55 protein-coding genes (2 of these 55 only partly in view) are annotated in these 55,224 nt (G+C 64.3%); 22 read left to right on the top strand and 33 right to left on the bottom strand.

Annotated elements, in window-relative coordinates; translation table 11 throughout:
- Together MA09_RS22360 and MA09_RS22355 are read right to left on the bottom strand one after the other, a co-directional pair.
- Nucleotides 1-445, bottom strand: partial view of a helicase-related protein gene (locus MA09_RS22360; RefSeq protein ID WP_036253259.1) — the start only. Its footprint begins 1,529 nt before the window's first position; 445 of the gene's 1,974 nt are visible here — the first part of the coding sequence; the start codon lies at nt 443-445; the stop codon falls past the left edge of the window.
- Between the two features lie 91 nt (nt 446-536).
- A complete protein-coding gene (locus tag MA09_RS22355) occupies nt 537-938 on the bottom strand; it encodes a rhodanese-like domain-containing protein (protein WP_036253257.1) in 402 nt (133 codons plus the stop codon).
- Nucleotides 939-1,028: 90 nt separating this feature from the next.
- Between MA09_RS22355 and ftrA the strand changes: the two genes are divergently transcribed.
- Entirely contained in the window at nt 1,029-1,997 is a 969-nt protein-coding gene (gene ftrA / locus MA09_RS22350) for a transcriptional regulator FtrA (protein WP_036253254.1), read from the top strand.
- Here ftrA and MA09_RS22345 read toward each other — a convergent pair.
- The 8 genes from MA09_RS22345 to MA09_RS22310 form a co-directional block, all read right to left on the bottom strand.
- Nucleotides 1,964-4,918 carry a glycosyl hydrolase 115 family protein gene (locus MA09_RS22345; RefSeq protein ID WP_051933706.1) on the bottom strand — a complete coding sequence of 985 codons (2,955 nt, stop codon included), beginning with the start codon at nt 4,916-4,918 and terminating at the stop codon, nt 1,964-1,966. The genes ftrA and MA09_RS22345 overlap by 34 nt on opposite strands.
- A 150-nt stretch (nt 4,919-5,068) precedes the next feature.
- Nucleotides 5,069-6,064, bottom strand: a complete 996-nt coding sequence (gene lipA / locus MA09_RS22340) for a lipoyl synthase (protein WP_036253252.1) — start codon at nt 6,062-6,064, stop codon at nt 5,069-5,071.
- Nucleotides 6,065-6,090: 26 nt separating this feature from the next.
- Nucleotides 6,091-6,780 (bottom strand): lipoyl(octanoyl) transferase LipB, encoded by a 690-nt coding sequence (gene lipB, locus MA09_RS22335; protein WP_036253250.1) that lies wholly within the window; start codon nt 6,778-6,780, stop codon nt 6,091-6,093.
- A gap of 88 nt (nt 6,781-6,868) precedes the next feature.
- Nucleotides 6,869-7,135: a DUF493 family protein gene (locus MA09_RS22330; protein WP_373887865.1), complete on the bottom strand. Its 267-nt coding sequence runs from the start codon at nt 7,133-7,135 to the stop codon at nt 6,869-6,871.
- A gap of 291 nt (nt 7,136-7,426) precedes the next feature.
- On the bottom strand, nt 7,427-9,400 hold the full coding sequence (locus MA09_RS24935; RefSeq protein WP_051933705.1) for a DUF6600 domain-containing protein: 1,974 nt from the start codon (nt 9,398-9,400) through the stop codon (nt 7,427-7,429).
- A 134-nt stretch (nt 9,401-9,534) separates the two neighbouring features.
- Nucleotides 9,535-10,185: a LysE family transporter gene (locus MA09_RS22320; protein WP_036253246.1), complete on the bottom strand. Its 651-nt coding sequence runs from the start codon at nt 10,183-10,185 to the stop codon at nt 9,535-9,537.
- Nucleotides 10,186-10,285: 100 nt separating this feature from the next.
- Nucleotides 10,286-10,570 (bottom strand): HU family DNA-binding protein, encoded by a 285-nt coding sequence (locus tag MA09_RS22315; RefSeq protein ID WP_036253244.1) that lies wholly within the window; start codon nt 10,568-10,570, stop codon nt 10,286-10,288.
- A gap of 88 nt (nt 10,571-10,658) precedes the next feature.
- On the bottom strand, nt 10,659-10,880 hold the full coding sequence (locus MA09_RS22310) for a BrnA antitoxin family protein (protein ID WP_036253243.1): 222 nt from the start codon (nt 10,878-10,880) through the stop codon (nt 10,659-10,661).
- 195 nt (nt 10,881-11,075) lie between these two features.
- Here MA09_RS22310 and MA09_RS22305 point away from each other — a divergent pair, with 195 nt between their 5' ends.
- Nucleotides 11,076-12,008: a DUF808 domain-containing protein gene (locus MA09_RS22305; protein ID WP_036253241.1), complete on the top strand. Its 933-nt coding sequence runs from the start codon at nt 11,076-11,078 to the stop codon at nt 12,006-12,008.
- Between the two features lie 16 nt (nt 12,009-12,024).
- Here MA09_RS22305 and MA09_RS22300 read toward each other — a convergent pair whose 3' ends face one another.
- Together MA09_RS22300 and MA09_RS22295 are read right to left on the bottom strand one after the other, a co-directional pair.
- A complete protein-coding gene (locus tag MA09_RS22300) occupies nt 12,025-12,534 on the bottom strand; it encodes a hypothetical protein (RefSeq protein ID WP_036253239.1) in 510 nt (169 codons plus the stop codon).
- A 21-nt stretch (nt 12,535-12,555) separates the two neighbouring features.
- Nucleotides 12,556-13,029, bottom strand: coding sequence for a hypothetical protein (locus MA09_RS22295; protein ID WP_036253237.1), 474 nt, complete (start codon nt 13,027-13,029; stop codon nt 12,556-12,558).
- A gap of 56 nt (nt 13,030-13,085) precedes the next feature.
- On the opposite strand from MA09_RS22295, the gene MA09_RS22290 reads away from it, so the two are divergent.
- The 3 genes from MA09_RS22290 to MA09_RS22280 are packed head-to-tail and all read left to right on the top strand — an operon-like array spanning nt 13,086 to nt 15,886.
- Complete coding sequence (locus MA09_RS22290; protein ID WP_036253235.1) at nt 13,086-14,375, top strand: SDR family oxidoreductase; 1,290 nt, start codon at nt 13,086-13,088, stop codon at nt 14,373-14,375.
- 3 nt (nt 14,376-14,378) lie between these two features.
- Nucleotides 14,379-14,843, top strand: a complete 465-nt coding sequence (locus MA09_RS22285) for a DUF2269 domain-containing protein (protein ID WP_036253233.1) — start codon at nt 14,379-14,381, stop codon at nt 14,841-14,843.
- A 23-nt stretch (nt 14,844-14,866) separates the two neighbouring features.
- On the top strand, nt 14,867-15,886 hold the full coding sequence (locus MA09_RS22280) for an NAD(P)-dependent alcohol dehydrogenase (RefSeq protein ID WP_036253231.1): 1,020 nt from the start codon (nt 14,867-14,869) through the stop codon (nt 15,884-15,886).
- 20 nt (nt 15,887-15,906) lie between these two features.
- Here MA09_RS22280 and MA09_RS22275 read toward each other — a convergent pair whose 3' ends face one another.
- From MA09_RS22275 to MA09_RS22255, 5 genes are read right to left on the bottom strand one after another with little or no spacing between them, the layout of a single operon-like run.
- Nucleotides 15,907-16,677: a glutaminyl-peptide cyclotransferase gene (locus MA09_RS22275; RefSeq protein WP_036253229.1), complete on the bottom strand. Its 771-nt coding sequence runs from the start codon at nt 16,675-16,677 to the stop codon at nt 15,907-15,909.
- 54 nt (nt 16,678-16,731) lie between these two features.
- The gene (locus MA09_RS22270) at nt 16,732-17,415 is read right to left on the bottom strand and encodes an SOS response-associated peptidase (RefSeq protein ID WP_036253227.1); all 684 of its coding nucleotides are present in this window, start codon (nt 17,413-17,415) and stop codon (nt 16,732-16,734) included.
- 24 nt (nt 17,416-17,439) lie between these two features.
- The gene (locus tag MA09_RS22265) at nt 17,440-17,931 is read right to left on the bottom strand and encodes a DUF6644 family protein (protein ID WP_051933704.1); all 492 of its coding nucleotides are present in this window, start codon (nt 17,929-17,931) and stop codon (nt 17,440-17,442) included.
- Nucleotides 17,931-18,281, bottom strand: coding sequence for a DUF6152 family protein (locus MA09_RS22260; protein WP_036253225.1), 351 nt, complete (start codon nt 18,279-18,281; stop codon nt 17,931-17,933). The genes MA09_RS22265 and MA09_RS22260 overlap by 1 nt, the downstream gene beginning before the upstream one ends.
- Before the next feature lie 29 nt (nt 18,282-18,310).
- Nucleotides 18,311-18,895, bottom strand: a complete 585-nt coding sequence (locus tag MA09_RS22255; RefSeq protein WP_036253223.1) for a histidine phosphatase family protein — start codon at nt 18,893-18,895, stop codon at nt 18,311-18,313.
- Between the two features lie 331 nt (nt 18,896-19,226).
- Here MA09_RS22255 and MA09_RS23870 point away from each other — a divergent pair, with 331 nt between their 5' ends.
- Complete coding sequence (locus tag MA09_RS23870) at nt 19,227-19,916, top strand: DUF6624 domain-containing protein (protein WP_051933703.1); 690 nt, start codon at nt 19,227-19,229, stop codon at nt 19,914-19,916.
- Here MA09_RS23870 and MA09_RS22245 read toward each other — a convergent pair.
- Both MA09_RS22245 and MA09_RS22240 read right to left on the bottom strand, forming a co-directional pair.
- The gene (locus MA09_RS22245) at nt 19,903-20,556 is read right to left on the bottom strand and encodes an oxygen-insensitive NAD(P)H-dependent nitroreductase NfsB (RefSeq protein WP_036253221.1); all 654 of its coding nucleotides are present in this window, start codon (nt 20,554-20,556) and stop codon (nt 19,903-19,905) included. The genes MA09_RS23870 and MA09_RS22245 overlap by 14 nt on opposite strands.
- Nucleotides 20,557-20,577: 21 nt before the next feature.
- Nucleotides 20,578-21,585 (bottom strand): zinc-binding alcohol dehydrogenase family protein, encoded by a 1,008-nt coding sequence (locus tag MA09_RS22240; RefSeq protein WP_036253219.1) that lies wholly within the window; start codon nt 21,583-21,585, stop codon nt 20,578-20,580.
- 102 nt (nt 21,586-21,687) lie between these two features.
- On the opposite strand from MA09_RS22240, the gene MA09_RS22235 reads away from it, so the two are divergent.
- The gene (locus MA09_RS22235; RefSeq protein WP_036253217.1) at nt 21,688-22,593 is read left to right on the top strand and encodes a LysR family transcriptional regulator; all 906 of its coding nucleotides are present in this window, start codon (nt 21,688-21,690) and stop codon (nt 22,591-22,593) included.
- Here MA09_RS22235 and MA09_RS22230 read toward each other — a convergent pair.
- Both MA09_RS22230 and MA09_RS22225 read right to left on the bottom strand, forming a co-directional pair.
- Complete coding sequence (locus tag MA09_RS22230) at nt 22,590-23,651, bottom strand: nitronate monooxygenase family protein (RefSeq protein WP_036253215.1); 1,062 nt, start codon at nt 23,649-23,651, stop codon at nt 22,590-22,592. The two genes, MA09_RS22235 and MA09_RS22230, sit on opposite strands and share 4 nt — an antisense overlap.
- A 55-nt stretch (nt 23,652-23,706) precedes the next feature.
- A complete protein-coding gene (locus MA09_RS22225; RefSeq protein WP_229440821.1) occupies nt 23,707-24,324 on the bottom strand; it encodes a LysE/ArgO family amino acid transporter in 618 nt (205 codons plus the stop codon).
- Nucleotides 24,325-24,432: 108 nt separating this feature from the next.
- Here MA09_RS22225 and MA09_RS22220 point away from each other — a divergent pair, with 108 nt between their 5' ends.
- A complete protein-coding gene (locus MA09_RS22220; protein WP_036253766.1) occupies nt 24,433-25,320 on the top strand; it encodes a LysR family transcriptional regulator ArgP in 888 nt (295 codons plus the stop codon).
- Here the strand turns inward: MA09_RS22220 and MA09_RS22215 are convergent.
- A complete protein-coding gene (locus MA09_RS22215; protein WP_051933702.1) occupies nt 25,317-25,769 on the bottom strand; it encodes a hypothetical protein in 453 nt (150 codons plus the stop codon). The two genes, MA09_RS22220 and MA09_RS22215, sit on opposite strands and share 4 nt — an antisense overlap.
- A 158-nt stretch (nt 25,770-25,927) precedes the next feature.
- Entirely contained in the window at nt 25,928-28,192 is a 2,265-nt protein-coding gene (locus MA09_RS22210) for a PhoX family phosphatase (protein WP_036253213.1), read from the bottom strand.
- Nucleotides 28,193-28,350: 158 nt separating this feature from the next.
- On the opposite strand from MA09_RS22210, the gene MA09_RS22205 reads away from it, so the two are divergent.
- The gene (locus MA09_RS22205; RefSeq protein WP_081897757.1) at nt 28,351-31,050 is read left to right on the top strand and encodes a PAS domain-containing protein; all 2,700 of its coding nucleotides are present in this window, start codon (nt 28,351-28,353) and stop codon (nt 31,048-31,050) included.
- A 6-nt stretch (nt 31,051-31,056) separates the two neighbouring features.
- On the opposite strand, the gene MA09_RS22200 is transcribed toward MA09_RS22205, so the two are convergent.
- The 3 genes from MA09_RS22200 to MA09_RS25400 form a co-directional block, all read right to left on the bottom strand.
- Nucleotides 31,057-31,374, bottom strand: a complete 318-nt coding sequence (locus MA09_RS22200; protein WP_036253758.1) for a YnfA family protein — start codon at nt 31,372-31,374, stop codon at nt 31,057-31,059.
- Nucleotides 31,375-31,458: 84 nt separating this feature from the next.
- The gene (locus tag MA09_RS25405; RefSeq protein WP_229440820.1) at nt 31,459-31,587 is read right to left on the bottom strand and encodes a hypothetical protein; all 129 of its coding nucleotides are present in this window, start codon (nt 31,585-31,587) and stop codon (nt 31,459-31,461) included.
- 2 nt (nt 31,588-31,589) lie between these two features.
- Nucleotides 31,590-31,865, bottom strand: a complete 276-nt coding sequence (locus MA09_RS25400) for a hypothetical protein (RefSeq protein ID WP_152594763.1) — start codon at nt 31,863-31,865, stop codon at nt 31,590-31,592.
- A gap of 160 nt (nt 31,866-32,025) precedes the next feature.
- Between MA09_RS25400 and MA09_RS22190 the strand changes: the two genes are divergently transcribed.
- Entirely contained in the window at nt 32,026-32,433 is a 408-nt protein-coding gene (locus MA09_RS22190; RefSeq protein ID WP_200883112.1) for a DUF2750 domain-containing protein, read from the top strand.
- Here the strand turns inward: MA09_RS22190 and tssG are convergent.
- From tssG to tssE, 3 genes are read right to left on the bottom strand one after another with little or no spacing between them, the layout of a single operon-like run.
- Entirely contained in the window at nt 32,430-33,518 is a 1,089-nt protein-coding gene (gene tssG / locus MA09_RS22185) for a type VI secretion system baseplate subunit TssG (RefSeq protein WP_036253211.1), read from the bottom strand. The two genes, MA09_RS22190 and tssG, sit on opposite strands and share 4 nt — an antisense overlap.
- The gene (gene tssF / locus MA09_RS22180; RefSeq protein ID WP_036253209.1) at nt 33,482-35,323 is read right to left on the bottom strand and encodes a type VI secretion system baseplate subunit TssF; all 1,842 of its coding nucleotides are present in this window, start codon (nt 35,321-35,323) and stop codon (nt 33,482-33,484) included. Before tssF ends, tssG begins: the two co-directional genes overlap by 37 nt.
- A 3-nt stretch (nt 35,324-35,326) precedes the next feature.
- Complete coding sequence (tssE, locus tag MA09_RS22175; protein ID WP_036253207.1) at nt 35,327-35,836, bottom strand: type VI secretion system baseplate subunit TssE; 510 nt, start codon at nt 35,834-35,836, stop codon at nt 35,327-35,329.
- A gap of 170 nt (nt 35,837-36,006) precedes the next feature.
- Here tssE and tssK point away from each other — a divergent pair, with 170 nt between their 5' ends.
- The 6 genes from tssK to MA09_RS22155 are packed head-to-tail and all read left to right on the top strand — an operon-like array spanning nt 36,007 to nt 44,621.
- Nucleotides 36,007-37,347, top strand: a complete 1,341-nt coding sequence (gene tssK / locus MA09_RS22170) for a type VI secretion system baseplate subunit TssK (RefSeq protein WP_036253205.1) — start codon at nt 36,007-36,009, stop codon at nt 37,345-37,347.
- Complete coding sequence (locus MA09_RS22165; RefSeq protein ID WP_036253203.1) at nt 37,344-40,172, top strand: type VI secretion system Vgr family protein; 2,829 nt, start codon at nt 37,344-37,346, stop codon at nt 40,170-40,172. Before tssK ends, MA09_RS22165 begins: the two co-directional genes overlap by 4 nt.
- 37 nt (nt 40,173-40,209) lie before the next feature.
- Nucleotides 40,210-41,766 carry a hypothetical protein gene (locus tag MA09_RS24345; protein WP_081897755.1) on the top strand — a complete coding sequence of 519 codons (1,557 nt, stop codon included), beginning with the start codon at nt 40,210-40,212 and terminating at the stop codon, nt 41,764-41,766.
- A 34-nt stretch (nt 41,767-41,800) separates the two neighbouring features.
- On the top strand, nt 41,801-42,901 hold the full coding sequence (locus tag MA09_RS24730; protein ID WP_152594762.1) for a hypothetical protein: 1,101 nt from the start codon (nt 41,801-41,803) through the stop codon (nt 42,899-42,901).
- A gap of 46 nt (nt 42,902-42,947) precedes the next feature.
- Nucleotides 42,948-43,211 (top strand): PAAR domain-containing protein, encoded by a 264-nt coding sequence (locus MA09_RS22160; protein ID WP_036253201.1) that lies wholly within the window; start codon nt 42,948-42,950, stop codon nt 43,209-43,211.
- A 9-nt stretch (nt 43,212-43,220) separates the two neighbouring features.
- The gene (locus MA09_RS22155) at nt 43,221-44,621 is read left to right on the top strand and encodes a hypothetical protein (protein ID WP_152594761.1); all 1,401 of its coding nucleotides are present in this window, start codon (nt 43,221-43,223) and stop codon (nt 44,619-44,621) included.
- Nucleotides 44,622-44,643: 22 nt separating this feature from the next.
- On the opposite strand, the gene MA09_RS22150 is transcribed toward MA09_RS22155, so the two are convergent.
- Together MA09_RS22150 and MA09_RS22145 are read right to left on the bottom strand one after the other, a co-directional pair.
- Nucleotides 44,644-45,951 carry an AMP-binding protein gene (locus MA09_RS22150; RefSeq protein ID WP_036253199.1) on the bottom strand — a complete coding sequence of 436 codons (1,308 nt, stop codon included), beginning with the start codon at nt 45,949-45,951 and terminating at the stop codon, nt 44,644-44,646.
- Nucleotides 45,952-45,955: 4 nt separating this feature from the next.
- Nucleotides 45,956-47,047, bottom strand: coding sequence for an NAD/NADP-dependent octopine/nopaline dehydrogenase family protein (locus MA09_RS22145; RefSeq protein ID WP_036253197.1), 1,092 nt, complete (start codon nt 47,045-47,047; stop codon nt 45,956-45,958).
- A 720-nt stretch (nt 47,048-47,767) separates the two neighbouring features.
- Between MA09_RS22145 and MA09_RS22140 the strand changes: the two genes are divergently transcribed.
- Nucleotides 47,768-48,646: a transglutaminase-like domain-containing protein gene (locus MA09_RS22140; protein ID WP_081897754.1), complete on the top strand. Its 879-nt coding sequence runs from the start codon at nt 47,768-47,770 to the stop codon at nt 48,644-48,646.
- 82 nt (nt 48,647-48,728) lie between these two features.
- Here the strand turns inward: MA09_RS22140 and glmS are convergent, their stop codons facing one another.
- Nucleotides 48,729-50,558, bottom strand: coding sequence for a glutamine--fructose-6-phosphate transaminase (isomerizing) (gene glmS / locus MA09_RS22135; protein WP_036253194.1), 1,830 nt, complete (start codon nt 50,556-50,558; stop codon nt 48,729-48,731).
- Between the two features lie 160 nt (nt 50,559-50,718).
- On the opposite strand from glmS, the gene MA09_RS22130 reads away from it, so the two are divergent.
- Nucleotides 50,719-51,189 (top strand): Lrp/AsnC family transcriptional regulator, encoded by a 471-nt coding sequence (locus MA09_RS22130; protein WP_036253746.1) that lies wholly within the window; start codon nt 50,719-50,721, stop codon nt 51,187-51,189.
- A gap of 111 nt (nt 51,190-51,300) precedes the next feature.
- Here the strand turns inward: MA09_RS22130 and glmU are convergent, their stop codons facing one another.
- Nucleotides 51,301-52,677 carry a bifunctional UDP-N-acetylglucosamine diphosphorylase/glucosamine-1-phosphate N-acetyltransferase GlmU gene (glmU, locus tag MA09_RS22125; protein ID WP_036253193.1) on the bottom strand — a complete coding sequence of 459 codons (1,377 nt, stop codon included), beginning with the start codon at nt 52,675-52,677 and terminating at the stop codon, nt 51,301-51,303.
- A gap of 26 nt (nt 52,678-52,703) precedes the next feature.
- Between glmU and MA09_RS22120 the strand changes: the two genes are divergently transcribed.
- The 4 genes from MA09_RS22120 to MA09_RS22105 form a co-directional block, all read left to right on the top strand.
- A complete protein-coding gene (locus tag MA09_RS22120; protein WP_051933698.1) occupies nt 52,704-53,597 on the top strand; it encodes a DUF6279 family lipoprotein in 894 nt (297 codons plus the stop codon).
- 45 nt (nt 53,598-53,642) lie between these two features.
- Nucleotides 53,643-54,287 carry a 16S rRNA (guanine(966)-N(2))-methyltransferase RsmD gene (gene rsmD / locus MA09_RS22115; protein ID WP_036253192.1) on the top strand — a complete coding sequence of 215 codons (645 nt, stop codon included), beginning with the start codon at nt 53,643-53,645 and terminating at the stop codon, nt 54,285-54,287.
- Between the two features lie 223 nt (nt 54,288-54,510).
- A complete protein-coding gene (coaD, locus tag MA09_RS22110) occupies nt 54,511-55,011 on the top strand; it encodes a pantetheine-phosphate adenylyltransferase (RefSeq protein WP_036253191.1) in 501 nt (166 codons plus the stop codon).
- A gap of 68 nt (nt 55,012-55,079) precedes the next feature.
- On the top strand, nt 55,080-55,224 hold the 5' portion of the coding sequence (locus tag MA09_RS22105) for a YfhL family 4Fe-4S dicluster ferredoxin (protein WP_036253189.1). 116 nt of this gene lie beyond the right edge of the window; the window shows 145 of its 261 coding nt (coding positions 1-145); it begins with the start codon at nt 55,080-55,082; its stop codon lies beyond the right edge, outside the window.

Genomic DNA, 55,224 nt, shown 5'->3' with positions numbered 1-55,224 from the left:
GCTCGACGGCGTGGGTCAGGCGCTGCGAGATGCGCTGGAACACGTATTCGGCCGGCTCCGAGGTTTCCAGCTCGTCGAGCACGTGCAGGAACAGCATCGGGTCCCAGCCGAACTCGTCGGCTTCCTCGGCGATGTCGCGCACAAAGGCCTCGGCTTCGCTCTGCAGCTCCTCGATGGCATCGGGAGTGGCGCGCTCCTCGAGCAGGTCGCGCCGCGCCAGCATGTCCATCTTGCGCCACTTGCTCGGCTTGGCGAGCACGCCGCGCGAGGGCACCAGGCGGTAGGGCACGCGCAGGCCTTCGTAGCGCACCTCGCCCGAGAAGCGCAGGAAGACGCGGCCTTCCATCTTGACCAGTTCGATGCCGCGTTCGGCGAAATCGAGCTCGCGCTCGAGGAAGGCGTCGTCGTGTTCGGTGTCGTCTACAGGGGGATGGGAATGATTCATGTTCGCTTGCGTGATGTCTGGTTGACATCAACTATAGCGCAGCGCGTGAACATGCAGGGCTCCGGTTCCCCAGCGCAAGCCAACACCTCCTTCAGGCGCTGCCCTTTGCCAGGATAAATCCTTCGGCCAGCCAGCCGGTGATGCCGCCAATCATCAGCTTGACCGGCCGCCCCAACCTGGCCAGGCGCTCGGCCCCGCGGTGGGCGCCGTTGCAGTGCGGACCGGCGCAGTAGACCACGAACAGCGTCTCCATCGGGTACTCGCGCAGCTTGATCTCGACGATCTTCCCGTGCGGCAGGTTGAGCGCGCCGGGGACGTGCCCTTGCGCGTAGAGCTCCGGACTGCGGGTGTCGAGCAGAACGAAATCCTGCTCGCCCGCGGCCAGGGCGCCATGCACGTCGGCGCAATCGGTCTCGTAGGCGAAGGCGGAAGCGAAATGGGCAAGCGCCTGCCCGCTTGGCGCAGCGGGAACTGCAGAAACAGCAGAAGTCATGTGGGCCTCCTTGTTGACAAGCCCTCAGTGTGGCGATTGTGTCTCCGCTTGGGCAGGCGCCGGCCTGACAGAAACTGGTAACATCGCGCCATGCCGCCCCATGTCGCCATCCTCGCCTACGACGGCCTGTGCACCTTCGAATTCGGCTGCGCCGTCGAACTGTTCGCGCTCGAACGGCCCGAGCTCGGCGTCCCCTGGTACACCCATGCGGTCTGCGCGGCCGAACCCGGCCCCCTGCGCGCCCTTGGGGGCCTGAGCGTCCATGTGCCGCACGGCCTGGAGGCGCTCGACGCGGCGGACACCATCGTCATCCCTGGCTGGCGCGATGTCGCCGAAGCACCCGCCCCCGCCCTGCTCGAATCCTTGCAGCGTGCCTGCACACGCGGCGCACGCATCTGCACCATCTGCTCGGGCAGCTTCGTGCTGGCCCATGCAGGCCTGCTGGACGGGAAAAGGGCGACCACGCACTGGCGCTACCTGGACCGGCTGGCCCAGGACTTCCCCAGGGTGGACGTGCAGCAGGGCGTGCTGTACGTCGAGGACGGCGGCATCGTCACCTCGGCCGGCTCCGCGGCGGGACTGGACATGCTGCTGCACCTGGTGCGCAGCGACTACGGCCTCGAGCTCGCTGGCCGCGTTGCCCAACGCCTGGTGATTCCGGCCCACCGCGACGGCGACCAGGCGCAGCTGGTGGCGCGTCCCCTGCCCTCGCCCGGCGAGGACGGCATCGCCCGCCTGATGGACTGGGTGCGCGAGAACCTGCGCACGCAGCACACGGTGGACTCGATGGCCGCGCAGGCGCGCCTGGGCGCCCGCACCTTCCAGCGCCGCTTCAAGGACCGTACCGGTCTCACGCCGCTGGCCTGGCTGGTGCGCGAACGGGTCTCGCTGGCGGCGCAGATGCTGGAGACGCGGCCGCATCTGGCGATCGAGGCCGTTGCCGACCTGGCTGGCCTGGGTTCGGCGGAATCGCTGCGCCATCACTTCCGCAAACAGGGCCTGCCGCCGCCCGGCCGCTATCGCAGTCAGGGACGCGCGCTCTCGCGCTTGGCCGGATAGTAGGGGCTTTCCGGCGGGCCGAGATAGCTCGGCTGCAGTCCGCCCGCATCGATCACCAGGCGCTGCAGCACCAGCCCCGGATCAAGGGCCCAGAACTTGACGGTATGGCGTCCCGGCCGGTCCACGCGGTGCGTGGTGACGAACTTGGCCACGCCGTCGGACACCATCCGGTTCCAGTACTGCTCGGATTCGTCGGCGTGTACATTGACCTCCTGGACCGGACCGTCGTCGATCGATATGGCGAAGCGGAAGCCCTTCCCCGGCTGGAACTTGAGCGTCGGGCCGAGCACCGCATGCAGCTTCAGCTCGCCGGCTTTAAACAGGTGCACGTCGTACTCGAGCCGCATCCCGTCCTCCACCGACAGCGCCGGCGCGGCGCCCGGCATCGTGGTCATGCCCGACAGGGTGTGCCCGTAGCCGGGAATCCTGGTCCACTGGCGTCCGCCCGGCGCATGCGCGCGGCTGAAATGCTCGGCCTCGATGGCGACCACGCCGCGGCTTTCCACGTGCCCCTGCGCGGACTGCGGGGTCAAGCCTTCCGGCTTGTGCACCGGGACCTTGACGACGACCTTGGCCCCTTCCGGCCCGCTGACCGTCAGCTCGGCCTCCAGGCTGCCGGTCGGAACCGCGTCCCAGTCCACGTCCACCTGGATGCGCTGCTCCTTGCCGATCCGTCCCGCCGCGTGGCTGAGCCGGATCCACGGGTGGCTCGCCTTGACCGCGTAGTCGAACGGTTCCCGGCTGCGGTTGAACAGCTCGAACCAGCGCGGCTGCCTGTCGAACACGTCCAGCGCGGGCACGGTCATGTGGTGCAGTCCGTACGCCGGCCACACGGCCTGGCTGCCCTGCACCACGACGCCCATCTGATCGGCCGCACGAATGCCGCCCGGAGAAGCCGTATCGGGCAGGCGCAGTTCCGACACCGCCGGCATCACGTCGCGGTAGGGCTGGGCCCAGTTGGTGTAGCCGAAGCGGTTCTGCGACATCATGTGATGCCATTTGCCTTGGTTGGTGCCGTGGTACTGGCGGGTCAGCTCGGCGTCGCGGTCGAACAGGCGGCGCACGCGGACGGCCATGTCGTTGGTGGTGACGCGTCCCTGGCGCGCATACAGGGCGTTCCTGCCGGCCGACACCCACATGTCCAGCGCATTGGCGGAAGCGCGCACCGGGTACTCGACCAGCTGGAAGTACGCGTCGTGCATCGCTTTCGGCAGGGCCTTGCCGATCTGGCCGGCCTCGAGGGCAAGCGCGTTGTAGTCGTTCACCACCCGCTCCGCTTCGTCATGGGCGCTCAGGCTGTAGGTGGTCGGCTCCAGCTGCTCCGGCCGCCGGCGCGCGTTGTAGCGGGTGTAGCGCTCGACGATCGAGGCGATGCGCGCGGCATGCCGGGTGCCGAACTCGCGGGCAGCCCAGGCCTCCAGGTAGGCCGGCAGCTTCTCTGCAGGCCAGGCCGCCGGGTTCCAGGCATAGGCCAGGAAGAATTCGGTCGGCACTTCCATCGGCTTGAGGTCGCCCACGTTGACGATCCAGAGCCGGTTTGCGCCGTATTCGTTGGCCAGGTTCATCTGCTCCCAGATCTTGGCGATCTGGGTCACGTTCAGCCACTTGTAGGAGCGCGGACCGCCCACGTAATCGAAGTGGTAATAAACGCCGGCGCCGCCGCTGCGCTTGCGTTCCTCCGGCGTGGGCAGGCGCCGGATATTGCCCCAGTTGTCGTCGCACCAGAGCAGCAGCATGTCGTCCGGCACGCGCATGCCCTTCTCGTAGTATTCCTGGACTTCCTTGTACAGCGCCCACAGCTGCGGCACCGTGGCCGGATCCTTGCCCAGCTCCTGCTTGATGAGGGCGCGCTGGTCGCGCACGATCCGCTCCAGCAGCGCGACATTGGCGCTATCCGACATCGGCTCGTCGCCGTCGCCGCGCATCCCCATCGTGATCACCTTCTCGTAGTCGCGCGTGTTGCGCAGGCCCTGGGCGAAGAAGTCGCGCAGGGTCTGGGCGTTGCGGCTGTAGTCCCACGGACCCTTGCCGTGGCGGAGCCACTCCTGGTGGGCACGCATCATCGGCTCGTGGTGCGAGGTGCCCATCACGATGCCCATGGTATCGGCGAGTTCGCCGTTCCCTTTGTCGTCGTCGTAGAAAGCCGAACCCCACATGGCCGGCCACAGGTAGTTGGCACGCATGCGCAGCATCAGTTCGAACAGCTGCTCGTAGAACTTGCGGTTGTAGCCGCCGAAGCGTTCCTTGGCCCAGTTGGTGAGCGCCGGCGCTTCGTCGTTCAGGAAGATGCCGCGGTACTGGACGGCCGGCTTGTCCTGGACGCGGGTGCCCAGCGGGACGCTGAGCGCGGCATGGCGTGCCACCGGCACGTCGGCCCACCAGTGCCAGGGTGAGACGCCGATCTGCTCGGACAGCGTGTAGATGCCGTAGATGGTGCCGCGCTTGTCGCTGCCGGCGATGACCAGGGCGCGCTTCACGCCGGGCAGCGGGTCGCTGACTGCCTGGACCAGGAAGCCTTCCCACTGGCCGGCCAGGGTGCGCGTATCGATCTTGCCCTGCTGCGCCAGGGCGTCGATGAGGGGATGGCGGCCGAGCGTGCCGACGATGATGACGTCGCTCGTCGCCGCTGCACCCGTCTGCCACTGCGGCGTCTTGCCCGTCACCTTCTGGATGTCGCGCTGCAGGTCGCGCGCTGCGCGCAGCACGCCTGGGAAGTCGTCCTTGCCGACCATGATCGGGGCGGCGCGGCCCTTGGCCACGAGCTGGACGCCTTCCCTGCCCTCCACGTCGACGAAGCGCGCGGTGCCGAGCGCATCTACCTCGGCCGGTACGGACAGGCACAGGCCGAGCGCAAGGCAGCACAGCAGCCGTTGGACGATGCGGTTTCCGATCCCGTTCCCGGGTCTCGCTGGTGCTGCCATTGCCTCCTCCTTATTGTTATCGCCAACATCAGATGTTAGCGCAATCATTGGAGTCTATTCTTGTCCGGTCGGCAAGTCAAACGTGAAACGAGTTAACGAAAAATGGCCGGCACCGCATGCGCGGGCCGGCCTTGTTACGAGTGCGGATGATTACGCCGCGACGCCCGCTTCGTGCGCCTGCTGGTCCGCGTGGTACGACGAACGCACCATCGCGCCTACGGCCGCGTGGACGAAGCCCATCTCGTAGGCCTTCTCTTCGAACATTTTAAAAGTGTCCGGATGCACATAGCGGCGCACCGGCAGGTGCGAGTTCGACGGCGCCAGGTACTGGCCGATGGTCAGCATGTCGATATCGTGCTCGCGCATGTCGCGCATCACTTCCAGGATCTCTTCGTCGGTCTCGCCCAGGCCCACCATCAGGCCCGACTTGGTGACCGCGTTCGGGTACATCTTCTTGAAGTCGCGCAGCAGCACCAGCGAGTGCTTGTAGTCGGCGCCCGGGCGCGCTTCCTTGTACAGGCGCGGCACGGTTTCCAGGTTGTGGTTCATCACGTCCGGCAGGCCGTCGGCGAAGATGTTCAGGGCCTTTTCCAGGCGGCCGCGGAAGTCCGGCACCAGCACTTCGATCTTGGTGTTCGGCGACAGGGCGCGGGTCTTGGTGATGCACTCCACGAAGTGGCCTGCGCCGCCGTCACGCAGGTCGTCGCGGTCCACCGAGGTGATCACGACGTAGCTCAGGCGCAGGTCGGCGATGGTCTTGGCCAGGTTGGCCGGCTCATTGACGTCCAGCGGATCCGGACGGCCGTGGCCGACGTCGCAGAACGGGCAGCGGCGGGTGCACTTGTCGCCCATGATCATGAAGGTCGCGGTGCCCTTGCCGAAGCACTCGCCGATGTTCGGGCAGCTGGCTTCCTCGCACACGGTCACCAGTTTATTTGCACGCAGGATGTCCTTGATCTCGTAGAAGCGCGACGAGGCGGTCGCGGCCTTCACGCGGATCCAGTCCGGCTTCTTCAGGCGCTCGGTGTCGGCGATCGGGACGATCTTGATCGGGATACGCGAGGTCTTGCTGGCGCCCTTCTGCTTTTCGGTGGCGTCGTAGGCTTGGGCGGCGCCGCTGCTGGCATTGCTGGTATCGGTAGTCATTGGCTTGGGCCCTGGCGGGCTTCCATTCAGAGGTTGTTCAGAGCTGGCTCTTCCGCTTCGGTCAATGCCAGTTGGCGCACGAGTTCCTGCGCCAGCGCCTGCTGGACATCCGCCAGCGGGGCTTCCACACCCATGGTGCGCATGTCGACCGTGGCCAGGCCCGAGTATCCGCACGGGTTGATCCACGTGAACGGGGCCAGGTCCATCGCCACGTTCAGCGACACGCCATGGTAGGTGCAGCCGTTGCCGCGCACCTTGAGGCCGAGGGCGGCGATCTTCGCGCCCTTGCGCGGACCTTCCGCGATGTAGATGCCGGGCGCCCCGGCAACGCGTTCGCCCGCGAGATTATACGCCGCCAGCACCTCGATGACCGCCTGTTCGATTTTTGCCACAAACTGGCGGGCATACAGCTTGCCGCCCGGCTTGTTGCGGCGCAGGTCCATCAGCAGGTAGATCACGACCTGGCCGGGACCGTGATAGGTCACCTCGCCACCACGGTCGGTCTGGATCACGGGCACCCCATGGGGCGCGAGCACGTGGGCGCGGTCGGCGCCCAGGCCCAGCGTGAACACAGGGGGATGTTCGACGATCCACAATTCGTCCTGCGTCTCCGGGGTGCGCGCGTCGGTGAAGGCGCGCATCGCGGCAAAGGTCGGTTCGTAGTCGGCGCGGCCGAGCTCGCGAATCAGCGGCGTGGCGGGACGGGTAGCGGACATGTGGATATAGGGCGGGAATATGGACAGCCCTGTCATTATAAGCCAGCGGGATCCGTCGTGCCCGCCGGCTGTCCAATCCCTTTGCTGCTTACAGCACCATTTTCACCATGTGGTGCGAGGACAGGGCGCGGTAGACGTCGTCCAGCATCTCGCGGCTGGTGACGCGCACGGTCACGGTCAGGCCGGTGTAGTTGCCCTTGGAGGAGGGACGGCTTTCCATCTTGCCGGCATGGAAAGTCGGATCCAGCTTCGTAATGACCTCGACGATCGTCGCCGCGAAGTCGACGTGCGTGGCGCCCATCACCTTGATCGGGAAGTCGCTCGGGTATTCGATGAGGGATTCTTTCGGGTCCATGGTATCCATCCTAGGGAAAAGCGCTGTGCAAAGCGGCATTGTAGCCGCTCCTCCGACGTGCTGCACTTCGGGTGCTGCACTGGCAAAAAAGAGGCCGGCGCTGTGGCCGGCCTGAACTATTTCCATGTTGGGAGAAATAGCGGGACATTCGGGTCGCTCGGAGCAGCGCTGCTGCCTGCGAGCGAGTGATGCCACTGTATTCCCTTGCCGTCCATGCCGCGAGCGGTATGTGACGAACTGCAGTTTCGCGTGACGGGCCGCGCATTCGGCGGAATGGACGGCCCCGCCGCGTCAGCGCTCGCTTTCGCTGGGCCGGTTGTTGTCCAGGATTTCAGGCCGGCGTTCGAACCTGCGATGTGCCGGTTGCGCCGCGGGTGGAGCCGCCATCGGCGCAGGTGGCGGCGGCGCCATGCGTACCGGTGGAGGTGACGGTGCGACCGCCTGCGGCGCAGGCATGCTTGGTACGGCCGGCTGCGGCATCGCCATCATCGGCTGCGGACGCTCGCGGCGGCCTTCGAAGCGTTCACCCCGGTCGCCGCGATCCCAACGCTCGGCACGCTCGGCACGATCATGGTCGCGTCCACGTCCCCATTGCGGACGTACGGGTTCCTGCACCACAGCCGGCGCCGGCGGCGGCGACGTCGTGATCGCACCGGGCTGGAACGGCAGCTGGCCCGGCGTCGCGGCCACCGGCGGACGGGGCGCCGGGTTGGTCGTCAGCACCGGCGGACGCTGGCCGCGCTCGGAGCGGTCCCGGCCCCAGCCGTCGCGGTCGACCCGGTTCGGGATACCGTCGCCGTCGCGGTCCCGGTCAAAACGGTTGCGGATGCCGTCACCGTCGAGGTCGGCGCGGTGGCGGATGCCGCCCGGGTCGCTGTCGACCCGGTTCGGAATGCCGTCACCGTCGCGGTCCCGGTCGAAACGGTCACGGATGCCGTCGCGGTCGCTGTCGCGGCGTGCTGCCCGGTCGCGCCATCCCAGGGGCGGCGGCGGTGCGGCGCCCGGGGTGGTCGGCAGGGCCCCCGGTACGGTGGCGCGCGGCACGTTCGGTACCACGATCGGGCCGCGCTGGCCGAAGTTCGCATGCGGAACGACGGTCAGGCCGCGCTGGCGGTAATCAGGGATCCCGTCATGGTTGCGGTCGCGGCGGTCGCCGTCCTTGCGGTCACGCCAGCTCCAGCTGTTCAGGCGGCGCAGGCGCTCGTCCGACAGGCGGTAATGGGGAACGTAGTGGTCGCGCGGGCCGAGCGGGTACCAGCCGGTGGCCGGGCGCGCGCCGTGCAGGTTGAAGCTCGCGCTCCAGCCGCTGCCGCCGACCCAGCCGACCAGCGCCGGCGACCAGACCGGGCGGCGGCCATGGTGGTGCTTGTGCCCCGGGGCCCAGGCCCAGCGGTTCTTGACGTGCACCCAGCGGCCGTAGTGGAAGGGCGCATAGCCCCAGGGCGCGTTGTCGACCCAGGTCCAGCCCCAGGGGGCGATCCAGGTCCAGCGGCCGTCGCGGTAGGGCACCCAGCTGGAAGTCACCGCCGGGATCCACAGCGGGCCGTACTCGAGGTCGTCCTGCCAGGTGCCGTGGCGGTCCAGCTCCTCGTAGCCGGTCATCTCGGTGGTGACATATTGTGCCGAACGCGATCCGTCGATCTCCCGGTCGCGCGCCAGGGCCCAGTCGTCGAAGGCGTCGCGGCGCGCCTGCAGCGTGCGCACGTCGTCGTCGCGCAGCTCGGCGCTGCGGCCGGCGCGGATGGTCAGGCTGGCGCCGGCACCAATGACCTGGGCTTCGCCGTCGAACACGCTGACCACGCTGGTGTCGCGCACGCGCTCGGCGTCCACGCGCAGGCGGCCGGGCTTGAGCATGCGCACGCGGCCCTGCGGGGTGCTGAGCTCGAATTCGGGCAGCACGTCCTCGCTCAGGATGCGGATGCTGGCGCTGCCGTAGTGCAGGCGCAGGCGCACACTGTCGTCGTCCAGCTCGGTCACTTCGAGCGAGCTGTCGCCGTCGATGCGGACCGCGGTCGAGCCGATGCGCACTTCGGTGCGCCCGTTCGGTTCGGTGGTGATCAGGTTGCGCGTGGTGACCGGCCAGTTGACCAGGGCTTCCGTCGCGGACTCGCCCACGTCGCCGCTGATGCTGACCTTGCCCTGGGCAAGCGACACGCGACCGACACGGCCCGGCGGCTCGGTCTCGAGCGTGTCCTGGGCGAGAACTCCAGTGGATAAAGCCGTGAGCGCAAGCATCACGGCGGTCTTGGCGAATCGCTTGTTCATTGTTATGGGGCTCCGCTAGTTTGGACGACGGCTACCTCATTACAACGCACGAGCGCTCGCGAGGACTACGCAACTTACAGAAAGTTGCAACTGATGAGTGACAGATATGCATGCAGCGGCACTTGCCGCTGTGCTCAGGCGCGGCGGCCCGGTTCGACCAGGAACAGCAGAGTGCCCATCACCATGAGCACCGCACCGAAGATGCGGTTCTGGAGCTTCACGGCGCGGACGTCGCGGAAGAAGCGCTGCATCATGGATGCCATCGCGGCATAGCCGTGCATGACGATCGAGTCGATGGTCACCATGGTCACGCCCAGGATGGCCAGCTGGGGCAGCAGGGGCGCTTCCTTGTTGATGAACTGCGGCAGCACCGCGACCATGAAGATGATGCCCTTGGGGTTGGTGGCGTTGGTGAGGAAGCCGGTCATCACGCGCTTGCCGAAGCTCGGGTGGGCGGGCAGGCCGGCGGTATTCAGCGCGCCGGTCTCGGGCGCCGCTGCGGCCGGTGCGCGCCACTGCGCGATGCCAAGGTAGATCAGGTACAGCGCGCCCACGATCTTCACGATCGTGAAGGCAAGCGAAGACGCCAGCAGCAGCGATCCCACGCCGGCGCCGGCGATGACCAGCACCAGGATCAGGCCGAACTGCAGGCCGAGCACGGTGGCGCTGGCTTTCTTCAGGCCGTAGGCGAGACCGTGCGACATCGACAGCACCGCGCCGGAACCGGGCGAAATGGCGATCAGCGAACCGGCGATGACGAAGGCGATCCAGGTGGTGAAGAGCATGCTGCTGCGGGGAATAAGGGAAGAGGGAGGAGGGTAATGCAAAACGGGCCAGCGCGCGCGTCCGGGTCGACCGGAGCGCGGCGCAAGGCCAGGGTACTGCTTACTTCTTCTTTGGGTTGACGGCTGCTTTCAGCGTCGCACCGGCAGCGAAGCGCGGGGTCTTCGATGCTGCGATCTTGATGACATCGCCGGTTGCCGGGTTGCGGCCCTTGCGCGCTGCGCGCTTGGTAACCGAGAAGGTGCCGAAGCCGGTGATACCGACCGTATCACCCTTCTTGAGGCGCTCGGTGATGATCTCGATGATCGTATTGACGGCAGTGTTGGCAGACGCGCCGGACATCTCGGTGCGCTTCGCGAATTCCGCGATCAGTTCGCCTTTTTTCATAAGTCCCTCCGGGGTTAAAAGAGCGGGAAGATTAGCACAAAAGAATTGCTCTATGTAATCCCGTCCGGAGGCGAACCGGAGCAGGGCGTCAGGCCAGGCTGTTTTCGACGCCCGGCGCCGCCAGGCGGTGGCGCAGCGCGGCGTTGATCAGGGTCTGGTAGCCGGTACCGCAGCGTTCCGACAGGTTGCGGAATTCGTTCAGGACTTCGTCGTCGAGGTAAATCGTGATGCGGGTCTTGCGCTTCGGCGGGCGGGCACGGCGTACAGGCGCCGCAGCCGGTGCTGCTTGCAGGGTCGATTCGGTATTCATGGCATCTCCTTCGGTGGCGAGGCTGCAGTACCGCAGCCAACAGATTGCACTATACGTACACGACTTTCCGGTTACCCGGCAAAAGCGACGAGATGCAGATTTACGCGACTGAAATGCATAAAGCCGCGCTGAACCGTGTGACTGCGAATTGCCGCTCAGGTAAGATGATGCGAACTTGACATGATTGGAGCAACGATGGCCGGCAGCCTGCTGTTATTACTGGACGATATTGCAAGTGTTCTCGACGATGTGGCCGTGATGAGCAAAGTAGCGGCGAAGAAGACTGCCGGCGTACTGGGTGACGACCTGGCGCTGAACGCGCAACAGGTTACCGGGGTGAAGGCCGACCGCGAGCTGCCTGTCGTTTGGTCGGTGGCGAAAGGTTCGTTCAAGAACAAGGCGATCCTGGTACCGGCGGCGTTGGCGATCTCGGCCTTCGTTCCCTGGCTGATCACCCCGCTGCTAGTGATCGGCGGCGCCTTCCTCTGCTTCGAAGGCGCCGAGAAGCTGGCGCACAAATTCCTGCACGGCAAGGAGGACGCCGAGCACAAGGCTGCATTGACCGAAGCGCTGGTCAATCCGGCGATCGACATGCAGGCGCTCGAGCAGGAGAAGATCAAGGGCGCCATTCGTACCGACTTCATCCTTTCGGCAGAGATCATCGTGATCGCACTGGGCACCGTCGAAAACGCCCCCTTCGGCACGCAGGTCGCCGTGCTGGTGACGATCGCGCTGGCAATGACGGTCGGGGTGTACGGCCTGGTGGCCGCCATCGTCAAGATGGACGACGCCGGCCTGTCCCTCAGCCAGAAAGCCGGCGGCCTGGCGCGCGGCACCGGCAAGCTGTTGCTGGCAACTGCGCCGCGCCTGATGAAAGTCCTGTCGGTGGTCGGCACCGCGGCCATGTTCATGGTCGGCGGCGGCATCATCGCCCACGCCTGGGAGCCCCTGCACCACTTCGCGGAAGCAGCAGCGCACGTGACGGCCGGCGTGCCGGGCATCGGCGGCGTGCTGGCGGCGATCACGCCGACGGTGGTCGATGCGCTGGCCGGCGTCGTGGTCGGCGCCATCGTGCTGGCGGTGGTGACGGTCGTGCAGCGCATGCGCGGCAAGAAATCGGCGCACTGAGCCGCCGACTGATCTCTTAAACGGCAGCCGCCTTGCGCCCCAAGCGCAGGGCGGCCAACCCGTCCCGCAGCGCCCACCCCAGCGCCCCCAGCGCCATCGCCGTCAACACCCAGCTGGCCCAGCCGTGATCCACCGGCGCCAGCCCGGTAGGCAGGGCGTGCCAGACCAGCAGCGCCTGCCCGGTCAGGGTGTACATGATCCCGAGATTCATGAACAGGAACAGGTGCAGGAAGCGTTCGCTGGCCGGCAGCTGGCGCACATCGCCTTCCAGCACCACGTCGCGCGCCGACACCAGCAGTTCGCCGGCGAACAGCGCGACGATCCACCACACGAAGGCGCCATGCCACTCGGCCCAGGCAAGCGAGGCGAACAGCGCGGCGAACAGGAATTCGCGTGCGCTGTGCAGGCGTTCCTCGGCAACGCACTCGCGCCGCGAGGGCAGCTTCGACAGCCACTCGTGGTTGATGACGACGTCGAGGAAGCCGATGACCCCGTGCGCAATTAACGTTAGGACATAGGGCGGCACGTTTTTTCTGCCTGCTCTAGACTACCTGCGACGGATTAGCGCCGCGCCCGCAGCCAGTCCCAGCGCGAAGCCGGCATACACGATGGCCAGCGACGGCTTGGACAGGTGCTTTTCGTAGCCGGGATGGAAGCGCTTGGGCGTCAGGTTGTAGTCGGCGAAGCAGGCGAAGGCCGAGGTAGCCGCCGCTGCGGTCAGGTAGCCGACCGGAGTCTTGCGATCAAGATACTTGCCGGCAAAGCGCTCGAACAGGATCGACCAGAAAGTGGCGCTGGCGTGGTGGATCAGGTAGCCCGGCACGGTATAGCGCATGGACGGCCCGCTGTGGCGCGCCGCCTTGTCGCCGTAGATCCAGTGGCTGACCGCATTGGTGGGGGCGTAGGCACTGCCGACTTCCTTCTTGCCGAGCGCCGCCAGTGCCACCGTCGACAGGATGCTGGAGGCGGCGCCGGAGACGAGGCCGCGTTGTAATGCCGAGTTCCAGGCTTGCGTTTGCATAGGGTCCTCTTGGTTGATTGGGTTGAACTTACATACTTGCGAGAAAGGAAGCATGGATGCGGATCTTGCTGACGGGAGCCAGCGGTTTCATCGGACAACACCTGCTGCAGGCATTGCTGGCCGAAGGCCACCACGTCGTCTGCGCGGTGCGCCGGCCCAAAACCAGTACGGAACCGCGCCTCGCCTACATCCATGCGGACTTCGCCAACGATACCGATAAATCCGCCTGGCTGGCGCGCCTTACCGGCATCGACGTGGTCATCAACACGGTCGGCATCTTCCGCGAATCCGGCAGCCAGACCTTCGAACGCCTGCATACCGAAGCGCCGCGCGCGCTGTTCGCCGCCTGCGCCGAATCGCACGAGGTGCAGATGGTGATCCAGCTGTCGGCCCTGGGCGCGGACCGCGATGCCGACACCCGCTACCACCTGTCCAAGAAGGCGGCGGACGACTACCTGGCCTCGCTGCCGATCCGTGCCTACATCGTCCAGCCTTCGCTGGTGTACGGCCGCGAGGGCGCCAGTGCAAAAGTGTTCCGCACCCTGGCCAGCATGCCGCTGACGGTACGCTTCGGCAGCGCGCCGCAGCTGGTGCAGCCGATCCACATCGACGACCTGGTGGCGGCCATCGCCGGGCTGCTCAAGCACCGCCTGCCGCTGCCGCCAGGTTCCGGGACCGCCCTGCGCGTGCCGCTGGTCGGGCCCCAGGCAATGCCTTTCACGGACTACCTGCAGGCCCTGCGCACGGGCATGGGAATGGGGCGCCAGCCGGTCCTGCCGCTGCCCGGCGCGCTGGCGCGCCTGATGGCGAAGTTCGGGCGCGTGCTGCCGGGTGGACTGCTCGACGAGGATGCGCTGCGCATGCTCGACCGCGGCAACGCGGGCGACGTCTGGATGACGACCCAGCTGATCGGCCATCCGCCGCGCCCCGTGCAGGACTTCATTCGCGACCCCGGCGCCGAGCGCACCCAGGCCAAGCTGGGCTGGCTGCTGCCGGTCCTGCGCCTCTCCATCGTGGCGGTGTGGATCGTCACCGCCATCGTCTCCTACGGCCTGTATCCGGTCGAGGCCAGCTACGAGCTCCTGGGGCGCACCGGCATTCCGACGGAACTGCAGCCCCTGATGCTGTATGGCGCCGCCACTTTCGACCTGCTGCTCGGCCTGGGCATCCTGTTGCTGGCGCGGCGGCGCTGGCTGTGGCTGGCGCAGCTCGGCCTGATCGGCTTCTATACCGTCATCATCGCCATCAAGCTGCCGGAATTCCTGCTGCACCCTTACGGCCCGCTCACCAAGAACCTGCCCATGCTGGCCGCCATCTGGCTGCTCTACGAACTGGAGGACAAATAAAAAATGGAATACGTCGTCATCAAGTGGCTGCACATCCTGTCGTCGACCTTCCTGTTCGGCACCGGCATCGGCTCGGCCTGGTACATGCTGTTCGCGAACGTCAGCCGCGACGTGCGCGCGATTGCCGTGGTGGCCAAGTACGTGGTGATCGCCGACTGGTTGTTCACGGCCACCACCGCCATCGCGCAGCCACTGACCGGCTTCTACATGATCCACCTGGCGGGCTACCCGCTGCACAGCAAGTGGATCATGTGGTCGATTCTACTGTACGTGCTGGCTGGCGCCTGCTGGCTGCCGGTCGTGTGGCTGCAGATGCGCATGCGCGACATCGCCCAGGAGGCGGCGCGTACCGGCACCGAACTCACGCCGCAGTACTGGCGCTATTTCCGTATCTGGGTCGCGCTCGGCGTGCCGGCCTTTATCGCCTTCGTGCTGATCTTCTGGCTGATGGTGGCCAAGCCGATGTGAACTTTTAACTTGAGGAGAACCCCATGAAGGCATACCAGATCCTTCCCGGCGCGAACATCGACGGACTGCAATGCGTCGACTACCCCGACCGCCAACTCGGCCACGGCGAGGTGCGCATCCGCGTGCACGCGGTATCGCTGAACTACCGCGACCTGATGGTCGCCAGCGGCAACTACCTGGTCACCGTGGACGACCCCATCATCCCCTGCTCGGACGGCGCCGGTGAAGTGCTGGCGGTCGGCCCCGGCGTCACCCGGGTGCAGGTCGGCGACCGCGTCGCGGGGTCCTTCTTCCCCTACTGGCACGACGGATTGAGCACACCGGAGAAAATCCGCCATGCGCTGGGCGGCGACATCGACGGCATGCTGGCAGAAGAAGTGGTGCTGCACGAGGACGCGCTGGCGAAGATCCCGGCCTCCCTCAGCTTCGTCGAGGCGTCCACCATGCCCTGCGCAGGCGTCACCGCCTGGAATGCGATGTTCGTCTCCAGTAACCAGCTCAAGCCTGGCGACACCGTGCTGCTGCTCGGCACCGGCGGCGTCTCGGTGCTGGGCATGCAGCTGGCGAAAGCGGCCGGTCTGCGCACCATCATCACCTCGTCGAGCGACGAGAAGCTGCAGCGTGCCCGCGACCTCGGCGCCCACCACACGATCAATTACCAGGCGATCCCCGAATGGCACGAAGAGGTGCTGGCCATGACCCACGGCCGGGGCGCGAACGTGGTGCTGGAAGTGGGCGGCAAGGGAACCGTGAACCGCTCGGTGTCGGCGGCGGCGATGGGCGGGACCATTGCCATCATCGGCGGCGTCAGCGGCTTCGGCGGCGAAGTGAACCCGGCTTCGCTGCTGGCGACTGCCAAGCGCATGGTCGGCATTTTCGTCGGCAGCCGCGCCATGCTGGAAGACGTGATGCGCTTTGCCGAAGTCACCGGCCTGAAGCCGGTGATCGACCGCGTGTTTCCCTTCGGGCAGGCCCAGGAAGCCTACCGCTACATGGAATCGGGCTCGCACTTCGGCAAGGTGGTCATCGACGTCACCAGATAAGATGCGGCGCCCAGGGCTGATCAGCGCTTCCGGGGCACCAGTTCGATCTCGTACAGCTTGGGCCACAGCTTGCCGGTCACGAACAGGCGCTTGCCCTTGCCGTCCCAGGCGATGCCGTTCAGGACCGCATCCGGATCGAGGGTGCCGCGCTGCGCCGGCGGCAGCAGGCCTTCGAGGTTGATCACGCCTTTCACGATGCCGCTGTCCGGATCGATGCGCAGGATGAAGTCGGTGCCCCAGACGTTCGAGAACAGCTCGCCCTCGACCATCTCGAGCTCGTTCAGCTGGGCGATCGGCTTGCCCTGGTGGGTCACCTGGATGCGGCGCACTTCCTTCATGGTCTTCGGCTCCAGGATGCGGATGAAGGAGCTGCCGTCGCTCATGTACACCTGCTTCGCATCGCTGGCCAGGCCCCAGCCTTCGCCCGCGTACTTGAAGGTCTGCTTCAGCTTGAAGGTCTTCATGTCGAACACGTAGCCGACCTGCGAGGTCCAGGTGAGGGCGACGATGTCGTTGCCGACCGGGGTCGAGCCTTCGCCGAAGACCTCCGCCGGCATGTCGGCCTTCTGCAGCACCTTGCCGCTCTTGATGTCCACCTTGCGCAGCGAGGACGTACCGTTGCGGCCCGTGGTTTCGTACAGGTGGCCGTCGCGGAAGAACAGGCCCTGGGTAAAGGCCTTGGGGTCGTGCGGGTAGGTGTTCTTGACAACAAAGCCGTAGACCGGGACGGCTGCTTGCGCTGCACTCGCGAAGGAGGCGGCAAGGACGAAGGTGGCGAGTGGTTTCAGCATGATGCTGAGAACTGTAGCACGATCGCACCATGGTCGGCAGAGCCGGCCATCCTGCTAAAACAGCGACAGGTTCGGCGACGGCTCGGGCGTTTTCTTCACCGTCTGCGGCGCCGCCCAGGTTTTCATGTGCGCCGCCGGATAGTGGCGGAGAAAAGTGCGCGCCGTCTCCAGGTCGCGGCAGGCCAGCCAGTCGTCGAGCTCCTCCGGCTTGAGCACGACCAGCGAGCGCTTCTCGTCGTCCGGCTTGTGCATGCGCGACATCAGCGGGTGGTCGTCGGCATTGATCGTGATCTGCGTGAACGAAGCTTCGACCCGGCCGTCGGCCTCGGTCCACTCGCGCCACAGGCCGGCGACAAAGAAGGGGCTGTCGTCGTGCATGCCGATCGCGTGGCGCACCGCGCGGCCGCTTTCGTAGCAGGGCTCGTAGAACCAGGTCATCGGCACCGCGCACAGCTGCAGGCGGCGCCAGGCCGGGGCGAAGGAACGGCGCTCGCCCAGCGATTCGGCGCGGGCATTCATGGTGTCGAAGGGCTTGACGCCGGGCGGAATATGACGGCGCGGCACCATGCCATAGCTGGCCAGGCAGGCCGACGGGCTGCCGTCCCTGCCGCGGCGCACGATCGGCGCGCTGTAGTCCTTCCAGACTTCGTCGGGCCAGCGCCAGTCGGCCGGCAGCTCGCTGAAGGCGCCGAGCGTGCCGAACTGTTCACGGGTGGGAGTATGGTAGTTGACGCACATGATCCGTCCAGCATAGTGCAACTGCTAGAAATAGGCCAGCAGCCGTCCGCAGGCGATCACGCCGAACCACAGGCCGAGGGAGAGCAGGGCATGCAGCATGGCGCGCGGCGGCGCGCGCTCCGGCCACGCATCGGCCTGGCGGTAGGGGCCGGCATGGAAGGCAAGCGCGTTCAGGCCGGCAAGAAGGATCAGGCCGAGCTTGAGCAGGAACACGCGGTTGGCCAGCAGCGCCAGCGGATCGGTCACGAACAGCAGCAGGCCGGTGGGAACGACCAGCAGCATGCTGCCGGCCGACCAGGGTAGCAGGTGGCGCGCCAGCGCTTTTACCGGCAGCTGCCGGCCGAAGCCGAGCACACGCAGGTCGAACATCGCCACCGCCCCCACCAGCACGGCGAAACCGATGATGTGGAGCGTCTCGACGGACGGATACAGCCAGGCGCCTTCGCGCAGCGCCTGCGCCAGCGGAGATGCGGTCAACTGAGACGCGGCGATTCTTGCCGCGTCCTGCAGCGGCATCAGCGCAGCTCCGTGGTCTTGTCCTTGATGGTGATGCGTTCGGCGCGCAGTTCGTTCCCATTGCTGCGGTGTGGATAACCATGGACCGTGGCTTGGCCGCCGACCGCCAGGTTTTCCTTCGGCAGGCCGCGGTTTTCCATGCGTCCCGGCGGCGCCAGCACTACCAGCCAGGTCTTGTCGGCGGTCTTGAGGCGCACGAAGCCGTGCGGCTGCATGTAGCCCGACTCCTCGATGGTGCCGGACAGGGTCAGCGGCTTGTCGGCGTCGTATTCGCTCCAGCCGTGGTGGGCGGAAGCGCTCGTGGCTACCAGTGCTGCCAGCAGTGCTGCCGGCAAAAGCAGGCGTTTCATGGTCGGTCTCCTGTTAAGGAAAAGGCAAGTCATTGTACGCTCAAATCCTGTGCACGCAGCCGTCCCACGACTTCCAGCCGGTCCGGTCCCGGCCGCGTCACCACGATCTCGCCCTGCTCCACGTACTCATTCACCAGCGCGCGGATGTTGACGTCGTGCGTGACCAGTACCAGGTTGGGCTTGTCACCGCCAGCCTTGTACGCAGCGACCGTGGCCAGCACTTCGCGCACCTTGGCGCGGGATGCTGCCTCGGTGTCCCTGAACATCGAATCGAGCATCGGCGCTTCTTCCACGCGGCCGAAGGCCAGGCGGGCGGTATCGAGGCAGCGGCACCAGCGGCTCGACAGCACCGGCCCGAGCGGGATGCCACGATTGCGGAAGGCGGTGCCGATCGCGCGCGCCCCGATCCTGCCCTGCTCGGACAGGTTGCGCTGGGTACTGCACACGGCGAGCCGGAAGCCGGGCGGGTCGCCGACGCCGGGGTGGGTGGGGGCATGGCGGATCAGCAACACGTAGCCGCCCTCGTGCAGGCGTTGCCACAGGTCGCGGTCGGCTGCAGCCAGGCGACCGCCGGCCAGGAGGGCGGACACTGCCAGAAAGCGTCGTCGAAGCATGCGCACCTCCTCGGATCGGACTGTGCGCATTATGCTGCGCGATAGCATGGACGAGCGCACGGCTGGGGGTAAGCTGGGCCGGATCGAGACCCTGCATCCACACAAACATGCCGACGCAGCGCCGGGCCGACCGCCGCCTCCCAAGCTGCTGCCCCTGCTGGCGGCGGCCGGTGCACTGGTGGAAGAGGAAGACGGGCGGGTAGCGGGCTACGCCATCCTCAACCTGGGCTGCAGCTGGAATCGGTTTACATGGAAAAGATGCTGCCATGCGCCTAGCATGGACCGGTGCCGGACCTGTCGCTACACTGGTTCGACGACTTCCGGAGACAAGATGCGTTTACCCTGCCTTCCCTCGCTGCTTGCCGCCTTCCTGGCCTTGCCGCTTCCTGTCGTGGCTGACGAGGCCTGCAGCCGCTATGCCGACGACCTCGCCGTCATGAAGAGCGCCGACCAGGCGCTGCGCAAGCGCATCGACTACCTCGACCCTGAAAGCCGTGCGCAGCAGAAGCTCATGCAGCACATCCAGCTGGTTGAACGCGTGAATACCGAACGCCTGAAGGACCAGGTGCGCCGTTGCGGCTGGCCGTCGAAGGCCATGCATGGGGAAGCAGCCGTCGGCGACGCCTGGCTGCTGGTCCAGCAGGCGGAGCGCGAGCCTGCCTTCCAGAAGCGGATGCTGGCGCTTATCGAACAGGCTGCCTCGGAAAGCGGCGACACCCTGGACCGCGCCTTCGCCTACCTCGACGACCGCATCGCGGTGGCGGAAAAACGTCTGCAGCGCTACGGAACACAGTTGGTGTCGGCCGGCGAGGATCGCTGCGCCCTCGCGTTCGCGCCTTTCGACAGCCGCGAGCAGGTCGAAGCGCGCCGTGCGCAACTCAATTTGCCGCCGCTGGACATCTACAGGCGTATGGTGCTGGAGATGCAGCACTGCCCGGTGCCGCCCACGCGCGCCGACGACCACCATTACGCCCCGCCGGCGCGGGGCAAGGACCGGCAAGGAGCAATTACACGAAAGTGAAGGTCAGCTCTTCCGGCAGGCGTGACTTCGGCAGGCCGGCATTGAAGTCGGCTTCCGAGCTGTAGCCGAAGCTGGCCAGTACCACGCTGGCCAGGCCCTGCTCGTGCAGGCCGAATTCCTCGTCCAGGATCTTCTGGTCGAAACCTTCCATCGGGGTCGCGTCGATGCCGAGCGAGGCCGCGCCCAACAGGGCGGTGCCCAGCGCCAGGTAGACCTGCTTTTCCAGCCACTGCGGCATGTCGCGCGTGGTGTAGCGGTGGGTGCGCACGTAGCCGCGCCGGCCCGCGTCCTGGCCCGCACGGGCGGCATCGTCGCGGAAGCGGCCGTCGCGCGCTTCCTGCGCCAGCAGGCGCTCGAGGTGGGCGTCGTCCATGTCGATGCGCGAGCAGAACACGATCACGTGCGAAGCATCCAGGATCTTCGCCGCGTTGTAGCCGTAGCCGCCCTGCGCCGCCCTGGCCACGCGCGCCTTGCCTTCAGGGGTGTTGGCGACGATGAAGTGCCAGGGCTGCGAGTTCACCGACGAGGGGCTGTGGCGCAGCAGGCTGTAGACCTGCTGCATCAGTTCTTCGGGGACGCGGCGTTCGCTGTCGTAGGCCTTGGCGGTATGGCGCTTGCGGGCGGTTGCGAGAATATCCATCTGTTCTGTTCCTTCCTTGACTTAAAAATTTTCGAGCACGATCTTGCCGACCGCGCGTCCGCTCTCGATCAAGGCATGCGCGCGGCGCAGGTTCTCCGCCGAGATGCTGCCGTAATGCTCGCCCAGGGTGGTGCGCAGGCTGCCCTCGTCCACCATCTGCGCGACGAGGTTCAGGAGCTTGTGCTGCTTGATCATGTCGGGTGTCTCGAACATCGAGCGCGTGAACATCAGCTCCCAGTGCAGCGAGATCGACTTGCGCTTGAGCGGCACGGCATCCAGGGTGGCCGGGTCGTCGATCAGCGCGAACTGGCCCTGCGGCGCCAGCACGTCGACGATGGCGGGATAGTGCTTGTCGGTGTGCGTCAGGCTGATGACGATGTCGACGGCCGGGAAGCCCAGCGCTTCGAGCTGCGCTCGCAATGGCTGCGCGTGGTCGATGACGTGGTGGGCGCCGAGCTCGCGTACCCAGTTGCGGGTTTCCTCGCGCGAGGCGGTGCCGATCACGGTGAGCCCGGTGAGCTTGCGTGCCAGCTGCACCAGGATCGAGCCGACTCCGCCGGCGGCGCCGATGACCAGCAGCGACTTATCGGCGCCGCCACCCTCGGCTAGGCGGAGGCGGTCGAACAGCAGCTCCCAGGCCGTGATCGCGGTCAGGGGCAGGGCAGCAGACTGGGCGAAATCGAGCGTGGCCGGCTTGCGGCCGACGATGCGCTCGTCCACGGCCTGGAACTGGCTGTTCGAGCCTGGACGCACGAGCGAGCCGGCATAGAACACTTCGTCGCCTTCCTTGAACAGGGTCACGGCGCTGCCGACGCCGCGCACGATGCCGCTTGCGTCCCAGCCCAGCACGCGCGGTTCGGTCACCGGGGCGCCCAGGCGGATCTTGGTATCGACCGGATTGACCGAAACAGCGCGTACTTCCACCAGCAGGTCATGCGGGCCGGCCAATGGCATCGGCAGCTCGATCTCCTGCAGGGAATGAGGATCGCTGATGGGCAGGCCATGCTGGGTATACACTACTGCTTTCATGTTGAATCTCCGGTAAGTTTTGGACCTGACGACGATTCTATGTAGCAGCCCGGCGGGGATAAAGCCGGCTGGAGCGATTTCACTTTCACAGCTGGAGAGAAAATGATCAGGCTGGATGACCTGGCACTGTTCGTGCGAAGCGCCGCCCTGGGCAGCTTTTCGAAGGCCGCGCGCGAAGTCGACCTGCTGCCCGGGCAGGCCAGCGCGGCGATCGGGCGGCTCGAGCGCGAGCTCGACATCCGCCTGTTCGCGCGCTCGACGCGCAGCCTGCGCCTGACCGAGGAGGGCAAGCGCTACCTGCCCTTCGCGCAGGACGCGCTGCAGGCCCTGCGCGAGGGCTACGACGGCATCCGCGGCGATGCCAACTGCCTGACCGGCACCTTGCAGATCGCGGCGCCTTCCGACTTCGGGCGCAACCTGCTGCTGCCATGGATCTCGGAATTCCGGCGCGACCATCCCGGGCTCGACATCCAGCTGCTGGTATCGGACCAGGTGGCGGACGTGTTCCGCGACCCGGTCGACGTCGCCCTGCGCTACGGCCAGATCGACGACGCCAGCTATGTCGCCCTGCCGGTCGCACCCGGCAACCGCCGCGTACTGGTGGCCTCGCCCGGCTATATCGCACGGCATGGACGCCCGGGCTCGCTCGACGAGCTGGCCGATCACAACTGCCTGCAGTACCGGCTGCGCGGCCGCACCTACGACCGCTGGTCCTTCCCGGTGCCAGAGGGCGCGCGGCTGGTGCAGGTGTCGGGGCGGCTGGTGAGCGACGATGCCGAGGTGGTGCGGCGCTGGGCGCTGGCCGGCGAAGGCATCGCCTACAAATCCTGGCTCGACGTTAGCGGCGACGTGGCGCAGGGGCGGCTGGAAGTGCTGCTGCCGGAGGTGCCGGGCGAGCCCACGCCGCTGCACCTGGTATGCCCGCACCGCAGGCAGTTCTCGCCGGCGGTGAAGCTGCTGCATGCGTTGGTCGAGGAGCGCTGCCGGCCCCTCGCGCGTGAGCCTTAGACAGCCTCGTTGATCTCCGCTGCCAATGTGGCAATGAGTTCGCCTGCCGGCATGGCACGCGCCTGGGCAAAGTTGGTACCACCCCAGTTGACGGAGTAGTCCTGACTGTTCTTGCCGGATGCGGCCGCATGCAGGGCCTTGGCGGCGTCGTAGGTGATCGGATAGTCCGGCAGCGGCGGATGACCCTCTGCTCCGACCTCGGTGAACAAGCGGTTGACGATGCCGCGCGCCGGGCGGCCGGAAATGGCGGCCGTGAGCGCAGTCTGCAGCCCGCCGCCCTGGGCGATCAATGCACGATGGTGCGGCGGGGCCGAAGACTCGGGGCAGGCGATGAAGGCGCTGCCCATCTGGACCGCGCTGGCGCCGTGGTAGAAGGCGGTGCGGATGTGCTTCCCATCCATGATGCCGCCGGCCGCGACCAGCGGGAGCGAGACCTTGTCGCGCAACTGTTCCAGCAGCTCGAAGGTGGGCAAGGCCGGATCGGGCACGGAAGGATCGAACATGCCGCGGTGCCCGCCCGCCTCGATGCCCTGGGCGACGATCACGTCGATCCCCGCTTCCTCGATCTGGCGGGCTTCGTCCAGCGAGGTCGCCGTGGTAAACAGGACGATGCCGGCGGCCTTCAGGACGTCGATCTTCTCTTGCTGCGGCAGGCCGAAATGGAAGCTGACCACGGCGGGGCGCTCTTCCAGTAGCATCTCGCACATCGCGTCATCCTCCAGGAAGCTGCGGTAGATCTCGCTCAAGGCGGCAGGAGGCTGGGCGCCGAAGCGCTCAAAATGCGGACGCAGCCACGCGAGCCAAGTCGCCTCGCGTGCCGGGTCTGCCCGCGCAGGCGCATGGGTGAATACGTTGACGTGGAAGGGCCGCGCGGTCCTCTCCCGTACTGCGGCGATCGCGGTCCTGGCCCCTTCCGCCGTCATGTGGCCAACGGCGATCGAGCCGAGTCCGCCCGCTTCCGAGACGGCCGCGGCCAGCGCCGGGGTGGAGATGCCCGCCATCGGGGCCTGGATGATGGGGTAGCGGATGTCCAGCTTCGACAACAGGTCGTGGCTCATGATTGCGGCTCCGTCGGGTCAGGGTGCAATCATGAGTATAGCGAGAGCTGTACCTTCATGCTCCGCGTACGAGAAGGTAGGCCAGCACCAGCATCAGCGTGCCGGTAAAGCCCTCGATCGCACGCCATACCGCGGGACGGCCGAGCACGGGCGCGAAGCGCTGGGCGCCGAGGCCGAGCGCCGAGAACCACAGCACCGAAGCCGTCATCGCCCCGAGCGCGAAGGAGAAACGCGCATCGCCGGCCAGGCTGCTGCCGACCGCCCCCAGCACCACCACGGTATCGAGGTAGACATGCGGGTTGAGCAGCGACAGCGCCAGCACGGTGGCCAGGGCGCGGCCCAGGGTCTGGGCCTTGTCCTCTTCGGACAGCGCAAGCGACGCGCCGCCGCGCAGGCTGCTCTTCCAGCAGCGCCAGCCATACCAGACGAGGAAAGCCGCACCGCCATAGCGGGCGACCGCCATCAGGCTGGGCGAGGCTTCCACCAGCGCGCCAAGTCCGGCGATGCCGAGCGCGATCAGCACCACGTCGACCACGATGCAGGTGGCCACCGTCGCCAGCACGTGCTGGCCGCGCACCCCGGTGCGGATCACGTGCGCGTTCTGTGCGCCGATGGCCATGATCAGGCTGGCTCCCAAACCCAGCCCCTGCAAGAAAACCTGTTGCGAAAACACGATACACCTCCACGAAAGCATCGATGGTTGCTTACCACACGGCAAAGTTCAAATATATTCATGATTTCTAAACTTGGTTAAGCAAAACTTCATTTGCATAACATCCTGATGCAGATCGATCCCCGCCGCAGCGCGGCCTTCATTGCCGCGGTCGACACCGGCAGCCTGGAAGGGGCGGCCGTGCAGCTGTCGCTCAGCCCCTCGGCCGTCTCGCAGCGCATTTCGGCGCTGGAGCAGGATTTCGGCACGCCGCTGCTGGTGCGCAGCCGCCCCTGCCGCCCCACCGGGCCGGGCACGCGCCTGCTGCAGTACCTGCGCCGCTCCACCCTGCTGGAATCCGAGTTCCTGGCCGAAATGGGCATGGACGACGGTCCGACCCGGGTCGCGATCGCGGTCAACAACGACACCCTGGCCACCTGGCTGCTGCCGGTGCTGGCGCCGATCCTCGCGGCGGAGGAACTGCTGGTGGAGTTCGTGCTCGACAACCAGGGCCATACCTTCGCCCTCTTGGCGCAGGGCCGCGTGGTGGCCTGCGTGGCCGGCGAAGCGGTGCCGATGCATGGCTGCAGCGTGAGCCCGCTGGGACTGATGCGCTACCGGATGGTGGCCTCGACAGCCTTCGCCCGGCAGTGGTTCGCCGACGGCTTCAACCGCGAGACGGCGCGCCGCGCGCCGGTGGTGGTCTTCGACCGCAAGGACTCGCTGCAGTCGGTCTTCCTGCTGAAGCACTTCGGCCTGCCCGAAGGCGCTTATCCCTTCCACTACGTGCCGGCCAGCGACCCTTTTGTTGCGGCGATCCGGATCGGCATGGGCTACGGCATGCTGCCGACGGAACAGTGCGGCGCCATGCTGGAGGACGGCAGCCTGGTGGACCTGGCGCCCGACCTGCACGTGGACGTGCCGCTCTACTGGCATGCCTGGCGCATCCAGCCGCCGCGGCTCGAGCGCATGGGCGCGGCGCTGGTCAAGGCCGCGCGCGAGGTGCTGCTGACCTAGGACGCATGCACCAGCTTCAGGCCCGGCCTGTTGCTGCGCTGGGCCGTGCGCGAGGGTGCGACCGGCCACCACTGCGCCACGCCCCACAGCAGTTCCGGCACCAGGAACAGCCAGACCAGCGGCAGTCCGCCCTGCACCAGCGCCCACAGCATCCAGGTCGCGAACAGGAAGCGCCCGGCGCCGTCGTAGCGTCCGAGCGCCAGGCTCGGTTCCAGCAGGCGCCGCACGGACCACAGCAGGACCAGGCTGCCCATCAGGCAGGTGATCAGGACGTGAATCCCGGCAAAGGGCGGCAGCATGCTGCCGCCCAACCACAGGTTGAGCGCGTTGAGCTGCGGGTAAAGCAGCAGGAAGCTCCACGGCGTGGCGAAGGGCGCGACAACGAGGATGTCGAACAGGGCGCTCGCGCGCGTGATGCGCAGATAGGTGGACAGCGTGACGGTCGGCATGGCGTGCTCCTGCGGCGTTGAATGGCGCATCCACGATGCTGGCATGCCTCGCGTCAACACTCCTTGCGGTGGACGAAAAAAGGGCTGGACGCCTGCACGTCCAGCCCAAAGGATGGGAGTTTGCTACAGCCGGCGCCAGGGCGCCGGTTCAGGTAGGGTCAGGTACCGATCCGGCCACCGTCGTTCTTGGTGATCACGATGGTCGCCGAGCGCGGGCGCTTGCCGGCGCCGTAGCCGGCGTTTGACGGCCACTGGCTGGTGTACTTGGCCGGGTCGGCGATATTGCCGGCAGCGGTGTTCTCACCCGGGTGCTGGATGTTCACGAACAGTGCCTTGCCGTCCGGAGTCTCGGCGATGCCCGTGATCTCCGAACCGACCGGACCGACCAGGAAGCGCTTGAGCGTATCCGTGGTGGCGGTCTGGCCGACGTAGGTGTCCACACTCAGGGTCGTGCCGTTGGCGCGCGGGTAGTTCAGGGTGACCTTCTTGCCGTCGCCCACCTTGCCCGGCACGCCGGCCAGCATCATGCAGTTGGTGACGTCGGTGTAGGCCCCGTCGTCGGTCTGGATCCAGCAGATGCCGGTGGAGGTGCTGAAGGCCAGGCCGTCCGGGCTCGAGAAGTCCTGGTCGGCGGTGAGGCCGGACAGGTTCACGGTGGCGGCGGCTGCGCCGGCTTCGGCGCCGAACAGGTAGACGTCCCAGTTGAAGCTGGTGGAAGTCGAACCGGCAGTGCCTTCCTTGACGCGGATGATGTGGCCGTTCGGGTTGCCCTGCTGCGCAGTCGTGCCCTTCATGTCGGTGTAGACGCGCGGGTTGGCGGCGTCCGGCGCGGCCTGGCTCGAACCGCTCGGCTCGACGCGGCGGTTGCTGTTGTTGGTCAGCGTGAAGTAGATCTCGCCGGTACCCGGGTGCACCGAGCACCATTCCGGGCGGTCCATCTTGGTCGCGCCCACGGCATCACCTGCCAAGCGAGCGTTGACCAGCACGTCGGCCTGGTCGGCGAACTTGTAGGCGGCATAGGAAGCGATGGCCGGGTTGGAGATCGACAGCTCGATCCACTGGCCGGTGCCGTCGGCGGCGAACTTGGCCACGTACAGCTTGCCGCTGTCGAGGTACTTGTCGCCGGTGGCGATGCGGTCGGCAGCCGTTGCGTCGGCGGCGGCCCAGACAGCGGTCGAGACGAACTTGAAGATGTATTCGTTGCGCGAATCGTCGCCCATGTACACGGCCAGCGGCTGGCCCGCGACCGGCTTGCCGAACACGGCGCTCTCGTGGGCGAAGCGGCCCAGCGCGGTGCGTTTCTTGATCGCCTTGGCCTTGTCGTAGGCATCCATCTCGACGATGTAGCCCATGCCGTTCATTTCGTTGCGGTAATCGTCGCTACCGTCGATCGAGGCGCCTTTTTTGCTGATGTCCCAACGCTGGTATTTGTCGTCCGTACCGCCGGTTTCCCAGCCGTGGCGCGAAGCGGCGCCCTGGTTGCGGCCATAGCGGTTGAGCGAGACCACGCTCCTGTCGCCGCGTGCGGCGTCGTCCGTGGCCGCGCGGGTGAAGTAGCCAGCCCAGTTCTCTTCGCCCGACAGGTAGGTGTTCCACGGGGTCTTGCCGGTGCCGCAGTTGTTCAGGGTGCCGCGGATCTTCGTGCCATTGGTCGAGTACTTGGTGACCACCAGCGCGTTGCCGCGCACCGGGCCCGAGATCTCGACCTCGGTCTGCTGGTGCACGCGGCGGTTGAACGAGGAATCCTTCAGGTATTCCCACTTGGCGCCATTGCGGCGCACTTCGACCACCGACAGGCCATGCAGCGCCATTTCCTTGTCCACTTCCGCAGCCGGGCGCGGCAAGGTCATGGTGCCGCCGTTTGCATGCACGAAGAACGAAGACAGTTTTTCGTCGGTGGTGGCTTCGTGGTTCATCGCCAGCAGGCCGCGGTCGTTCGCGCTGGTCGACGCGGTGCCGGTGCTGGACAGCGGGAAGAACTCCATGCCGTCGTGGTGGTCGCCGGCGCGGTTCTCGAAGTCGCCGTCGGTGCCGTCGTTCTTGTACGCGGCGGTATTCGCGGTGAGCGGATCGCCCAGCGCGTACAGGACGCTGGCGGTGTAGCCGGCCGGGACGACGACGGTGTCGGCCAGGCTCTTGGACACGGCGCTGAAGCCGAGCAGCTTTTCCGGCGGCGGCGGCGGCGGCGTGGTGCCGACAGGTGGAGTCGGTGCGGTGACGGTGTCGTTGTCCGAACCGCCGCAACCGCTCAGGCCGATGGCACCCAGCAGGGCGGAAGCAGCCGTCGCGGCGCCGCCGCGCAGCAGGCTGCGGCGGCTCAGGCGGGCTTCGAGGACGGTGCTGAAATGTTCGTTCGACGAAACGTTCGTATCGATGTCGTCATGGTCGACAGGGATGCGGGCGAGGTCGGTCGGCTTGTTCACGGGTAATCCTGTTGGTAGTTAGGAAAAGTTCGTGCATGGTAGGCAGCGAAAATGACTTCCTCGTGACCATTTCATAACAATTCTGTGACATTCATAAACCGGCGACGGACGGTTAGGTATGCAGATATACTGCCGGGACCCAACAAGGAACCCACCTCATGCAGGACAGCAGCGACGCCTTGCAAGCGCTCGACCCGGCCTCGCTAGGCCACCAGCTCTTCGAAGCCAGTCCCGACTGCGTCAAACTGCTCGACGGGGAAGGCCATATCGTCGCGATGAATGGCAATGGCCTGCGCGCCATGGAACTCGGCAGTATCGAGGCCGTGCGCGGCCAGTCCTGGGCTGCGCTGTGGCCGGAGTCGCAGCGCGCCGAGGTCGAGCATGCAATGACGGCGGCGCGTACCAGCGGCCTCGGCCGCTTGCGCGGACCCTGCCCGACGGCCGGCGGCGCCGTCAAATGGTGGGAGGTCACCATCAGCCACGTCGGCGAAGCTGGCCTGCTGGTGACCTCGCGCGACATCACCGACCAGGTGCGCGCCGAGGCCGAGCGCGAAGACCTGCTGGCCCAGCTGAGCAGCGCCAGCCAACGCATGGAAGACGTGTTCCGGCAGGCGCCGGCCTTCATGTGCGTATTTACCGGCCCGGAGCACGTGTTCGAGCTGGAAAACGAACGCTACCTGCAGCTGGTCGGCGGCCGCTCCAGCATCGGCGTGCCGTTGCGCGAGGCGCTGCCCGAAATCGCTAACCAGGGTTTCATCGAGCTGCTGGACGGGGTATACCGGACCGGCGAGCCGGTATTCGGCACCGACGTGCCGGTGATGCTGCAGCGCCGCCCCAATGCGCCGCTGGAACGACGCTTCGTCGATTATGTCTATATGCCCATGCGCGACCCGGCCGGCCAGGTGACGGGCATCCTGGTGCACGGCATCGACGTCACCGACCGCAAGCTCGCCGAGATCGAGCTGTACGAGAGCCGCGAACGCTTCCAGAAGATCGTCAGCCAGGCCGCCACCGGCGTGGTGCAGATGGACCCCGAGGGCCGCATCACCCTGGTCAACCAGAAGTACTGCGACCTGGTACAGCGTACGGAAGCAGAACTGCTGGGCGCGAGCGTGCTCGACGTCACCGCCCCGGATTCGCTACCGGTGACGCAAGAAGCGGTGCAGCGCCTGGCGGCCGGCGAGGCGGGTGTGGTCATCGAGAAGGAATACCTGCGCTGCGACGGCAGCTGCATACCTGCCACCAGCAGCGTCAATGCGCTGCGCGGTCCGAACGGCGAGTTCCAGGGACTGGTGGCGATCGTGGTCGACACCACCGAAAGCAGGCGCGCCGCCGAGAAGCTGCGTGCCAGCGAGGAGCGCTACCGCACCCTGTTCGAATCGGTCGACCAGGGCTTCTGCATCCTGGAAATGATCTTCGACGAGCAGGAGCGGCCGGTGGATTACCGCTTCCTCGAGATGAACCCGATGTTCGAGGTCCATACCGGCCTGCGCGACGCGGTAGGCAAGACCGCGAAGGAGCTGATCCCGACCCTCGACGATTTCTGGTTCGAGACCTACGGCCGGGTCGCCACCACCGGCGAGCCGGTGCGCTTCGAGAACCCGGCCCCGGCCATGGAACGCTGGTTCGACGTCTACGCCACCCGCCTCGGCGGACCGGACAGCAGGCGGGTGGCGCTGCTGTTCAGCGACATCACGGCGCGCAAGCAGTCCGAGGAAACCCTGCGCAAGCTGGCCACCGACCTGGAAGAGGCCGACCGCCGCAAGACCGAGTTCCTGGCCACGCTGGCGCACGAGCTGCGCAACCCGCTGGCGCCGATCCGCAGCGGCCTGTCCGTCATGCGCCTGAACAGCGACAATCCTGCCTCGGTGGCGCGGGTGCGCGAGATGATGGAACGCCAGGTCAGCCACATGGTGCACCTGATCGACGACCTGCTCGACATCGCCCGCATCAGCGGTGGCAAGCTGGAACTCAAGAAGGAACGCGCCGATCTGCGCAGCGTGCTGTCGAGTGCCGTCGAGACCAGCCTGCCGCTGATCGAGACCGGCCACCACGAGCTCTCGGTGGACGTGCCGGAGCACGGGGTGCCGGCCGAGGTGGACGTGACCCGCATCGCCCAGGTGGTGGCCAACCTGCTCAACAACGCCGCCAAGTACACCCCCAGCGGCGGGCGCATCGGCCTGTCGCTGCGGGTCGAAGGACAGGAGGCGGTGGTCGCCGTCTCGGACAACGGAATCGGCATCCCGCCGGACGCCCTGACCTCGGTATTCGACATGTTCAGCCAGGTCGGCCAACACCTGGCGCGCTCGCAGGGCGGGCTGGGGATCGGCCTGTCGCTGGTGCGCCGGCTGGTGGACATGCATGGCGGCAGCGTCTCGGCAGCGAGCGGCGGGCCGCAGACCGGCAGCACCTTCACCGTGCGCCTGCCGCTGGCGAGCGGCGTGCAGGACACCCTCCTGCACGCCGCCCCGGATGCCTCGGATGGCGCCCTGGGCGGCATCCGGATCCTGGTCGTGGACGACAACGTCGACGCAGCGACGACGCTGTCGATGATCCTGGAAGCCTGCGGCTACCTGACGCAGGTGGCGCACGACGGCATGGCGGCCCTGGCGGCTGCGGACGCGTTCCGGCCGCAGCTGGCTTTCCTCGACATCGGCATGCCGGGCATGGACGGTTACGACACCGCGCGCGCGATGCGCAAGCTGGAAGGCCTCGAAGACATGACGCTGGTCGCCCTGACCGGCTGGGGCGCGGAAAGCGACCGCCAGAAGTCGAGCGAGGCCGGCTTCGACCGGCACCTGACCAAGCCGGTGCAGCTGGATGTGGTGCAGGACCTGCTGGCGAAGCTCGGGACTTGAGAGCGTTCAGGCCTGGCGATGCCCCAGGGCGATGCAAGCCGCACCCGCCAGCGCCAGCGCCACACCCAGATAGTCGCTCCATACCGGCCTGATGCCGTCCACGACCCACAGCCAGGCCAGCGCGGTGGCGATGTAGACCGCCCCGTAGCTGGCGTAGACGCGGCCGCTGGCGGCCGGGTGCAGGGTCAGGAGCCAGACGAAGACGATCAGGCTGAGCGCCGCCGGCAGCAGCAGCCAGGCCGAACCCTTCCCGGTCAGCCATAACAGCGGCAGATAGCAGCCGAGCAGCTCGGCGATGGCGGTGACGAAAAACAGGCCGGCCATGCGGCCGAAGGACAGGAGGTCGAGGGACATCGAAGGGAAGGCACGTGTGGACAAGCCGCCATCTTATCCCCAACCCGGCCTTGGCTACTCCCGGGCGGCCTGGGCTTCGAACCACTGGCGGCTGGCCGCATCCGCCGGGAAGAAGAATTCCAGCCGCAACTCGTGGACGGTGACGTCGTGCGGCGTGCCCAGCGTGGTGATGGTGGTGAACAAATTCAGCGGGACCTCGTCCTTGCGCAGCCGGACCGGCAGGAAGGGCAGGGCGCTGCGGTCGAGGTTGGGCTGGCCGCCTGCGCCATGCCGGGCAGGGCCATCCGCTCGTCCAGCAGTGCAGTGGCTTCGCTGCCTTCGTGGCCGCTGCCCTGCATCATCGGGCCGACATAGCGCGCGTTGGCGGTGAACAGCTGGCGGACCTGGGCGCGGCGCGCGGCGGCATCGGCTTCGTTCCAGGCAGCCAGGTACTGGCGGGCAATCGTGCTAGCGTTGTTCATGGTCATCTCCTGTGGTGTTTATCGTATCGACAGGAAGCATTTTCCGCAGGTGGATGGGGGCTGGCGATTACCGGGCAGGTAATGGCGGTCCGTGCCTGCGCCACCGATTCGCGATCCGGCGTATCCTCTTCGTGACGGCACATTTCAGTGGTGGATTACCTTGAGCGAGCAGACACTTTCAGCAATCAAACTCGGCGCGCAGCAGCTGGCCGACGTGGTCACCCTGCCCGCCCGGCAGCGCTATGCGCGCTTCATACAGCAGGTGGCGGATACGGGCGAGGTATGGGGACTGTACCGTGACGGCTGGGCGCTGGCCAAGACCGACGAGGGCACCCTGGTGTTCGCCATGTGGCCGGCCAGCGAATTCGCCGACCTGTGCGCGGAATACGAATGGGACGGCTACGAGCCGCAAGCCTTCCCGCTGGACGACCTGATGAGCGATTTGCTGCCCCAGCTGGAAGAAGACGGGGTATTGCCGGGCATTTTTTATACGCCGGGCGACCGCGGCCTGACGCCGACGGCTTACATGCTGCGGGTGGATATGGAGCGCGAGCTGAGCAGGCGCTAACAATCCAGCTCGTAGCGCACGTCGCGCCGGTCTTCGGTCTGCAGTCCCTCGACCAGGTAGGCATCCCAGCCCAGCCGGCCATCAATACCCTCCAGCCGCACGTTGCGCACGTCGGCGGCCAGCAGCACCAGCTCCACCTCGTATTCGAGCGACAGTCCGGTGAACATCGCCAGCATGCTGCGCAGCGCCCGTGCAGCCAGGGCGCCCGGCAGGAACTCGTTGAAACCGGCCCGGTCCAGCGGCCCCACGACCAGACGCAGGCGCAGGTCGCGCTGCCAGACGCGCGCGCCGGCAATGGCGCCGGCGCCGAGCACCGCATTGTCGCTGCCCAGGATGGTCTGCTGGCCCGGCGGCACTTCGTACCAGTAGCCGACGAACTGCTCGACCGCGATGGACTGTCCAAAGTATTCCGACAACACCCGCGCCAATTGCACGCTCGACGCCGGCCGCTGGCGCATCGCCCCCGCAAAGTAGGCAATCGACTCGTCGAGCACCGCCCCATCCTCGCTGCCGGCCAGGCGCTGCCGCAGCGCGCCGTTGCCCAGGCCGGCCAGGCTCAGGAGCAGGGGCAGGAAGGCATCGTGGCCGTCCAGCTGGTACTGCAGCGCCAGCCGGTACTTGCGCCAGGCTTGGTAGAACAGGGCCAGCGAGCGGTTCGAGAAGGTGTCGAGGAAGGCGCGTGCGCCTTCGGCCTCTAGCTCCCCCTTTTCCAGCGACTGGTGCTCGACGATGCGCTCCGTGTAGTGCAGCGGCAGCACACCCTGGCCGCCAAGCAGGCCCATGAAGGAGGGCGTCAGGCGCACATACTTGAGCGCCCCCTCGTGCAACGCGGCGGCCAGCGCCGCCGGCTTCGAATCGATGTTGCGCGGCTCGGCCTGGATCGCTTCCAGCTGGCTGGCCGGGAAGCCGAGCGACACCGAATTCTGGAAGCGCAGGAATTGCGCCACCAGGTCGCGCGACGGCTTGCCGCGGCGGCGCAGCCACAGTTCGAGCATGCGCACCGCCTGGACGTACTCGAAGCGGTAGGGCTCGCGGAACAGGCGGTCGATTACAGCAGGCTCAAATCGCCGCTGCGTGGCTGGCATGTCAATATCTCTTCTCCGGTTTTGCTCGATGCGATCACCAGCTGGGTGAAGCTGTTCGCATGCACGTACAGCGCCAGGAAGCGCTCGACGACCTGGGCAAAGGCATGGATGCCGCTGCCGACAAAGGCTTCCTCGTCGATGCTCAGCCGCACTTCGACGCCGCGCACCAGGCAGGTAAAGGGATTCCCCGCCAGCCAGGCGGTGGTGGGGCGCTGGGTGATCGCCTTGATGCCGCCGATCTGGCGCTGCGAGGATGGCGAGCGTGGCAGGTCGTACAGGGCCAGCATCTCGCGGAAGGCATCGACGCCACCGTCTGCCAGCGACAGGTGGTTCAGCGCCAGGTGCGAGATCAGGCGCCAGTGCGCGCCGCGTCCGCTGGCGAAGCGGTACGAACTGGTGGGCTTGCGCAGGAAGGCGATCGCACGCACGCTCGATCCGCCTTCGAGGAACAGGTCGCCACCCTGCTGGCCGTAGCTCAAGCCAGCCGGCAGGTCGCGGTTGGTGCAGGTGAGCTCGATGTTCAGGGTGTCGGTTTCCACCTCGCCCGGGTCGAAGTCGATGTCGACGATCGATACCTGGGTCTCGAAACCCGGGCTCTTGTCCGCCAGGGATTCGTCACGGCGCACGGCGTAGTAGTGGCCGGCGTCATCCGGCGTCTGCGCGTGCTTGAGCGCATAGAAGGGACGGAACTGCACCAGCGTCTCGCCCTGCGGGGTCTGGCGGATAAGGGTCAGCGATTCGATGGCGTAGACCTCGTAGGCGAAAGCGCGCCGTGCGTCGGCCAGCACCGGATAGCTGGCGCTGGTGTGCGTCACGCGGATCGGTTCGCCGCGCTGGCGGAACAAGTTGATCACGGGCGTACAGCCCAGCAGCACATTGTTGGTCGACAGGGTGCCGAGCATGCGCGCCAGGTTCGAATCGGAGCGCACACCGGACAAGGCCAGGTGCAGGGTCAGGGTGCGCGCGCCAGCGGGCGCATGGGCAGCCAGTGCCTGCAAGTCGATGTCGAAGAAGTTGAACTTCTCGGGGAAGCAGAAGTATTCGGTCAGCAGGCGGTAGGCGCCATGCGAGCGTGCCGGGAAGTCGATCAGGGATTCTTCTTCGTCGAAGCCGGCGGGCTGCACCGGGATGGCGGGCAGCGCGGTCCAGCGGCCGCTGTTGTCGGCTTCCACATAGGCCGCGACGCCGCGCATGAAGAGCGCGTCGCGCAGGGCGGCGCAGAACGACGGTTCGCCGTCGATGAAGACGCGCAGCCTGGGCAGCGCGAGCTGGGCGATCGCCCCCTGCTCGGCGGTGCAGGAGACGGTGAGGCTGATGCTGGAGGACGCGTTTCCCGGCAGGCGCACGGCTTCGGGGGCGTCGATGATGGCCGAGAAGGCTGCGCGGGTCAGCGCCAGCGGCACCACCATGACCGGGTAGACCGTGCGGAAGGTGCAGGCCGCGCCGCGCACCGGGCGCGTGTTCAGCTGGGTGCCGCGTGCGATCACGCTGGTCCCTGGCTGCTTGGCGGTGCCGCCGAAGTCCATGCGCGCGATCGAGCACGAGGGGAAGGGGCGCAGGTAATGCGGATACAGCACCTCGAACAGCGCTTCGGTGAACTCCGGATAGTCATCGTCGAGGCGCTTGGCGATGCGGGCGTTGAGCAGCGCGAAGGATTCGATCATGCGCTCGGTATGCGGGTCTTCGCAGACCTCGCCGCTGATCAGGAGGCGCCCGGCGATGCGCGGATAGCGTTCGGCGAACTCGCGCAGGTCGCGGCGCAGGTAGCCAAGCTCGCTTTCGTAATAGGGCAACATCTGGTCCATTTTTTACCCTCCCAGCGGCGCGCCGCGCACTTTGCCCGGTATCTTGCCGGCCTTGCTGATGCTGTACTGCAAGGTCGACGGCGTCAGCACGGCGTCGAAGTTGACCGGTTCCTGCGACACGCTCGCCACCAGCACGGCCGTGATCGAGAAATTCAGCCGGTTCACCGACTCGCCCTGCAGGTCGAGGCTGGCGCGCACGTTGCGCAGGCGCGGTTCGTGGCTGGCGATGGTGTTTTCGATGCTGGCGCAGATGGTCGCGCGGTCGGTGGGGCTCGAGAGGCAGCGGTCGGCGAAGTCACCCAGGCCATAGGTGACCATCGAGCGGCTGCATTCGGGATAAGCCTTGAGCGAGCCTTCCGGGATGGTGGAGCGCGTGTTGAGCAGGGACTCGAGGTCGCGCGCCACGGTGTCCTTCAGTTCTTCGATCGTCAGCCGCTGCGCGGCATGTTTGCCCGGTCCGCGGTTCGGCCCACCGAGCAGGCGGTCGAACAAGCCTGGCGTGTATCCCTTCATCAGCTTCCCCTCTCTGCCTTGCCTGTGGACGGCGAAAAACGAAATTCGATGTTGCCATGTCGGGCAGCGCCAACGTTTGATCAACTTCACATGGGCAACTCTTTCCAGTTGTTATGGTTTCGCGGGTAGGTTCCGCCAAATCAAACCACACATTGAGGGAAGGCAGAGACATGACCAGCAAAGTTCTCTGGGGCGAAGGCCTGTTATTGCGTCCACAGCACTTCCAGCGCCAGGACCACTACCACGAGCAATGCCTCCATAAAAGCATCAAGGCCGTGCATCCCTATGCCTGGGGTGTCGAGGCGCTGCAGTTCGACCGCGAGGCCTTGGCCAACAGCGTGCTGCGGCTGCTGGCCCTGTCGGTGCGCTTCCAGGATGGGGAACTGGTCGACGCACCGGACATCGACGCGCTGCCCGAGACGGTGGACCTGAGCCTGCTGCCGCCATCGACGCAAGCCATCACCTATTACATCGCCCTGCCCGGCATGAAGCCCTTCAACGGCAACTTCACCCCGCCCGGGCAGGCCAGTAACACGGCGCGCTTCGTGCAGGCGAACCAGGAAACGCCCGACCTGTACACCCAGGCCGCGCCGGTGCAGCTGGCCTACCTGAAGAAGGCGGTGCGGCTGGTGTCGGAGGCCGAACCGCGCGACTCCTACATCCACTTCCCCCTGCTGCGGCTGCGGCGCGCGGCCACTGGCGGCTTCGAGATGGACGAGAGCTTCGTGCCGCCGACGCTGTCGATCGGGGCCGCGCCGGTGCTGTTCCAGCAGCTGCGCCGCCTGTTGGATGCGCTGCAGGCCAAGACCGCCGCGCTGTACGGCCACCAGCGCGAGCCGAGCCGCAACGTGGTGGAGTTCCGCTCCGGCGACATGTCCTCGTTCTGGCTGCTGCACACGGCCAGTTCCGCCTATGCGACCCTGACCCACCACTTCAACCATCCGGCCCTGCATCCGGAGCGCCTGTACGAGCAGCTGCTCGACCTGGCGGGCGGCCTGATGACCTTCTCCAAGAGCTGGACGCTGGGTGACCTGCCGGCCTACCAGCACAACGACCCGGGTCCCTCTTTCTCCAAGTTGCACGCCATCATCCGCGAGCTGCTCGACACGGTGATCTCCTCGAAATACTTCGCGATCGCGCTCAGCGAAGTGCGTCCGTCCTACCACATCGGCGCACTCGACTCGGGCAAGATCGACGAGCGGAGCACCTTCTACATCGCGGTATCGGCCGCCATTCCCGCGGTGGAGCTGGTGGACGTGGTGCCGCTGCGCTTCAAGGTGGGCGCACCCGACGACGTCGAGAAGTTCGTGCTGTCGGCGCTGCCGGGCGTGCGGCTGCAGTACGCGCCGCAACTGCCGGCAGCAGTGCCGGTGCGACCCGAGACCTGCTACTTCGTGCTGGAAGCGAAAGGGGCGATGTACGAACGCATGCTCAAGGCGCAATCGATCTCGATCTACGTCCCGGCCGGCATGAAGGAACTGCGGCTGGAGCTGCTGGCCGTCGCCGCATGAAGGCGGCGCCGGATTTTCCCACCGCTCTTGGTGTGTTTGGCACGGGCTTGAGTCAGCATGCCCGGCTCATCACCCTGGCGAGCAGCCAGGACAGCTGCCTGCCCCAATCGCTGGTGGCGGAAGCGTTCAGCGGGGTTGAAGCAGTCAATGAACTGTTCGCGTTCGACGTGGATGCGCTCAGCACCTCGACCGATCTCGATCTGGCGCTGTTCATCGGCGAGGAACTGACCATCGGGCTGCTGCAGCCGGACGGTTCGCGGCGCATGTGGCACGGGCTGTGTACCGCCGCCTCCTGGCTGGGGGCAGACGGCGGCGTGGCGCGCTACCGCCTGCGGCTCGAACCGGCGCTGTCGATGCTGGCGCTGCGGCGCGACAGCTACATCTTCCAGGACAAGAACGTCCGCGACATCGTCTGTGAATTACTCGCGGATTATCCACAGGTGCGCTTTGATTTCGACATCACGCAGGAGCTGCTGCCGCGCGCGGTCTGCACCCAGTACCGCGAGAGCGACCTGGATTTCTTTGCGCGGCTGTTGGCCTCGGAAGGGTTGAACTGGCGCTTCGAGCATGACCAGGCCGAAGATACCGACGACGGCGCGCGTGGCCAGGCGAAGCACCGGCTGATCGTGTTCGACAGCCGCGCACGGGCACCGGCGATGCCGGGCGGTGACGTGCTGCGCTTCCACGGCGTGCGCGCCACCGAGCAGGATGATGCGATCGACGGCTTTCGGGCATGCCGCACTGTGCAAGCGAATGGCGTCGCGATCAGCAGCTGGGATCCGGCGCAGCTGCTGGCGCCCGCGTATGAACATGTCTCGCATCTCGATGCGGGAGAACTGCCACCGCTGCAGCTCTATGACGGCAGCGGCGAGCGCATTGCCACCGAGCGCGGCGCGGCCGATGTGCACAGTGAGCTGATGCTGCAGGCGCTGGAGCTGGGGAACACGGTATTCGAGGGGACCGGGGCGGTGCGCAGGCTGGCAGCCGGCCATGCCTTCACCTTGGGCCAGCACGACCGTTATCCCGACGGCGAGAATGCCTTCAAGGTGTTGTCGGTGCGGCACGAGGGGCGCAACAATTTCCGGACCGGGGTGGCGGGCGCCGTCTCGGCCGGTGTCGAGCATGGTACGTATCGCAATGCGTTTTCCTGCGTGCGCGAGGTGGTGCCGCTTGTACCGCGCCTGACGGCCGCACCGCATCGGACCACGGCGCCCGGGCCGCAGTGTGCGCTGGTTGTCGGACTGGCGGATGCGGTCTCGACCACCAACCGCGATCACCAGGTGCGGGTGCATTTCGCATGGCAGCGCGGCGCGCGTCCGAACGCGGGCGGGACGGCGCACAACACGGACGACAAGGGCTGTGCGCCGGGTAATGAGACATCCGGGACGTGGGTGCGCGTCGCCGAGGCGCTGGCCGGGCCGAACTGGGGGACAGTGTTCACACCGCGCATCGGAACCGAGGTGCTGGTCGACTTCATCGAAGGTGACATCGACCGGCCGGTGATCGTGGCGCAGCTGTACAACGGATTGGATTTGCCGCCGTTCTCTGCGGGTGTCGATTCCGGCGCCAACCATGCGGGGGTGCTGTCGGGGATCCACACGCGCAACTTCGACGGGAGCGGCTACAACCAGTGGCAGATCGACGATACGACCGGGCAGCTGCGCATGCGGCTGGCCACCAGTGTCGGTGCTAGTCAACTCAATCTGGGTTACCTGATCCATCAAGAGCCTGGCACCTCACAACGTGGTGCTTATCGCGGCAGTGGATTCGAGTTGCGCACCGATGCCTGGGCGGTGATTCGCGGTGGAGAAGGTGTGTTGTTGTCCACACGCGCACGGCCTGCTTTGGGAGCCAGCGTCACCTCGACGCAGATGGATGTGGCGGAGGCGGTGGCGCAGTTCAAGAGTGCGCAGGAGCTCTCCAGCAAGCTGGGAGATGCTGCTGCGGCCCAGCAGGCGCTGTTCAGCAAGGATGCGCTTAAAGCGCAAGAGGAGTTCATCGAGCAGATCGATCCTGAAGCGAAGGGCAGGTATGAGGGGCCGGTGAATGGACAGCCGGCATTCAAGGCCAAGCCGGGGTCGCGCGAGCTCGATACCTCGCAGCCTGTGGAAAAGTTCGGGTCACCCATCGTGCTGATGGATTCGGCGGCCAGCATCAACTGGGCGACACCGGCATCGACCGTGCTGTACGCGGGGAAGCATTTGCACTGGACGACGCAGTCGGATTTGCACATGACGGCGGGGCATACGTATTCGTCGGTGTCGGGTGGGGCGACCAGCTTGTTTACGCATTCGGGTGGGATTCAGGCGATCGCGGCGAATGGGCCGGTGTCGCTGCAGGCGCATACCGATGGGCTGGAGATGTTGGCGGACAAGGAGATTACCGTGATCTCGGTGAATGACTGCATCGAGATCAAGGCGAAGGAAAAGATCGTGCTGCAGGCGGGGGAGTCGTCGATCACGCTGGAGGGTGGGGATATTACGTTTGCTTGTCCGGGGACGTTTTCGGTGAAGGGGGGACAGCACGTCTTTGATAAGGGCGGTCGCCAGACTGCCAATCTACAGAACCTGCCGAGTGAACTGGGCAAGGAAGAGCCGAACTGGATTTCACTGAACTACTTGGACGCTGAGGTTGGCGAGGGTATCCCTGATGTGGAGTACGAAATCCATTTCGATAAGGGGCCCGTCCTGACGGGGACACTGGACGCGAACGGGAAAGCACGTCATGAGAACGTCGACAACAAGCCAGTGAAAAAGGTGGTGTACAAACCGCGCAAGCCGAAAGACGAAAAACCACATGACCCATTGCAAAAGTTACTTGGCTAAGCGCCACATCTGCACACTGTCTTCGTTGGAGTAATCCATGCCCGACATTAATACGACACAGATACGTGACGCCCTTGCTTGGACCACGAACGGGCAACGTCCCGAGAAAGAGGTAAGTTCCAATCCATGGGAATGGTTTTGGCAAGCGGTTCAAGGAGACTTCAATGAGAACCGCTCTACTGGGCAGATCGTCGCCGACGCGGCGATATCGATGATTCCTTTGGTAGACCAGATCTGTGACGTGCGCGACCTGATTGCCAATTGCAAGAAGCTCAAGGAAGACACGTCTGACACTTGGGCTTGGGTAGCGCTTGCTTTGACGCTGATCGGGTTGGTTCCCTTTCTCGGTTCGTTCGTAAAAGGTGTCTTGAAGATCTTCTTCGCCTTTATTCGGCGCGCCGGCGGAAATGCCATTACAAGTGCCGTGGACAAAGCTGTTACATGGGTTGTAGTGCTGCTCCGTCGACGAGTTTTTCAAAAGTATTTGCGGGAACACAGAATCGATGATGTCTTTAATTGGCTGGCTAACGAAATCAAGAAAGTCAAATCCAAAACTGGTGCTGCAGAACTTATCAAGGCATTCGATTCAGCGATTGCAACACTGAGACAACTTAGCGACAAGGTTGCTCATGTTCCAGTAGTTGGTCCTAGAGCCTCTCAAGCATTAGAACAAGTGATATGGGTACGCTCTAGAGCGACTGAAGGGATAGCAAAAGTCAATCTTACTATTGACGCCATATTTGACGCGGTCATTCTGCGCTTGCTGGACGAAACGGCACTCAGCAAGAAGGCGATTGTCAATTTGAATAATGTGCATTATCGCGGTGCATTACCGGAAGCGACTGCAGTTACGCTGATGCGAAAGCCGCGTCCATGTCCAAAATGGCTTAACGAAGGTAACAAGCTTCGTTGGTCCGAAGCAAATCCAAGACGCTATGCTGAAGATGTAGCAAAAAAAGTGAAAGACGGCTGGCCCAATTTAACAGAGCAAAATATTAAATCTTTCCATAAATTCACTGCCGATGAAATAAAAGGCCCAGCACGGCTTATCCGCATACTAGCGCCAAACAGTCGAGCAATGAGCGATTGTTGGATCAGTGAAAAGGTCTTCAATGAAATTCAAAATTCTCCCGATCCACGTGCCGCTTGGCGGAAATTTTTGGCTGTCTGGCCGGACTGGAATGTGAACGGCCAATTTGTCGTTTATGACGTCAAACCTGGAGAAACATTAAAAGTATGGAGAGGTCCGGCATCCAGTCAGAAAAAAGATGCGCTACCGGACAGGTATTTGGAAGGTGGCGGAGAACAAATAGTATTTAACGTTGAAAGGAATGATCGGCGCAATGACCTAATGAGGTTCTATAAGAAGAATGATGAAAATATGCTGGACGAGTCGATCAGCCGAGATGAGTTTTATAAATTACCGAAGCCCGAGCAAGAAGAATATTTGGGGATTCGACAGAAAATCATGCACCCAAACATAAGCGGTCCGTTTGAAACGGGGTGGGGATACGCGGATTTTAACGGCAGTGGATTTCCAGACAAAATTGGCTTACCTGCCTTACCTGGGCAAGTGACTTCATTTAAGCCGTAGCTTATTTACTCGAAAGCGAGAGACGAAAGACAATATGACATCGAAAAAAATCTTGACCACATGGCAAAAGAAGCAAGCAGCGTTGCTCTACTTTTTTGCATCCGACGAATATTTGAAAGGCCTTCAGGAGCGCGTTCGTGCACTTCAGACGTTTGTCGACGAAATATTAGACAAGAGCCGTGACGAAGGCAGGGACCGTTTCCTGAAGAGTTCACGGTGGGGCGATCGCGATACAAGTGAGAATTGGTCCAATCACGCCTGGTCTTTTTTGGCCGACTTTGGCCTATCAGTTGCGAGACACATGGCAGATCGTGCTTCAGGAATTTATCATGTAACTGGAGCTTATCAATGCGGTCGCGGAATGGCAGAGTTTTCAATGCAGTGGGCTTTGCCTGAAGAGGAAGAAAAATTTGATGCGATGTTCGCATCCATTACCAAATGTGCTGGAAATATTGACGATACGATGGAAAAGGGCCAGATTGATAGTAGGTGGGATGATTTTAGTCTTGCCTTAGCATGGCAAGAGCACGTTTCAAAATTTCCTCAGTTGCCCAAGTTTAGAATTCGTGACGACATTAGTTGCAAAACAGGTGACATTCCGCCAATAACTGGTGTTTATATATCTTCCGAATATCCTGACGGCGCCCTGCAATTTGCATGGAATGGCAATGAATATGGAGAACTTCTGGAGTGCTCCATCTTTAATGATTTAGGTCGGCGTGCCCTCGCCGACGTCGGCAGATCAAAGCTATGGCTGGATGAGGACGCTATGTTTGAATTCGTTCGAAAAAACGCGAATGATCGGCAATTAAAAGAAGATCCTTTTAACTCCGAAGACTCTACACCAGACCTTGCTCCAAGTCTCGTCGCACGTAATGCATTCACATCCGCGCCTTCAAAGTGGTTTTACGTTGAACGTCTGGAAGGCGAATTTGAAGATATCGATACTGAGATTGACCAGGTGGAACGTAAAGAACGGCGCGTTGAAGCAGGAGAGCACTGCGAGATGAGCGGCTTCTATTTCAGCCCAGCGTCTCCAGGATCACGCCGTTTCTTCGGCCAAGGCGACAACTTCCCCAAACTGGATTCCACCTACGGAAATACGATATGGCAATGGGATGAGAAACAGGTTTAGGTCCTGTTTTCCCAATTCGTGTAGTTTAACGTCCTAAGGAGACATCATGGCAGGTCCACTGATCAAGCTTGGTGACAAAACATCGCATGGGGGAGTTGTGGTCGAAGCTTCCTCACACAGCGATACCGGTGGGGTTGGTATTGCCCGAATGGGCGACAAGACTAGCTGCCCTAAGCACGGATCCAGTCCTATCGTCAGCGGCGACTCGACGCTGATCATCGACGGCAAGCCCGCAGCCCGCCACGGAGACAAGACAGCCTGCGGCGCCACCCTGATCGCCGGCCAGCAGGCAACGATCGACAACGTCTGAGCGACCAACATGACAACAACTACAACAACACCGGCACGCTTGCCTGCCGACTGGTTCAAACTAGGCGCAGTCGTTATCACAACCTTCATCGTCTGCTGGGCAATCATGCTGTGGTATTGGCACCAGACGGATCAGGACCCTGAAACTGGCGAACTGGCACTGGCCTTGCTCGTTTTTCCCTTGGGCGTACTGTTCGCTTTATGGGGTAGCCAGAAAGCCATCATGGCCCGTGCCGCGTCCATTCCTGCCAGTACCGCCAAGCCCGCTTCGGCCACCTCGCGAGCTGCTGCAGAAACCAGCACGCCAATGCTGGCAATCGTCGCAACAGCACTGCGCTCCCCACACGGCACATCTGCTGAAGAGCTCGCCAGTGCCATTGCCGATAACGAAGCCCGCGCCGACCTGGACAAGGAGCTTGTCGATGACAACGGTTTCCCGGTCATGACGGCACGCAGCGATGATGCCCATGACGAATCACTGCAGGATGAGATCGCCGACTGGCTGTCCAGCCAAGGATTGCAACTTCATCTCTCCGAAGAACAGTGGCGTGCGCTCATCCTGGCAAGCGGCGTTGCAGCCGAACTCGCCAGCGTCGCCGCCAGCGATCTGCTGCCCTACGAGGACAGTCCACCACTGCTCCAGCTCAGGCTGATGCTGCCGAGTGACTGGGCTATCGACATTCGGCGTGCGGTAACGATGTGGCTCAAGCATACGGTGAGCCAATACGGCTGGCCGGAGGCCAGCATCACCGCCATGAACGTGCCTGAACAGGAACACGCTTCACCTACGACCGTCATCACGCAGCTGATGCCGGCCACATCGTCAGGGAGTGCGCCTGTAGTAGCCCTCGTCATCGCCTGCGCTTCGCTGATCGGCCAGGAAAGTATCGACCGCCTGGCCGCGCAGTCATCCCTGTTCACCTCCTCGCAAGCGCGCGGCCAGATTCCGGGCGAAGGCGCTGCAGGATTGTTGTTGACCGACCTGCAGCTGGCTCAAGCGTGCGGTGCCGAATTTGCATTACTTGGCCCGGTGAGCGAGCGCCGCCGTGATACCTCGGCCGACGACACCCGCCGTGTCGATTCGGCCCTGCTGCTGGAACTGGCCGAGCAGGCAAGCAAGGCGGCTACGATAGAGATTTCCCAGATCGGCATGGTCGTCGCCGACACCGCACACCGTCCCAACCGCGTGCTCGAGCTGATGGGCCTGAGCGCCCCGGCGATCCCGCAAGTCGATGCCTCGGACGACATCATCCGCATCGGTCTCGGCAGTGGAAGCTGTGGCGCGGTGCCCATGATGACGACCCTGGCGCTGGCACGGCACTATGCGCTGGAACGCAACGCGCCCATCCTCTGCATCGGCAACGAGGACCCTTACCTGCGCAGTGTGGCCATGGTGCGTCCCCCGGCGTAAGCCGTGAAGGGAGCACCCGAGTTCAGACATTCAGCGAATTCACCACCAGCTTGCGCTTGCCGTTCGGCGCCAGCGGAATGTCGCTCTCTTCCTGCAGCGAGATATCGAAGAAGCCGCCCCAGCGCTTTTGCTGGGCGTCCAGCACGAAGGCGCGCTGCTCGTCGTTCAGGCTGCCGTGGCGCGGCACCACCGCCAGCGTGATCTCCCCCGCCTTCTTCTGCCGTACCTGGTACAGGCGCACGAAGTCCCAGGTGACTTCATCGATGACGATCGACAGCCCCGGAATGCGCTTGCCCGACCGGTCGACCAGGTATTCGTGGCCGCGGCCATCGATGCACGGGCAGCGGCCGTCGGCATCGATCAGGCCGTAATCATTGGTCCGGTAGCGGATCAGCGGCATGACGTCGTTCCATAGCGAGGTACCGACGATCTCGGGACGGTCGCCATCCATGCGGTTCTCATTCCAGCCATAGAGCGGCTGGAACTGGTAATCCGAGGTGCCGCCGTCGTCCACTTTGAGGAAGGCCAGGTTCGTCCGTTCCGACAAACCGTAGTTCAGCGATACCGGCGCACGGAACAGCCGGCGGATCGACGCAAGCTGCGCCGGCGTCGCCGGTTCGGATGCCAGCAGCACCGCCTTGACCTGCACGTCGAGCTCTTTGGACTCGACCAGCTCGGCCAGCGCCGTCACCGAACTCGGGTAGCCGTGCACGTATTCAGGCCGGAACCGTTTGATCGCTTCGATGATGGCCGCCTTGTGCTGCTCATGCACGTGGTAGGGCGACAGCATCAGGCGGTTGCCGACCACGCGTGCAGGCTCTTCGTGCGCCAGGCGGCGCGCGTCGGCGCCGATGCGCAGGATGCGCGACTTGTCGAAGGAAAAGCCGAGCTTGCCCCATTCATGGGTAAAGAAAGCCTTTTCGATGTCGGCCAGGCGCTTGGTGCGCCACAGGCCGATGCCCTGTCCGGACGAGCCGCCGCTGGTCGCATACATCAGTTTTCGCGGATCGAGCCGGCGGTCGAGGAAGTCGCGCTGCTGCGACATCACTTCTTCCTTCGACAGGAAGGGAAAAGCAGCCAGCACTTCCTGCACGGGTTCGTTCTTCGCCTCTTCGATGCTCAGCTTGACCGTGCGCCCGTAGTGCGGCACATGTTCGAGCGCATGGACGAGGATCTTGCGCAGGCGCTGCTGGGCCAGTTCGGCGATGGCGGCCTTGTCCTTCGACAGCATGTCGAGCACGCTGAAGAAGTCGGGGTGGTACAGCACGCGGCTCGGAATATAGCGGCGCCAGGCGTAGTAGGGTTTGGCGAGCAGGTCGTGGATGCTCATGGGCTCACCCGTTCAATACGCGTTTGAACTCTTCCGGCGACTTGTCGCCCAGCCCCAGCTTTTCCAGGGTCCGTGCTTCGGCGGCGAAGTCGCGGTCCAGCAGGCCGCTGGCGATGACGGTCAGGGCGTCGGCGGTCGGGGTCGGCACGCCCATCAGGCGACCGATCGAGGACAGCAGCGCCAGGCCCATCGGCACGTCTTCGGTGATGAAACGCGTCTGCAGGGTTGCCGGTCCCTTTGGCCCGCCTTCACGCGCGTAGCGGCGGAATACGGAGATCGACGGCTGCGACAGGTCTTCTTCATTGCGGAACTTGCATTCGTCAAAATAGGGCGAGGGCTTGCCGCCGGTGGCGGCGATGACGGCGTTCTTTTCGGCGTCGAGCTTGTACAGCAGGTTCAGCACCGATGGCGTGAAGGCTTCGCGGTACATCCAGAATTCGCCTTCGGAATGCTCGATGCGGCTGGCCGAGAGCAGGGTGCCGATGGTGTGCACGATCAGGTTCGGATTGTGCATCGCGGACTCGACCACGTTGGTACGAGTCGCAACATAGGTCGGGAACAGGCGGGCAGCCCGTTCCAGTCCTTCGGCGGCGCGATCGCGCGGCAGGAAGGCCAGCGCGTTGCGGGTGTTGCGGAACAGGACGTTGACGACGCCCGGTTCGACGATGCGTGCATCGTAGGGCAGGCTTTCGCCTTCCGCGAGCAGGAAGCCTTCCTTCTGCTGGTAGGGCAGGAAGTAGCAGGAACCCATGTAGCCTGGTGCGAGCAGCACCAGCTGGTGCGCTTTCAGGTAAGGACCGATCAGCTCGGCGATCTCGGCATGGCATTGGGTCTGGGTCGTGATGATGATCGCGTCCGGCGTCTCGGCGAACGCTTCCTCGACGTCACGGGTGGCCAGGGCAATCGACGCCGTGCTGGTCTCGCCGCCTTTGGGATTGCTGATGAGCTTGATCGTGCGGGTCTCGCGCACGGTATCGAAATTCTGGTCGTGCAGCGAGTGCGAGGTTTTCAGCAAGGCGACCCGGTGCCCGTCCTGTGCGAGGATCGCGCCGAGCGCGCACCCCGCATTGCCTGCACCTACCATTAACACATTCATGCGTCCTCCATTCGACCGGCCGGACGGCACGACGCGGCGAGCGTCGGTGCCAGGTTCCGCTAGGCGGCGGCCCGGTCATCGGTTCATCAAGGCGGCAACAGGTTATGGAACGTCGCGCAAACGCTTCCCAGGGAGAAGCTACAGTGCCTCTCCGTCACCGCACGAATTGAAAATTATCAAACGAACATCGACTCACGCTGCTCATCGATGAAATTAAGATAAGTTTGTTCAATTGGGAAGTCAACCGAATTCCAGACCGCGTTCCGTTACAAGAAGCGTACAGATCAGGCAGAAAAGAACACATTTTGCCTACTGTTAATAGTATTTGTTACGATTCCGGAAACACAGTCTCGACGCTGCTCTCACTCTACGGACGAGCACGAAACAAGAAACTAACAGTAGAAAAACTGCGAGCGCAAGCCCCCTGACCTGCGGCTTGCCCGCGAGCCTGATACACATATTGTTACAATTTTGCTCATGATTCGCCGGATGTTGTCCTGGTCCAGTGAGTGCAACGACAGGCAGATCTTCGAAACCAACAAGCTGCCTTCGTCGTTCTCACCTTTGGCAGATCAGTACCTGGAATGCTGCCCTGGCAAGGTTTTTCATGCGATAGTGCCCCGTTTTGATAAGCAGGCCTTTGGTCCAGCGCTGATCAGGTATGCATGTCGAAACTGTTTTCTATCTGTGGCGATATCAAAATAACACTTTCAAATTTTCATGAAAAAACTTCTTGTTCTTTTGTTCCTTGTTGCACAGCCATTTTTTGCTTTTGCCCAATCCGGCCGCGCGAATATTTCGGAAAAAATCGACACCACCAATCTGAACCTGAAGACCCTGGGTGAGCAGATAACCGCGACCGACGACACCGACTACAAAAAGGCGAGCACCTTGCTAAGTTGGGTCAGCAATCGTCTGGAGTGGGTGGCGACCGATTACAAACGAAGAACCGTGAAAGAGATCCTGGAACGCGGGGCTGGTAATTGCTATGACCTGGCCCAGGTGTATGTGGAAATCGTGAAGGCCATGGACATCAAGACGCGCTCCATTGCTGAAGTCAACCTGTCGAGGCTTCATCCCGAGCGTCAGGGGCAGGCGGAACAGTTGGTGAAGGAAAAGGGAGCGCGCTATTCCCTGTTTGGCGCCCGCCACAATGATCACCGGTGGCTGGAAGTGTATGACGACACCTCGGGCAAGTGGTTGCCCGTCGATCCGACCATGAATGTGATCGGTGTCGAGCAATGGGTGAAAGCGCGGCTCGGATTCGGCAAACGCATCACGATCGACCCCGCCATTTCAGATGACATGATTGCTCCTTTTGCAGTCTTCGTAACCGGCGCTAGAAGCGACAGCATGGTAGACAACCGCTCCATGTATTACATGGTGGAGCAATTCGACAGGGTATACAACAACGAATTGTCCAAGCTTCCTTCATGGAGCAAATGGGTCGCTTCGATAGCCTTGTTATCCGAACACGCGAAACTGGCCTTCGAAGGCAGGGAGAATCTCCATCTCTACACCACGCAGATCGCGGAACTGGATACGATCTACCAGGATTTGAAGAATGAATACCTGAAGTCCCAGGAAAAAAGGAAGTAAAAGCATAATTAAATAGAAAAGCCCATGTGGCCACTCACGGCACACACGGGCTTTCATTCAGCAAGGCAGGCGCACCGGGCGCTTACTCCACCGTCACCGACTTCGCGAGGTTACGCGGCTTGTCCACATCGGTGCCACGCGCCAGCGCGGTGTGGTAAGCCAGCAGCTGCAGCGCCGCCACGTGCAGGATCGGCGACAGGTCGCCATAGTGCTCCGGCAGGCGGATCACATGCAGGCCGTCGCCCGAGGTGATGCGCGAGTCGACGTCGGCGAACACGTACAGCTGGCCACCGCGCGCACGCACTTCCTGCATGTTCGACTTCAGCTTTTCCAGCAGCGCATCGTTCGGGGCGATCGTGACCACGGGCATTTCTTCGGTGACCAGCGCCAGCGGACCGTGCTTCAGCTCGCCCGCCGGGTAGGCTTCGGCGTGGATGTACGAGATTTCCTTGAGCTTGAGGGCGCCTTCCAGGGCGATCGGGTAGTGCATGCCGCGGCCCAGGAACAGGGCGTTTTCCTTGCGCGCGAATTCTTCGGCCCAGGCCATGATCTGCGGTTCCAGCGCCAGCACCGAGCCCAGCGCGACCGGCAGGTGGCGCATCATCTTGAGGTGCTCGGCTTCTTCTTCGTCGGTCAGGCGGCCGTTGACTTGCGCCAAGGTCAGCGTCAAGAGGAACAGCGCGGCCAGCTGGGTAGTAAACGCCTTGGTCGAGGCCACGCCCACTTCCACGCCGGCGCGGGTGATGTAGGCCAGCTTGCACTCGCGTACCATGGCGCTGGTGGCGACGTTGCAGATGGTGAGCGTGTGCGGCATGCCGAGGCTGCGCGCATGCTTCAGCGCTGCCAGGGTGTCAGCCGTCTCGCCGCTCTGCGAGATAGTCACCACCAGGGTCTGCGGGTGCGGCACGCTGTCGCGGTAGCGGTATTCGCTGGCGATCTCGACGTTGACCGGCACCTTGGCGATGCATTCGATCCAGTACTTCGCGGTCAGGCCGGCGTAGTAGCTGGTGCCGCAGGCCAGGATCAGCACGCGATCGATTTCCTTGAACACCCCGTAGGCGCCGTCGCCGAACAGTTCGGGCATGATGCCGGTCACGCCTTCCAGGGTGTCGCCGATGACGCGCGGCTGTTCGAAGATTTCCTTCTGCATGTAGTGGCGGTACGGGCCCAGCTCGGCCGCGCCGGTGTGGGCGTGCACGGTCTTCACTTCGCGCTCGACCGAACGGCCGTCAACGTCGACGATCCAGTAGCGCGCCAGCTGCAGGTCGACCACGTCGCCTTCTTCGAGGTAGATGATCTGGTTGGTGGTGCCCGCCAGCGCCATCGCGTCCGAGGCAACGAAGTTTTCGTTGTCGCCCACGCCGACGATCAGCGGCGAACCCTGGCGGGCGGCGACCACGCGGTGCGGCTCCTCGCGCGCGAACACGGCGATGGCGTAGGCGCCGTGCAGGCGCTTGACGGCCTGCTGGACGGTGTCGAACAGGTCGCCGTTGTACATGTGGTCGACCAGGTGAGCGATGACTTCGGTGTCGGTCTGGCTGGTGAACTCATAGCCGAGGCCCTTCAGTTCATTGCGCAGCTCGTCGTGGTTTTCGATGATGCCATTGTGGACAAGTGCGATGCGCGCATTGTTTTCGCTCGGGGAGAAGTGCGGGTGGGCATTGTGCGAAGCAGGGGCGCCGTGGGTGGCCCAGCGGGTGTGGGCGATGCCGGTGAAGCCGTCCAAGTCGGCTTCGCGCACCTGGTCTTCGAGCTCGGCAACGCGCGAGGTGCTGCGCGCACGGGTCAGTTTACCGTCCAGGTGCACGGCGACGCCACAGGAATCATAGCCCCGGTATTCGAGACGTTTCAGGCCTTCGATCAGGATGGGGGTGATATTACGCTTGGCGACTGCGCCGACAATACCGCACATGGTTGGACCTCATCTAAAACATTGCAATGAACCAATCGTAGAGCAACACTGTTGAAATAAGCTTTCAGAATTCACCTTGATTTGATAGATTATTTCATGACGATGCAAGCACGAAATATTCTTTCATTTCAGAGCAATTCTTTAATTTTTATTTCACATGATGTTAGATCAACCACTTCTTGACGAGCTAGATCGTCGCATTCTGAATACACTGCAGGCTGATGCATCGCATACGAATGCGGAATTGGCCGAACTTGTACACGTCTCGCCGCCTACTTGTTTGCGCCGGGTGAAACAGCTGACCGACGGCGGCGTCATCGAGCGTCAGGTGGCAATCGTGGATCCGGCCAAGGTGGGCGCCCGCCTGACCGCCATCATCGAGATCACGCTCGACGTGCAGGCAGCCGAACGCCTGGACGAGTTCGAGGTCCTGGTGGCGCAGGATGCCGCAGTCCTGCAGTGCTACCGGGTCAGCCCGGGGCCCGACTTCGTGCTGATCGTGCAGGTGGCCGACATGCCGGCTTACCACGCGCTGGCCCACCGCCTGTTCACCGCGCACGCCAATGTGCGCAATGTGAAAGCCTATTTTTCCACCCACCGCTCCAAGTTCGACACCCGAATCGCGGTGTAGCCAAGCACAAGCATTGTGGATAACTTTGTGGATTGACCCCAGGAGAACCACAGGATAAGCCTGTGTTTTTCCTGGGTTTATCCTGTTTATTTCCTGTCGATACCCGGTGGATTACTTCTTCGTTTTCACCGGACGCGACCAACCTTCGACCGTCAGCTGCTTCGGCCGCGAGATGGTCAGCTTGCCCGCCGGCGCATCCTTGGTCAGCGTCGTGCCCGCTCCCAGGGTGGCGCCCTTGCCCACGGTGACCGGCGCCACCAGCTGGCTGTCGCTGCCGATGAAGGCGTCGTCCTCGATCACGGTGCGGAACTTGTTGGCGCCGTCGTAATTGCAGGTGATGGTGCCGGCGCCGATGTTGACGCGCGAACCGACGGTGGCATCGCCCACGTAGGCCAGGTGGTTGGCCTTGCTGTGCGCGGCGACCTGGCTGTTCTTGATCTCGACGAAATTACCCACATGGACGTCTTCGCCCAGCTCGGTGCCCGGGCGCAGGCGCGCGTAGGGACCGATCTGCGACTTGTCGCCAACCACGGCATCCTCGATGTGGCAGAAGGGCTTGATCTGGGCGCCGGCCCCGATCGTCGCATTCACCAGCACGCAGTGCGGGCCGACCGTCACGCCATCGGCCAGCTCCACGCGGCCTTCGAATACGCAGCCGACGTCGATCACGACATCGCGGCCGCAGACCAGTTCACCGCGCACGTCGATGCGGGCCGGGTCCATCAGCGTGACGCCTTTTTCCAGCAGCGTGGTGGCGATGTTCAGTTGATGGCGGCGCTCGAGCTCGGCCAGCTGGACCTTGCTGTTGACGCCGGCCACTTCCCACTCGGCCGACGGCTGGGCCGAGACGACCGGCACGCCGTCAGCGACAGCCTGGGCCACGATGTCGGTCAGGTAGTACTCGCCCTGGGCATTGTTGTTCGACAGCGCCGCCAGCCAGCGCTTGAGGTGGGCGGTCGGGATGCACATGATGCCGCTGTTGATCTCGCGGATCGCGCGCTCGGCTTCGCTGGCATCCTTCTCTTCGACGATGCGCACGATATTGCCGTTCTCGCGGACGATGCGGCCCAGGCCGAAAGGATTGGCTTGCTCGACCGTCAGAATGGCGAGCTTGTCCGTGCCCGCAGCCTCGACCAGGCGGCCAAGCGAGGCGGCAGTGGTCAGCGGCACATCGCCGTACAGCACCAGGGTCGGCACGCTCTCATCCAGTTGCGGCACCGCCTGCATCACGGCATGGCCGGTACCGAGCTGCGGCTGCTGCAGGGCAGTGTCGATCGTGACACCGGCCTGCTCGGCCAGCTTGCCGACCATCTCCGGCACCGCTGCGCCTCCGTGCCCGTAAATGACGCATAATTTACTCGGCGATAAGTTGCGGGCGGTATCGATGACGTGCCGCAGCAGCGGTTTCCCCGCCAGTGGATGCAAGACTTTCGGCAGCGCAGATTGCATGCGCTTTCCCATGCCGGCGGCGAGGATTACAACGTTCATAAAGCCGTCCTCAAAAAGTTGATAATATGAAAAATTTTATCACGCCGGATACCTTGTTCCGGCGCACTATTGCGTTATGCCTGATCGCACTGTTTGCCCTCGCGGCAGGCTGCAGCTCGGTGCGTTTTACTTATAACCAGGGCGATACCTTACTGTATTGGTGGCTGGATTCCTATGCCGACCTGGAAGGCGAGCAGGCCGATATTGCCAAGCGCGACATCGACAAACTGTTCCAGTGGCACCGCCAGACCCAGCTGCGCGACTACGCGGCACTGCTCGGCACCATGCAGAAGGAACTTGCCGGCAACCCGACCCAGGGCGACCTGATCGGCATCTATCGTGAAATCCGTGTCCGCGGCGAACGGCTGGCAGCCCGCGCCGTGCCAGAGATGACCACCCTCGCACTGTCTATCAAACCGGACCAGATCGCCGATATCGAACGCAAGTTCAACGCAAAAAATGCGGAATATCGCAAGAAATTTGTTGATGGCAGCACCGAGAAGCGCCAGCGTGAACGTTACAAGAAAGCGATGAAGCAGCTCGAACTGTGGTTCGGCAGTTTCAGCCGCGAACAGGAAGACATCCTGCGCAAGGCATCCGATGCACGTCCCCTCGACGGCGACATCTGGCTGCAGGAACGCGTCTGGCGCCAGCGCCGCATCCTTGCCCTGCTGCGCAAGTTTCAGCAGGAACAGCCGAACCGCGAGCAGGCCACGGCCCAGATCACGGCGATGCAGCGCGAATTCTTCAGTCGCACCGAATCGCCTGAGCGCAAGGCCTTCTACGACAACTATCTCGACCAGACCACGAAGTTCATGCTCACCGCGATCCGGATCGCTACCCCGGCACAGAAGAAGCACGCGCATGAACGCATGCAGGGCTGGATCGACGATTTCCAGACCCTGGCGGCCGGCAAGTAGGAGTAAACAGGCTGGGCCGGGTGGCACGATGCTATAGTGCCGCCCATGCAAAAGAAGTCCTCCAAACCCTCCAAACCAGCCCACGGGGCTCCCCGCCTGGCGCCGCGCCAGGTGCGTATCATCGGCGGCGCCTGGAAGCGCGCCCTGCTTCCGGTCCTCGACGCCGAGGGCCTGCGACCGACGCCGGACCGCGTCCGCGAAACCGTCTTCAACTGGATCCGGCACCAGCTCGGCGGCGATTTCGAAAGCGCCAGCTTCCTCGACCTGTTCGCCGGCTCCGGCGCCCTCGGCTTCGAGGCGGCCAGCCGCGGCGCGGCCATGGTGACAATGGTCGACAACCATGGCCCGGCGGCACGCCAGCTCGAGGCCAACCGCGACAAGCTGAAGGCTGACAACGTGAAGGTGCTGCGCGCGGACGCGTTGGCGCTGGTGAAAGACCTGGCCGCACGGGGCCAGCGCTTCGACGTGATTTTCCTGGATCCGCCGTACCAGCTGGGTCTGCTCACCCAAATCCTCCCGCTGTGCCCGGCCATCCTGAACGAAGGCGGGCTGGTCTATGCGGAGACGGGCGAGTCCCTGCCGCTGGAAGCGGAGTTGCCCGAATGGCTGGCCGGCTGGGATGCGATCCGCGCTGATAAAGCCGGCATGGTCTACTACTATTTGCTGAAGCGGAACGACGCCGGCGTTTAAAAGCCTTCGGGCAGCAAAACCTGCACAAAGTTTGGGCAAAAGTCGCCCCAGGCTGGGGCAGTTGCCGGATTTTCAGGCATAATGCGCGTTCTAATAGCGAGGGTGTGAAAAACCGGCACGGCAAGGCGCCGAGTCGAAGACAGTACGCTAGTACGGCGAGACAAGGCAACGCCGCCGTGGCGGAATTTTCATATCCTCAGGGTGATTCTCCAAGGGAGCCGCAATGGTTGTAGCCGTTTATCCAGGTACTTTCGATCCGCTCACGCGTGGCCACGAAGACCTCGTCCGCCGTGCCTCGGGCCTGTTCGACCGCCTGGTCGTCGGCGTAGCCGACAGCAAGAACAAGCGGCCGTTCTTTTCGCTCGACGAACGCCTGGAAATCGCCAATGAAGTGCTGGGCCATTATCCGAACGTGCAGGTCGAGAGCTTCTCCGGCTTGCTGAAGGATTTCGTGCGCCAGCACGATGCGCGCGTGATCGTGCGCGGCCTGCGTGCGGTATCCGACTTCGAATACGAATTCCAGATGGCGGGCATGAACCGCTACCTGCTTCCCGACGTCGAGACCTTGTTTTTGACCCCGTCAGACCAATATCAGTTTATCTCGGGCACCATCGTGCGCGAGATTGCCATGTTGGGCGGCGACGTCTCGAAATTCGTCTTTCCGTCGGTGGACCGTTGGCTGCAGAACAAGATCGCATCGATCAAGGCGGCCCCGGCAGCCTGAGGGATCAGCACCCGGCAGCACATCTGCAGCCCCCAGTAGCAAACCAGCAGCAAGGAACGAGCAAGACCATGGCACTGATGATTACCGACGATTGCATCAACTGCGACGTCTGCGAACCCGAATGCCCGAACGACGCCATTTCGATGGGCGCCGAGTTTTACCAGATCGACCCGCACAAGTGCACCGAGTGCGTCGGCCATTTCGAACAGCCGA

The sequence above is a fragment of the Massilia sp. BSC265 genome, assembly GCF_000740675.1.
In the GTDB taxonomy this organism is placed as follows: domain Bacteria; phylum Pseudomonadota; class Gammaproteobacteria; order Burkholderiales; family Burkholderiaceae_D; genus Telluria.
The sequence above is the reverse complement of the archived record's forward strand: the minus strand, read 5'-3'. Positions and strand labels throughout refer to the sequence as shown.

Excerpts from the sequence above, each read along its gene's own strand:
- MA09_RS22150 (WP_036253199.1), bottom strand. The coding sequence starts at position 45,951 with ATGAGCATCCACGACCTGCTCGCCAAACCCTACTACGCCTGGCGCCGC.
- MA09_RS22355 (WP_036253257.1), bottom strand. The coding sequence starts at position 938 with ATGACTTCTGCTGTTTCTGCAGTTCCCGCTGCGCCAAGCGGGCAGGCG.
- MA09_RS22145 (WP_036253197.1), bottom strand. The coding sequence starts at position 47,047 with ATGAATGTGTTAATGGTAGGTGCAGGCAATGCGGGGTGCGCGCTCGGC.
- MA09_RS23870 (WP_051933703.1), top strand. The coding sequence starts at position 19,227 with ATGCGTTTACCCTGCCTTCCCTCGCTGCTTGCCGCCTTCCTGGCCTTG.
- MA09_RS22295 (WP_036253237.1), bottom strand. The coding sequence starts at position 13,029 with ATGCAAACGCAAGCCTGGAACTCGGCATTACAACGCGGCCTCGTCTCC.
- MA09_RS22245 (WP_036253221.1), bottom strand. The coding sequence starts at position 20,556 with ATGGATATTCTCGCAACCGCCCGCAAGCGCCATACCGCCAAGGCCTAC.
- MA09_RS22120 (WP_051933698.1), top strand. The coding sequence starts at position 52,704 with ATGAAAAATTTTATCACGCCGGATACCTTGTTCCGGCGCACTATTGCG.
- coaD (WP_036253191.1), top strand. The coding sequence starts at position 54,511 with ATGGTTGTAGCCGTTTATCCAGGTACTTTCGATCCGCTCACGCGTGGC.
- MA09_RS24935 (WP_051933705.1), bottom strand. The coding sequence starts at position 9,400 with ATGAACAAGCGATTCGCCAAGACCGCCGTGATGCTTGCGCTCACGGCT.
- MA09_RS22310 (WP_036253243.1), bottom strand. The coding sequence starts at position 10,880 with ATGAATACCGAATCGACCCTGCAAGCAGCACCGGCTGCGGCGCCTGTA.
- MA09_RS22330 (WP_373887865.1), bottom strand. The coding sequence starts at position 7,135 with ATGGACCCGAAAGAATCCCTCATCGAATACCCGAGCGACTTCCCGATC.
- MA09_RS24345 (WP_081897755.1), top strand. The coding sequence starts at position 40,210 with ATGCCCGACATTAATACGACACAGATACGTGACGCCCTTGCTTGGACC.
- MA09_RS22215 (WP_051933702.1), bottom strand. The coding sequence starts at position 25,769 with ATGCCGACCGTCACGCTGTCCACCTATCTGCGCATCACGCGCGCGAGC.
- lipA (WP_036253252.1), bottom strand. The coding sequence starts at position 6,064 with ATGACTACCGATACCAGCAATGCCAGCAGCGGCGCCGCCCAAGCCTAC.
- MA09_RS22240 (WP_036253219.1), bottom strand. The coding sequence starts at position 21,585 with ATGAAAGCAGTAGTGTATACCCAGCATGGCCTGCCCATCAGCGATCCT.
- MA09_RS22140 (WP_081897754.1), top strand. The coding sequence starts at position 47,768 with ATGAAAAAACTTCTTGTTCTTTTGTTCCTTGTTGCACAGCCATTTTTT.
- MA09_RS22205 (WP_081897757.1), top strand. The coding sequence starts at position 28,351 with ATGCAGGACAGCAGCGACGCCTTGCAAGCGCTCGACCCGGCCTCGCTA.
- MA09_RS22285 (WP_036253233.1), top strand. The coding sequence starts at position 14,379 with ATGGAATACGTCGTCATCAAGTGGCTGCACATCCTGTCGTCGACCTTC.
- glmU (WP_036253193.1), bottom strand. The coding sequence starts at position 52,677 with ATGAACGTTGTAATCCTCGCCGCCGGCATGGGAAAGCGCATGCAATCT.
- tssE (WP_036253207.1), bottom strand. The coding sequence starts at position 35,836 with ATGAAGGGATACACGCCAGGCTTGTTCGACCGCCTGCTCGGTGGGCCG.
- MA09_RS22255 (WP_036253223.1), bottom strand. The coding sequence starts at position 18,895 with ATGCTTCGACGACGCTTTCTGGCAGTGTCCGCCCTCCTGGCCGGCGGT.
- MA09_RS22315 (WP_036253244.1), bottom strand. The coding sequence starts at position 10,570 with ATGAAAAAAGGCGAACTGATCGCGGAATTCGCGAAGCGCACCGAGATG.
- MA09_RS22130 (WP_036253746.1), top strand. The coding sequence starts at position 50,719 with ATGTTAGATCAACCACTTCTTGACGAGCTAGATCGTCGCATTCTGAAT.
- MA09_RS25400 (WP_152594763.1), bottom strand. The coding sequence starts at position 31,865 with ATGAACAACGCTAGCACGATTGCCCGCCAGTACCTGGCTGCCTGGAAC.
- MA09_RS22230 (WP_036253215.1), bottom strand. The coding sequence starts at position 23,651 with ATGAGCCACGACCTGTTGTCGAAGCTGGACATCCGCTACCCCATCATC.
- MA09_RS22200 (WP_036253758.1), bottom strand. The coding sequence starts at position 31,374 with ATGGCCGGCCTGTTTTTCGTCACCGCCATCGCCGAGCTGCTCGGCTGC.
- MA09_RS22305 (WP_036253241.1), top strand. The coding sequence starts at position 11,076 with ATGGCCGGCAGCCTGCTGTTATTACTGGACGATATTGCAAGTGTTCTC.
- MA09_RS22265 (WP_051933704.1), bottom strand. The coding sequence starts at position 17,931 with ATGCCGCTGCAGGACGCGGCAAGAATCGCCGCGTCTCAGTTGACCGCA.
- ftrA (WP_036253254.1), top strand. The coding sequence starts at position 1,029 with ATGCCGCCCCATGTCGCCATCCTCGCCTACGACGGCCTGTGCACCTTC.
- MA09_RS22235 (WP_036253217.1), top strand. The coding sequence starts at position 21,688 with ATGATCAGGCTGGATGACCTGGCACTGTTCGTGCGAAGCGCCGCCCTG.
- rsmD (WP_036253192.1), top strand. The coding sequence starts at position 53,643 with ATGCAAAAGAAGTCCTCCAAACCCTCCAAACCAGCCCACGGGGCTCCC.
- tssG (WP_036253211.1), bottom strand. The coding sequence starts at position 33,518 with ATGCCAGCCACGCAGCGGCGATTTGAGCCTGCTGTAATCGACCGCCTG.
- glmS (WP_036253194.1), bottom strand. The coding sequence starts at position 50,558 with ATGTGCGGTATTGTCGGCGCAGTCGCCAAGCGTAATATCACCCCCATC.
- MA09_RS22320 (WP_036253246.1), bottom strand. The coding sequence starts at position 10,185 with ATGCTCTTCACCACCTGGATCGCCTTCGTCATCGCCGGTTCGCTGATC.
- MA09_RS24730 (WP_152594762.1), top strand. The coding sequence starts at position 41,801 with ATGACATCGAAAAAAATCTTGACCACATGGCAAAAGAAGCAAGCAGCG.
- MA09_RS22260 (WP_036253225.1), bottom strand. The coding sequence starts at position 18,281 with ATGAAACGCCTGCTTTTGCCGGCAGCACTGCTGGCAGCACTGGTAGCC.
- tssK (WP_036253205.1), top strand. The coding sequence starts at position 36,007 with ATGACCAGCAAAGTTCTCTGGGGCGAAGGCCTGTTATTGCGTCCACAG.
- MA09_RS22165 (WP_036253203.1), top strand. The coding sequence starts at position 37,344 with ATGAAGGCGGCGCCGGATTTTCCCACCGCTCTTGGTGTGTTTGGCACG.
- MA09_RS22290 (WP_036253235.1), top strand. The coding sequence starts at position 13,086 with ATGCGGATCTTGCTGACGGGAGCCAGCGGTTTCATCGGACAACACCTG.
- MA09_RS22220 (WP_036253766.1), top strand. The coding sequence starts at position 24,433 with ATGCAGATCGATCCCCGCCGCAGCGCGGCCTTCATTGCCGCGGTCGAC.
- MA09_RS22345 (WP_051933706.1), bottom strand. The coding sequence starts at position 4,918 with ATGGCAGCACCAGCGAGACCCGGGAACGGGATCGGAAACCGCATCGTC.
- MA09_RS22275 (WP_036253229.1), bottom strand. The coding sequence starts at position 16,677 with ATGCTGAAACCACTCGCCACCTTCGTCCTTGCCGCCTCCTTCGCGAGT.
- tssF (WP_036253209.1), bottom strand. The coding sequence starts at position 35,323 with ATGGACCAGATGTTGCCCTATTACGAAAGCGAGCTTGGCTACCTGCGC.
- MA09_RS22155 (WP_152594761.1), top strand. The coding sequence starts at position 43,221 with ATGACAACAACTACAACAACACCGGCACGCTTGCCTGCCGACTGGTTC.
- MA09_RS22280 (WP_036253231.1), top strand. The coding sequence starts at position 14,867 with ATGAAGGCATACCAGATCCTTCCCGGCGCGAACATCGACGGACTGCAA.
- MA09_RS22160 (WP_036253201.1), top strand. The coding sequence starts at position 42,948 with ATGGCAGGTCCACTGATCAAGCTTGGTGACAAAACATCGCATGGGGGA.
- lipB (WP_036253250.1), bottom strand. The coding sequence starts at position 6,780 with ATGTCCGCTACCCGTCCCGCCACGCCGCTGATTCGCGAGCTCGGCCGC.
- MA09_RS22270 (WP_036253227.1), bottom strand. The coding sequence starts at position 17,415 with ATGTGCGTCAACTACCATACTCCCACCCGTGAACAGTTCGGCACGCTC.